The 44,803-nt window shown below is 63.0% G+C and carries 54 protein-coding genes (1 of these 54 cut by a window edge); 22 read left to right on the forward strand and 32 right to left on the reverse strand.

Going from position 1 to position 44,803, the window contains the following annotated elements; genetic code table 11:
* The 7 genes from AAF563_10315 to AAF563_10345 all read left to right on the forward strand — a co-directional run.
* Positions 1–218: the 3' end of a CDP-alcohol phosphatidyltransferase family protein gene (locus AAF563_10315; protein MEM7121660.1), read on the forward strand. The gene continues 433 nt to the left of window position 1, outside the view; the window shows 218 of its 651 coding nt (coding positions 434–651); its start codon lies beyond the left edge, outside the window; its stop codon occupies positions 216–218.
* A gap of 7 nt (positions 219–225) precedes the next feature.
* Entirely contained in the window at positions 226–1,983 is a 1,758-nt protein-coding gene (locus tag AAF563_10320; GenBank protein ID MEM7121661.1) for a bifunctional alpha/beta hydrolase/class I SAM-dependent methyltransferase, read from the forward strand.
* A gap of 110 nt (positions 1,984–2,093) precedes the next feature.
* A complete protein-coding gene (locus AAF563_10325) occupies positions 2,094–2,690 on the forward strand; it encodes a lysophospholipid acyltransferase family protein (protein MEM7121662.1) in 597 nt (198 codons plus the stop codon).
* Positions 2,687–3,631, forward strand: coding sequence for a phosphatidate cytidylyltransferase (locus AAF563_10330; protein ID MEM7121663.1), 945 nt, complete (start codon positions 2,687–2,689; stop codon positions 3,629–3,631). Before AAF563_10325 ends, AAF563_10330 begins: the two co-directional genes overlap by 4 nt.
* A gap of 94 nt (positions 3,632–3,725) precedes the next feature.
* Positions 3,726–4,301, forward strand: a complete 576-nt coding sequence (locus AAF563_10335; GenBank protein MEM7121664.1) for a tetratricopeptide repeat protein — start codon at positions 3,726–3,728, stop codon at positions 4,299–4,301.
* Positions 4,302–4,320: 19 nt separating this feature from the next.
* Positions 4,321–4,866 carry a hypothetical protein gene (locus AAF563_10340; GenBank protein ID MEM7121665.1) on the forward strand — a complete coding sequence of 182 codons (546 nt, stop codon included), beginning with the start codon at positions 4,321–4,323 and terminating at the stop codon, positions 4,864–4,866.
* Complete coding sequence (locus AAF563_10345; protein MEM7121666.1) at positions 4,848–5,378, forward strand: hypothetical protein; 531 nt, start codon at positions 4,848–4,850, stop codon at positions 5,376–5,378. Before AAF563_10340 ends, AAF563_10345 begins: the two co-directional genes overlap by 19 nt.
* A gap of 24 nt (positions 5,379–5,402) precedes the next feature.
* Here the strand turns inward: AAF563_10345 and AAF563_10350 are convergent, their stop codons facing one another.
* Genes AAF563_10350 through AAF563_10380 form a run of 7 tightly spaced genes read right to left on the reverse strand, consistent with a single transcriptional unit; the run spans position 5,403 to position 11,810 of the window.
* Positions 5,403–6,239, reverse strand: coding sequence for a TauD/TfdA family dioxygenase (locus AAF563_10350; protein MEM7121667.1), 837 nt, complete (start codon positions 6,237–6,239; stop codon positions 5,403–5,405).
* A 53-nt stretch (positions 6,240–6,292) separates the two neighbouring features.
* The gene (locus AAF563_10355) at positions 6,293–8,137 is read right to left on the reverse strand and encodes an adenylate/guanylate cyclase domain-containing protein (GenBank protein MEM7121668.1); all 1,845 of its coding nucleotides are present in this window, start codon (positions 8,135–8,137) and stop codon (positions 6,293–6,295) included.
* A gap of 25 nt (positions 8,138–8,162) precedes the next feature.
* The gene (locus AAF563_10360; protein ID MEM7121669.1) at positions 8,163–8,828 is read right to left on the reverse strand and encodes a COQ9 family protein; all 666 of its coding nucleotides are present in this window, start codon (positions 8,826–8,828) and stop codon (positions 8,163–8,165) included.
* Positions 8,829–8,886: 58 nt separating this feature from the next.
* Positions 8,887–9,450: a peptide deformylase gene (def, locus tag AAF563_10365; GenBank protein ID MEM7121670.1), complete on the reverse strand. Its 564-nt coding sequence runs from the start codon at positions 9,448–9,450 to the stop codon at positions 8,887–8,889.
* 9 nt (positions 9,451–9,459) lie between these two features.
* A complete protein-coding gene (locus AAF563_10370) occupies positions 9,460–10,344 on the reverse strand; it encodes an MBL fold metallo-hydrolase (protein ID MEM7121671.1) in 885 nt (294 codons plus the stop codon).
* Positions 10,341–11,534 carry a cupin domain-containing protein gene (locus AAF563_10375; GenBank protein ID MEM7121672.1) on the reverse strand — a complete coding sequence of 398 codons (1,194 nt, stop codon included), beginning with the start codon at positions 11,532–11,534 and terminating at the stop codon, positions 10,341–10,343. The genes AAF563_10370 and AAF563_10375 overlap by 4 nt, the downstream gene beginning before the upstream one ends.
* Positions 11,535–11,582: 48 nt before the next feature.
* A complete protein-coding gene (locus AAF563_10380; protein MEM7121673.1) occupies positions 11,583–11,810 on the reverse strand; it encodes a hypothetical protein in 228 nt (75 codons plus the stop codon).
* Between the two features lie 216 nt (positions 11,811–12,026).
* Here AAF563_10380 and rpsU point away from each other — a divergent pair, with 216 nt between their 5' ends.
* Positions 12,027–12,236: a 30S ribosomal protein S21 gene (gene rpsU, locus AAF563_10385; protein ID MEM7121674.1), complete on the forward strand. Its 210-nt coding sequence runs from the start codon at positions 12,027–12,029 to the stop codon at positions 12,234–12,236.
* A gap of 69 nt (positions 12,237–12,305) precedes the next feature.
* On the opposite strand, the gene AAF563_10390 is transcribed toward rpsU, so the two are convergent.
* Genes AAF563_10390 through AAF563_10400 form a run of 3 tightly spaced genes read right to left on the reverse strand, consistent with a single transcriptional unit; the run spans position 12,306 to position 15,164 of the window.
* Positions 12,306–13,697: an NAD(P)(+) transhydrogenase (Re/Si-specific) subunit beta gene (locus AAF563_10390; protein MEM7121675.1), complete on the reverse strand. Its 1,392-nt coding sequence runs from the start codon at positions 13,695–13,697 to the stop codon at positions 12,306–12,308.
* A 9-nt stretch (positions 13,698–13,706) separates the two neighbouring features.
* The gene (locus tag AAF563_10395; protein ID MEM7121676.1) at positions 13,707–14,003 is read right to left on the reverse strand and encodes an NAD(P) transhydrogenase subunit alpha; all 297 of its coding nucleotides are present in this window, start codon (positions 14,001–14,003) and stop codon (positions 13,707–13,709) included.
* Between the two features lie 3 nt (positions 14,004–14,006).
* The gene (locus AAF563_10400; protein ID MEM7121677.1) at positions 14,007–15,164 is read right to left on the reverse strand and encodes a Re/Si-specific NAD(P)(+) transhydrogenase subunit alpha; all 1,158 of its coding nucleotides are present in this window, start codon (positions 15,162–15,164) and stop codon (positions 14,007–14,009) included.
* A 159-nt stretch (positions 15,165–15,323) separates the two neighbouring features.
* Between AAF563_10400 and AAF563_10405 the strand changes: the two genes are divergently transcribed.
* From AAF563_10405 to AAF563_10420, 4 genes are all read left to right on the forward strand, one after another.
* Positions 15,324–15,707, forward strand: coding sequence for a metalloregulator ArsR/SmtB family transcription factor (locus AAF563_10405; protein ID MEM7121678.1), 384 nt, complete (start codon positions 15,324–15,326; stop codon positions 15,705–15,707).
* Positions 15,704–16,150: an SRPBCC domain-containing protein gene (locus AAF563_10410; protein MEM7121679.1), complete on the forward strand. Its 447-nt coding sequence runs from the start codon at positions 15,704–15,706 to the stop codon at positions 16,148–16,150. The genes AAF563_10405 and AAF563_10410 overlap by 4 nt, the downstream gene beginning before the upstream one ends.
* A gap of 16 nt (positions 16,151–16,166) precedes the next feature.
* Positions 16,167–16,796 (forward strand): glutathione S-transferase family protein, encoded by a 630-nt coding sequence (locus AAF563_10415; GenBank protein ID MEM7121680.1) that lies wholly within the window; start codon positions 16,167–16,169, stop codon positions 16,794–16,796.
* 271 nt (positions 16,797–17,067) lie between these two features.
* Positions 17,068–17,910: a universal stress protein gene (locus tag AAF563_10420; protein ID MEM7121681.1), complete on the forward strand. Its 843-nt coding sequence runs from the start codon at positions 17,068–17,070 to the stop codon at positions 17,908–17,910.
* Positions 17,911–18,677: 767 nt separating this feature from the next.
* Here AAF563_10420 and AAF563_10425 read toward each other — a convergent pair.
* Positions 18,678–19,205 carry a nuclear transport factor 2 family protein gene (locus tag AAF563_10425; GenBank protein ID MEM7121682.1) on the reverse strand — a complete coding sequence of 176 codons (528 nt, stop codon included), beginning with the start codon at positions 19,203–19,205 and terminating at the stop codon, positions 18,678–18,680.
* A 181-nt stretch (positions 19,206–19,386) separates the two neighbouring features.
* On the opposite strand from AAF563_10425, the gene AAF563_10430 reads away from it, so the two are divergent.
* Positions 19,387–19,980: a TetR/AcrR family transcriptional regulator gene (locus AAF563_10430; GenBank protein ID MEM7121683.1), complete on the forward strand. Its 594-nt coding sequence runs from the start codon at positions 19,387–19,389 to the stop codon at positions 19,978–19,980.
* A gap of 142 nt (positions 19,981–20,122) precedes the next feature.
* Here the strand turns inward: AAF563_10430 and AAF563_10435 are convergent, their stop codons facing one another.
* On the reverse strand, positions 20,123–20,830 hold the full coding sequence (locus AAF563_10435) for a DNA alkylation repair protein (GenBank protein ID MEM7121684.1): 708 nt from the start codon (positions 20,828–20,830) through the stop codon (positions 20,123–20,125).
* A 16-nt stretch (positions 20,831–20,846) separates the two neighbouring features.
* On the reverse strand, positions 20,847–21,743 hold the full coding sequence (locus tag AAF563_10440; protein MEM7121685.1) for a CehA/McbA family metallohydrolase: 897 nt from the start codon (positions 21,741–21,743) through the stop codon (positions 20,847–20,849).
* A 204-nt stretch (positions 21,744–21,947) separates the two neighbouring features.
* Between AAF563_10440 and AAF563_10445 the strand changes: the two genes are divergently transcribed.
* The 3 genes from AAF563_10445 to AAF563_10455 all read left to right on the forward strand — a co-directional run bounded on the left by AAF563_10445 (position 21,948) and on the right by AAF563_10455 (position 24,600).
* Positions 21,948–22,763, forward strand: coding sequence for a GNAT family N-acetyltransferase (locus AAF563_10445; protein MEM7121686.1), 816 nt, complete (start codon positions 21,948–21,950; stop codon positions 22,761–22,763).
* Positions 22,764–23,172: 409 nt separating this feature from the next.
* Complete coding sequence (locus tag AAF563_10450) at positions 23,173–23,952, forward strand: aldo/keto reductase (GenBank protein ID MEM7121687.1); 780 nt, start codon at positions 23,173–23,175, stop codon at positions 23,950–23,952.
* 6 nt (positions 23,953–23,958) lie between these two features.
* Positions 23,959–24,600 carry a DUF6064 family protein gene (locus AAF563_10455; GenBank protein MEM7121688.1) on the forward strand — a complete coding sequence of 214 codons (642 nt, stop codon included), beginning with the start codon at positions 23,959–23,961 and terminating at the stop codon, positions 24,598–24,600.
* On the opposite strand, the gene AAF563_10460 is transcribed toward AAF563_10455, so the two are convergent.
* From AAF563_10460 to AAF563_10515, 12 genes are all read right to left on the reverse strand, one after another.
* On the reverse strand, positions 24,601–26,046 hold the full coding sequence (locus AAF563_10460) for an amidase family protein (GenBank protein MEM7121689.1): 1,446 nt from the start codon (positions 26,044–26,046) through the stop codon (positions 24,601–24,603).
* A 58-nt stretch (positions 26,047–26,104) separates the two neighbouring features.
* On the reverse strand, positions 26,105–26,791 hold the full coding sequence (locus AAF563_10465; GenBank protein MEM7121690.1) for a glutathione S-transferase family protein: 687 nt from the start codon (positions 26,789–26,791) through the stop codon (positions 26,105–26,107).
* Positions 26,792–26,815: 24 nt separating this feature from the next.
* A complete protein-coding gene (locus AAF563_10470; GenBank protein MEM7121691.1) occupies positions 26,816–27,232 on the reverse strand; it encodes a VOC family protein in 417 nt (138 codons plus the stop codon).
* 13 nt (positions 27,233–27,245) lie between these two features.
* A complete protein-coding gene (locus AAF563_10475; protein MEM7121692.1) occupies positions 27,246–27,599 on the reverse strand; it encodes a metalloregulator ArsR/SmtB family transcription factor in 354 nt (117 codons plus the stop codon).
* 76 nt (positions 27,600–27,675) lie between these two features.
* Positions 27,676–28,041 (reverse strand): hypothetical protein, encoded by a 366-nt coding sequence (locus AAF563_10480; GenBank protein MEM7121693.1) that lies wholly within the window; start codon positions 28,039–28,041, stop codon positions 27,676–27,678.
* A gap of 75 nt (positions 28,042–28,116) precedes the next feature.
* Positions 28,117–28,797, reverse strand: coding sequence for a carbonic anhydrase (locus AAF563_10485; GenBank protein MEM7121694.1), 681 nt, complete (start codon positions 28,795–28,797; stop codon positions 28,117–28,119).
* A gap of 34 nt (positions 28,798–28,831) precedes the next feature.
* A complete protein-coding gene (locus AAF563_10490; GenBank protein MEM7121695.1) occupies positions 28,832–29,143 on the reverse strand; it encodes a transcriptional regulator in 312 nt (103 codons plus the stop codon).
* Between the two features lie 4 nt (positions 29,144–29,147).
* A complete protein-coding gene (locus tag AAF563_10495) occupies positions 29,148–30,122 on the reverse strand; it encodes a sodium-dependent bicarbonate transport family permease (protein ID MEM7121696.1) in 975 nt (324 codons plus the stop codon).
* 134 nt (positions 30,123–30,256) lie between these two features.
* A complete protein-coding gene (locus AAF563_10500) occupies positions 30,257–31,528 on the reverse strand; it encodes a GNAT family N-acetyltransferase (protein MEM7121697.1) in 1,272 nt (423 codons plus the stop codon).
* A 106-nt stretch (positions 31,529–31,634) separates the two neighbouring features.
* Positions 31,635–31,958 (reverse strand): hypothetical protein, encoded by a 324-nt coding sequence (locus AAF563_10505; GenBank protein ID MEM7121698.1) that lies wholly within the window; start codon positions 31,956–31,958, stop codon positions 31,635–31,637.
* A 109-nt stretch (positions 31,959–32,067) separates the two neighbouring features.
* Positions 32,068–32,388, reverse strand: coding sequence for a hypothetical protein (locus tag AAF563_10510; GenBank protein ID MEM7121699.1), 321 nt, complete (start codon positions 32,386–32,388; stop codon positions 32,068–32,070).
* Positions 32,389–32,444: 56 nt separating this feature from the next.
* Positions 32,445–32,768, reverse strand: a complete 324-nt coding sequence (locus tag AAF563_10515; protein ID MEM7121700.1) for a hypothetical protein — start codon at positions 32,766–32,768, stop codon at positions 32,445–32,447.
* Positions 32,769–33,126: 358 nt separating this feature from the next.
* Here AAF563_10515 and thrS point away from each other — a divergent pair, with 358 nt between their 5' ends.
* From thrS to metG, 3 genes are all read left to right on the forward strand, one after another.
* Complete coding sequence (thrS, locus tag AAF563_10520; protein MEM7121701.1) at positions 33,127–34,305, forward strand: threonine--tRNA ligase; 1,179 nt, start codon at positions 33,127–33,129, stop codon at positions 34,303–34,305.
* Positions 34,306–34,368: 63 nt separating this feature from the next.
* Positions 34,369–35,895: an MFS transporter gene (locus AAF563_10525; GenBank protein ID MEM7121702.1), complete on the forward strand. Its 1,527-nt coding sequence runs from the start codon at positions 34,369–34,371 to the stop codon at positions 35,893–35,895.
* Between the two features lie 212 nt (positions 35,896–36,107).
* The gene (gene metG, locus AAF563_10530; GenBank protein MEM7121703.1) at positions 36,108–37,673 is read left to right on the forward strand and encodes a methionine--tRNA ligase; all 1,566 of its coding nucleotides are present in this window, start codon (positions 36,108–36,110) and stop codon (positions 37,671–37,673) included.
* On the opposite strand, the gene AAF563_10535 is transcribed toward metG, so the two are convergent.
* The 5 genes from AAF563_10535 to AAF563_10555 form a co-directional block, all read right to left on the reverse strand.
* Positions 37,674–38,489, reverse strand: a complete 816-nt coding sequence (locus AAF563_10535; GenBank protein MEM7121704.1) for a tetratricopeptide repeat protein — start codon at positions 38,487–38,489, stop codon at positions 37,674–37,676. It lies immediately after the preceding gene.
* A gap of 241 nt (positions 38,490–38,730) precedes the next feature.
* The gene (locus AAF563_10540; GenBank protein ID MEM7121705.1) at positions 38,731–38,946 is read right to left on the reverse strand and encodes a hypothetical protein; all 216 of its coding nucleotides are present in this window, start codon (positions 38,944–38,946) and stop codon (positions 38,731–38,733) included.
* 190 nt (positions 38,947–39,136) lie between these two features.
* Positions 39,137–39,508 (reverse strand): hypothetical protein, encoded by a 372-nt coding sequence (locus tag AAF563_10545; protein MEM7121706.1) that lies wholly within the window; start codon positions 39,506–39,508, stop codon positions 39,137–39,139.
* Positions 39,509–39,690: 182 nt separating this feature from the next.
* On the reverse strand, positions 39,691–40,056 hold the full coding sequence (locus AAF563_10550) for an MmcQ/YjbR family DNA-binding protein (GenBank protein ID MEM7121707.1): 366 nt from the start codon (positions 40,054–40,056) through the stop codon (positions 39,691–39,693).
* A 29-nt stretch (positions 40,057–40,085) separates the two neighbouring features.
* Positions 40,086–41,003 (reverse strand): MBL fold metallo-hydrolase, encoded by a 918-nt coding sequence (locus AAF563_10555; protein ID MEM7121708.1) that lies wholly within the window; start codon positions 41,001–41,003, stop codon positions 40,086–40,088.
* A 166-nt stretch (positions 41,004–41,169) separates the two neighbouring features.
* Between AAF563_10555 and AAF563_10560 the strand changes: the two genes are divergently transcribed.
* Positions 41,170–41,796, forward strand: coding sequence for a hypothetical protein (locus AAF563_10560; GenBank protein MEM7121709.1), 627 nt, complete (start codon positions 41,170–41,172; stop codon positions 41,794–41,796).
* 216 nt (positions 41,797–42,012) lie between these two features.
* The gene (locus tag AAF563_10565; protein MEM7121710.1) at positions 42,013–42,639 is read left to right on the forward strand and encodes a hypothetical protein; all 627 of its coding nucleotides are present in this window, start codon (positions 42,013–42,015) and stop codon (positions 42,637–42,639) included.
* Positions 42,640–42,717: 78 nt separating this feature from the next.
* Here the strand turns inward: AAF563_10565 and AAF563_10570 are convergent, their stop codons facing one another.
* Positions 42,718–43,095 (reverse strand): VOC family protein, encoded by a 378-nt coding sequence (locus AAF563_10570; GenBank protein ID MEM7121711.1) that lies wholly within the window; start codon positions 43,093–43,095, stop codon positions 42,718–42,720.
* 342 nt (positions 43,096–43,437) lie between these two features.
* Here AAF563_10570 and AAF563_10575 point away from each other — a divergent pair, with 342 nt between their 5' ends.
* On the forward strand, positions 43,438–43,941 hold the full coding sequence (locus AAF563_10575; GenBank protein ID MEM7121712.1) for a hypothetical protein: 504 nt from the start codon (positions 43,438–43,440) through the stop codon (positions 43,939–43,941).
* A 31-nt stretch (positions 43,942–43,972) separates the two neighbouring features.
* Here AAF563_10575 and AAF563_10580 read toward each other — a convergent pair.
* Positions 43,973–44,803 (reverse strand): solute carrier family 23 protein (locus AAF563_10580; GenBank protein ID MEM7121713.1); only part of this gene is annotated, 831 nt, incomplete at its 5' end.

The raw sequence follows: 44,803 nt of genomic DNA on the forward strand, positions 1-44,803 counted from the left end.
GCCCTATGGGCAAGAGCGACCGCGCGCTTGTCTTCGGCGTACTGGGCCTTGCCGTCGCATGCACGACGACCCTGCCGGCCTGGCTTGCCTGGTTGTTCCCGGTCATGGCCGTCGCTCTGCTTATCACGATCGTCAACCGCGTGCGCGGCGGACTGGCTGCATCACGCGCGACCTTGGCATCCCTGCCCCAATCCCAACGCCCCAGCTCCCAGGAGTGACCCCACCATGAAATCACGAACGGTCACCGAAACGACCTTTAGCGCCCATGACGGCGCCAACCTGTTCTATCGCCATTGGCCCGCCCTGACCGACAATCCGAGAGGCGCCATCGTCCTGCTGCATCGCGGGCACGAGCACTCCGGGCGCATCGCCCACGTTGTCAGTGAACTGAACCTGCCGGAGTATTCATTCTTTGCCTGGGACGCGCGCGGTCACGGCCTGTCTGCCGGTGAGCGCGGCTTCAGCCCGAGTGCCGCGACATCGGTGCGGGACGTCAAGAGCTTCGTCGACCACATCGTTTCCGCGCACAGCGTGCAGGCCTCCAACATCGTCGTGATCGGACAGAGCATCGGCGCGGTCCTGGCCACCGCTTGGGTACACGATTACGCTCCCGACATCCGCGCGCTAGTGCTGGCCGCGCCAGCCTTCAGCGTCAACTTGCGCATTCCTCTGGCGCGGTCCGCGTTGCGGCTGAAGCAAGCGGTTGGCGGCAACTTCTTCGTCAAAAGCTATGTTACGGCGAAAAAGTTGACGCGCGATCCCGCGCGCATCGCCACTTACAACGACGACCCGCTGATCTCGCGTCCGATTGCATCGAACATGCTGCTGGACCTGCACGACCTGTCGGCACGCCTTGTCGAAGACGCTGCCGCGATCACCACCCCGACACAGGTACTGATCGCGGGCAAAGACCGTGTCGTCGACCCGGCGCCGCAGCACCGCTTCTATGAGCGGCTTGGCACACCAGTCAAAGAACGTCATGTCTTCCCCGGTCTTCTGCACGATGTGCTGGGTGAAAAGGACAGGCAACAGGTTATCAAGAGCGTGCGCGCGTTCGTCCTGGCGAATTTTGATAGACCAGCCGCTGCGCCATCGCTCTTGGACGCTGACAAACACGGTGCGACGCGACGCGAAGTCGACCGGTTGCGCACGCCGTTGCCCGCCTACTCGCCGAAGGCCCTCTACTGGGCCGGCCTGCGGTTGGCACTACGGCTTGGCGGCTGGTTCTCCAAAGGTCTGCGCATCGGCCGCCGCTACGGCTTCAACTCCGGAACTATGCTGGACTACGTCTATCAGAACAGGCCCAAGGGCTTGACGCCGTTGGGCCGCGCGCTTGACCGCGCCTATCTGAATGCCATCGGCTGGAAGGGTATCCGTCAGCGCAAACCGCACCTTGAAGAACTGCTTCGATCTGCTATCGCGCGCGTGCGTGACGCCGGTCAGCCCCTGCACATTCTTGATCTCGCTGCCGGGCGTGGCCGCTACGTTCTGGATGTGGTCGAAGCCGTCGATCCGCCGCCGCAGTCCGTCCTGTTGCGCGATATCAGCGATGTGAACGTTGAAGGCGGAACCGAATTGATCGCTTATCGAGGTTTGGACGACACCGTCACCTTTGCCAAAGGTGACGCGTTCGATACGGACGACATCGCCGCCATCGATCCCAGGCCGACGGTCGCCATCGTGTCCGGCCTCTATGAATTGGTCCCGGACAACGCGGCTGTTCGCGACTCACTGGAAGGACTTGGGCAGGCCGTGCGCGACGGCGGCTATCTAATCTATACAGGTCAACCCTGGCACCCGCAGCTGGAGATGATCGCCCGTACGCTGACCGACCATAAAGATGGCGAACCATGGATCATGCGGCGGCGTAGTCAGGTCGAACTGGACCAGCTTGTCGCCGCCGCCGGTTTCAAGAAGATCGACCAGCGGATCGATGAGTGGGGAATTTTCACGGTTTCCCTGGCGCAGAAGATAGCGTCATGACCGCCATTATCGACCCCGCCTACGCCGACCAGACGTGGCATGGGCCGTCGGCTCTCAGGCGATGGCTAGCGGCTTTGTGCACGATCGCGTTGCTTCTGTTCGTACGGGTGATGACGGCGGCGACAGCCCATTGGGTGGAGTCCAAACCACAACCCCGAAAGCGCATCTATTTCGCCAATCACACCAGCAATGGCGACTTCGTTCTCATCTGGTCGGCACTTCCCCGTTCCCTGCGCGAGATGACGAGGCCCGTGGCCGGCGCCGACTACTGGCTGAAGAACGCGCTTCAGCGTTTCGTAGCGAGGGATGTCTTTGGCTCGGTCTTGATCGACCGATGTCGTTCGGCTGCCGCCGACGAGGCGCTTCGGCGCATGGCCGACGCGCTAGACGAAGGCGCGTCGCTTATCCTGTTTCCCGAGGGCACACGCAACATGACTGACATGCCCTTGCTGCCGTTTAAAAGCGGCCTCTACCACCTGGCCAAGCAGTGTCCCGATGTCGAGGTCGTGCCGGTCTGGTTGTCAAACACCGGCCGCGTTTTGCCTAAAGGCGAGATCATTCCTGTACCGCTGCGCTGCGGCGTAACCTTTGGTGCGCCGCTGAGATTGAGCCCGGGCGAAGCGAAAACTGCGTTTCTTGATCGCGCTTCGAGCGCGCTTTTGGCTCTTGCGCCTCCAACACATCTCAAGCCGGCGGATGTGTCATGACATCCACGCTTCACCTGCTGTCGCTTCTGGGCGGGCTCGTCGCGGTACTGACGCTGGCGACCGTCGCAGGCCGCACGCTGGCCAATGCGGGTCGAGCCACCATTCCAGCAGACGTCGTGGTCGACGTGAATCGGCGGATCAATTCATGGTGGGTCATGGTGGGTTTATTGGGCCTGGGTTTTCTGCTCGGCGAAACCGGCGTCACGCTCCTTTTCGCCCTTTTGTCTTTTGCCGCTTTGCGCGAGTTCTTGTCGCTGACTGACACTAGACGCAGAGATCACTGGGTCCTGCTCAGCGCGTTTTTTGTCGTGCTCCCGGTCCAGTACTTTTTGGTTTGGCAGGGCTGGCTGGTCTTTGCCGCTCTTTTCATCCCCATCGCCGTGTTCCTCGCGCTCCCCATCGTCAGCGCCTTGCAGGGCGATACCACAGGCTACCTCGGGCGCATCGCAACGACGCAGTGGGCAGTGACGCTGTGCATCTATTGCCTGTCCTACGTCCCCATGCTGATGAACCTCGACCTGCAGGGTTACGATCAGCGTCACCTGCTGCTCGTTGCTTTCTTTCTTGTCGTCGTTCAGGCCAGTGATGTCTTTCAATTCGTCTGGGGCAAGCTCGTTGGCCGCCACAAGATCGCACCCGCGCTGTCACCGTCAAAGACGGTCGAGGGTTTGGCGGGCGGCGTTCTCAGCGCAGCTGCACTGGGCGCAGCTCTTTGGTGGGTCACGCCGTTCGACCCGGTAGAGGCGGCGGCAATGGCACTCGTCATTGCCATCATGGGTTTCCTTGGCGGGCTCGTGATGTCGGCGATCAAACGGGACCGCGGGGTCAAAGACTGGGGCAACATGATCGCCGGCCACGGCGGTGTTCTCGACCGGCTTGATTCCGTCGTCTTTTCCGCGCCCGCCTTTTTCCTGATCCTGCAGTACGGCTGGACACTCTGATAAGGTAAAGCCATCCGCACGGCAGCGAACAAGGCGCGTCCATCGCGTCATCAGGCGATTTGCGGTACCGTTCACGGGCAACCAGGAGAGCGGCATGTTGCATTGGGCCATGCTCGCCATTGCGGCGTTTCTCTGGATCGGCCCGGTCGGGGCCGACTTCGCAGCAGGAGAAGATGCCTTTGAGCGCGGTGACTACAAGACCGCACTCGCGGAACTTTTGCCGCTCGCCGAGTCCGGCGACGCGCTTTCCCAGTTCGCCGTCGGTGTAATCCACAGCGGCGGATACGGTATGCCGGTCGACTCCGCCACGGCCGCCAAGTGGTTTCGTCTGGCCGCCGACCAAGGACACGGCGAGGCGCAGTACGCGCTCGGCTCGCTCTACGAGTGGGGTTCGGGCGTGCCGCAGGACGTCGCCAAGGCCGCCTCCTTGTATCAAGAAGCCGCCGATCAGGATGTCGCCGGGGCGCAGTACAGACTTGCGCTGCTCTATCTCGAGGGCGAAGGCGTCACCCAGGACTACGTCGACGCCTATATGTGGATGCGCCTGGCCGATGATGCCGGTGACGCGGATGCGGCCGAGGCGCGCGAACTCATGAGCGGGCTGATGACACCGGCGGAGATCGACGCGGCCGAGCGCATGGCAGACGGTTGGCAGTACACCAATCCATGACCGGCACTGGCACAACCCGATGACCCGTGACCTGCAAGCAGCGGCAACCGCCGTTGTGCTAGTTCTTGCCGCCAGCTCTGTCCTGGCGGACGATGCCGATGCTGTTCGCGCCGAGTTGCTGGCGATGGACGCCCTAAACGGCGACTTCGAAGATGACGAGGCTCATGCCCGCGTCGCGTCCGGCTTCGACCCCGACGATCCTTGTGTTCTGGTATCGACAACGACGTTTCTGAGGCAACCCGAGCGGCCGGAGGACGCCGTCATCCTCATCATGGTGTGGGACGTTCTGGAGGTCACCTTCGACTTTTCCGCAGCGACATTGCTGAATGTCGCAGTCCACAACGCATGCTCAGACGCGGTCGCCCAGTGCGAGGCGACAGCCATGCTGAACTTTGACGGTCCGGCTGCTCACTACCGGGTCGGCGGCGGAGACTATGCGCCTTTGAAGAACAAGAAGCCTGAACCATCGGAGTTCTTTGCCCTCAACTTCCAGAACGCCGAGGAGGCCGCGCGCGCCCGCGACCTGTTCCTGGAACTGGCGGCCGCATGCGGGCCACAGCCGTGAGCGGCGACGGCGTGCTTGTCACCGGCGTCTATGGCACCGGTAAGACATCGGTCGTCGAGGAGATGGCGGGCATCATGGAAGCGGCCGGTCTGAACTATGGCGCGATCGACCTGGATTGGCTCAGGTGGTTCGATGCCGATATCGACGAGGCGCGGTATCAGACGATCTTCCTGGCCAACGTCACGTCCATCACCACGGCTTATCTGGATGCCGGCGTCGAGCGGTTCGCGCTGGCCGGCGCGATCGCCGATCAGGCGGCTCTGGCGGCGCTTCGCGAGGCCCTGCCCTTCCCCGTGCGTGTGGTGCGGCTGACACTGCCGTTGGAAGAGATTGCCGCGCGGCTAGGCAGCGCGGTCACGGCCGAACGCGCCGATGATCTGCGCGTCGCCGCCGAGTGGCTCGCCAAGGGCATCGGCCGCGATATCGAGGACATTGCCGTCACCAACGACAAGCCGGTCCGTGAGACGGCCCTGGAGGTGCTTGGTTGGCTGGACTGGATGCCGTCGCCCTGACGCGTGCCGGACCGCACGTCAGGCTTACGCGATCGGCACGCCCTCGATCGTGACGCGATGCATGACGCGGCGTTCGCCGGGATAGTCGTTTATCGCCTTGTGCCAGGTCGCGCGATTGTCCCAGATGCCGAGCGTGCCGGGCGTCCAGCGCACGCGGCAGGTGAACTCCGGCTGGGCGCAGTGCTCGTAGAGCTGGTTCAGGAGCGGCGCCGACTCATCAGCCGTCCAACCGTCGATATGGGTGGTGAACGTGCGGTTGACGTAAATGCCGCGCCGCCCTGATAGCGGATGGGTGATGACGACGGAATGCAGCGCATCCTGGGTCGCGTCCCCAGCATTCTGATACTTGCCCGGCTCTTCGCCGTCCTGCTGCCTGCCGCGCTCGCTGTCGACGCCGAAGACGTGGCGCGAGGAATGCCACGCCTTCAGGCCGTCGAGCATGTCCCGGAACCCGTCCGACAATGCCATGTAGGCCGCGTGCATGGAGGCGAATGCCGTATCACCACCGGTTTGCGGCGTCTCGCGTGCATAAAGCAGCGAACCCATGGCCGGCACCTGGTCATAGGAATGATCGGTGTGCCACTCCTCACCCGTCGCCCGGGTCTCGTGCGGTTCCTTGATCACGGTGGCGATTTCGGGATGGCCCTCGAGCGGCTGGAAGAACCGGTTGACGTTGATCTCGCCCCAACGGCGCGCGAACGCCAAATGATCATCGGGTGTCAGGTCGAGATCGCGGATCGCAACCACCGAATGGTCGACGAACGCCTGATGGATCGCCTCGAAGTGGTCCTCGCGCGCGAGATCCGCGCCAAAGATCTCAGCGCCGATAGCTGGCGTCAGCGGTTTAACATCAGGGCTCATGTCGCTGCCTCACGCGGCCGTTGGTCGGCGGGCAGCATAGACCAAGCAACACCCTACGCTCCAGCGCCGCGCACACCGACCAAGCGGAATAGCACGGTCGGCTGGTTGCGGCCGCGCAGGGTGGTCGGACCGAGCGGTTCGGTCACGAAATCATCAGCGGTCGCGGCGAGGGTCTCTTCGGTCACCAGGATCGTCACGTCACCTTGCATGTGCTGGCGCCCGGCGGCCTCGACACGGCTTGCAACGTTTACCGCATCGCCGATGGCCGTATAGTTGATGCGGCTTTCGGCGCCGATGTCACCGACGATCGCATCGCCCGTGTGGATACCGATGCGCACCTGGATCGCCGGTTCGCCACGTTCTCCGCATGTCCGGTTATAGCTCGACAGCGCCTGCTGGATGGCCAAGGCTGCCCGGCACGCCCGGTCGGCATGATCGACCTGTTCCTCAGGCGCGCTCCAAAAAGCGAGCAGGCCGTCGCCGATATACTTGTCGATGGTGCCGCCTTCGTCATCGATGCACGCGCCGATGCGCGCGAAGTGATCGTTCAAGAGTGCCGCCGTCGCCTGGGGCGTCATGGCCTCGGCCATCCGCGAGAAACCGACGATGTCGATGAAGAGGATCGTCAGTTGCCGCTGGTCGGCATCGATTGATTCGCGTCCCTCGCGCACGATCATCTCGACAAGGCGCTTGGGCACGTAACGTTCGAAGACGCGCAAGCCGGCGAACATGCCATCGAACGCCTTGGCAGCGCGATCCAGTTCGACGATGCGGCTGTCAGTGAGTGGTTTGTAGGCGTCGAGGTCGAGATGCTGGATCGCGGTCGCGTTGTCGGTCAACTGACGGAACGGACGCGCCATGCGCCGGCCGAGCAAGCCGCCGATGCCGATAAACAGAAACAGCATGCCAACAGCAATGCCGAGCACCCACCAGAACTGCCGGACCTCCGTGCCTTCGGTCGACGAGTCATAATGAAAACCGATGAGCCAGGGCGTGTCGCCATAGTCCGATGTCTCGACATAGACGAAGACTTGCCACTCGCCGGCCTCATAGAAGTAATGGCCTTGTCCGATGTTCATGCTGGCCTGCGAGATCACCGGACTTATGTCGGGCCGCCAAATCTGGCGAAAGCGGTCGTCGCCGATGCTGTCAATTGTCGCCATGGGCTGTTCGAGGGACGGCGCAAACGTGCCTTCCGTCAGCTTGGGATGCGCGATGATATCCTCGCGTCCGTGCAACACGAAAACGGTCTGGCCCAGACTGGCGGAGAGTTCCTTGGCGTAACCTGAGAGCGCGAAGAGATCGACGCCCGCGAAGAGAATGCCGAGGAAGCGATCACCCTGCCAGACGGCCTCGCGGCGCACGATGATGGTGCGTCCGACATTGGGACTGTACAACGGCTCGCTCCAGCCCAAGGCCTCGCCGTCCGGGCCTCGCGCCTCCGCCTCGCGCATCGCCGCGACGACCTCCGGACGTTCTGAGAGGTCGTTGATGAAGACGGCGCCATCGGACCGGTCGACCCGGACCGAACTGGCGTCGGGCCGCATGAAGGCAATGGACGTAACCTGCTCTGTCGCTGCCAAGGCGGCCTCAAGAGCAAAGGCGAGTTGCACATCGTCACCAGCCTGGACATCGCCGTCGGCGATGTGGTCACGCACATAGACCAGCTGGCCGTCAACAATCGAAAGATGGTCGTCGACGCGCGCCATGATCGCGCCCAGCGCCAGATCTGATTCGTCCGCGAGACCCTCGATCAGATCCAGGCGCGCGCTCACCTGCGTCAGGGCGAGCACCGTGCCGACAGAGACCAGGACGATCAGTCCCAGAACGATTGAGAACAGCGACGCAATCGGCAGGCGCCAGCGTCTGGGTGCGGTATCCGTGGCGGGTGAAGTCAACCGCGCGGTCTTCAACCGGCCGGCGTCAGGCTCGCCGGCCCCTGAGCCGGGTGAAGAACCCTTCGACGAGGCGGTCCGGGTTGGGCAGGACCTTTTCCAGTCGGAAGCGCGCCTTCTGGATGCTCATGACGTTGCCGATGCGTCGGTCGAGGAAGGCCCAGGTGTCGGCGAAGCCCTCCGACTTGTCGTTGATCCAGTAGAGCAGCGTCGAGGAGTAGACGCCGGCCAGCAGCATGCGCTTGGTGTAGAAGTTGATGTCCGTCGCGTCGTCGCCGGCGGCGCGCCACATGAGATCGACCGTGCGGTAGAGACCGCGGATCGTGCCCGGCCCGTTCTGTGGCATCACCTGGAGAGACAGCGCGCGGCGCACGGCTTCGCGGTGCGGCGCATGCAGTTCCAGGCGCACGCGCACGGCAGTCGCGATGCGATCGCGGATCCGCATGGCCGGCAGGTCGCGCCGCTCCAGTTCTTCGACCATGAGCCGATCGGCCTCGGCAACGAACAGGCCGACCATCTCGTCGGCGCCGCCAGGGAAGAGCCGGCGGATCTCGGCGAGGTCGAAGCCCAGATCGTCACCGCCGGCGCGCATCGCCGTCATGGTCCAGCCGTCGAAGGCAACATGCGGCAAGGTCGCCGCCAGCAGATCGCGGCGCAGCGTTTCGCGCGAGGACTTTGTCTTCGTGGTTGTCATCGCCTCTTCTCCTTGGGCCGATCCAACGCTTGTTCGCGCGCGCCGGCCCGATGGTTCACTATTGCGCGGCGTCGTCGGCGGTCATGCCGGCGCCGGCGGTCTCACCATCGGAATCGCGCGGCGCATACCAACGCCATTCGCTTTCAAAGATCAACTGTTTCAAGTCGCTCATGCGCTGCGGATAGAGAATGCCGTCCAGGTGATCGAACTCGTGCTGCACGACAACCGCGTGCATGCCGGTCACCGTGCGGTCGATCGTTTCGCCCTCTGGCGTCACGCCGGTGTAACGCACCTTGGGCGCACGCGGTACCAGCCCGCGCATCTCCGGCACCGAAAGACAGCCTTCCCAACCGTCGACCCGCTCGTCGCTCAAGAATTCCCAGACCGGATTGACGATCGCCGTGACACCTTCGTATTCGGGATCCTCAGGCGTGATGAAGACAGCGACACGCACCGGTACATGAACCTGCGGCGCGGCAAGGCCGCGGCCACCCGCATCGTGCATGGTCTCGATCATGTCGTCGACCAGGCGGCGCACACCGGGCAGCGTGGGGTCGGGCACCTCCTCGGCACGGCGGTTCAAGACCGGATGCCCCATGCGGGCGATTTTGAGAATAGGCACGCGTTGCTCCTAGTTGTGCACGAGGTCGGAACCAGAATACCGGAATCCGAAGCCGCCGCCGCGGCCCGTGATGTGACCGATCGAGGGCAGCGGGAAATGCTGGGTCATGACGAGCACGTCGCGTTCGCAGTAGGTGTCCAGAAAACGGCGGCGCGTCACACCACCCAAAGCCGGATCGAAGTCGAAGTCGGGCGACCATTCGGGATGCGGCAGCTGCATCGGGCAATGGATGAGATCCCCGGTCATAACACCGTCGGCGCCGTTCGAGCTAAGGCGAAAGGCGACGTGACCAGCGGTGTGACCAGGCGTCGGTTCAAGCCAGATGTTGTCGTCCAGTTGATGGTCCATGTCGACGATCACCGCCTGGCCAGACTCGATGACCGGCAGCACGCTTTCCTCATAGACCTTGTCTTCGCCGCCGGCCTCGGCCGCGGCGGCATCCAGTTCGGTGCGCGCGAAGACGTACTTGGCGTTCGGGAAGGTCGGCGCCCAGCGCCCGTCAAGCAGCTTGGTGTTCCAGCCGACGTGGTCGTAATGCATGTGGCTGCACATGACGATGTCGACCTCCTCGGGCTGAACCCCGGCCGCCGCGAGCTTAAGCAGCAACGGCGATCCCTCAACCATGTGGGCATCGGGCGCGCTGGGGATGGTCTTGTGGTTGCCGATACAGGTATCGAGCAGGATCGTGTGATGGCCGGTCCTGACCAGATAGGTCTGGACCGGCATGATCAGTTCGCCCGATTGCGGGCAGATGGCGGTGGGTTCAAGCCAGGCGCGATAGGGCGCAAGCGCATCCGGCACCGCGTCGGGAAAGTCGCGGTGGGGCAAGCCTGCCAGGTCGATCCGCTCGACAACTGCCTGGACCTCAATGTCGCCAATGGCGAACGTGGTCATGATTTGACGGCTAGCAACCCTTCTCTCACGAGCCGGCGAACCAGGACGAGCCGGCCCTTTTCATCAAGTCCGCCTGGTATGTCCGCTACCTTATAACTCGGGGTTGATGCCGCAAAGCGCAAGGACTCTTCGGCAAAAGCCGGGAACGCGACCTCCGCGCCGTGGTAGAGCAGCACCACCTGGTCGTCGCGCAACTCGATCTCGTAAAGCGCGGTTGCGCGGGGTTCGACCAAGGTCTCCTGGTCGATCTCTTCAAGCGCGGCAAGCTGCGTCAGCTGGCCTTCCAGGATCGGCCGGCGACTCTGCACGAACGTCTTCTCGATCTTGTCCCAGGCATTCGAAAGTGCGCCCGACTGGCGCAGCCGCTCCACGACATCCTCGAACAGCGCTTCCTTGCCGCGACTGTCGGCGAACGGCAGGGCGCGGCGGAACGTGGCGTCCTGGCGCACAAGATCGTCGACCGCCTGAATCAACAGGTCCTTCCAGGTGTAGGACAGAATACCAAGCGTGACGTGCAGCGAGGTCTCCTCGGTCGCTTCGGCCTCGTGTACGACGCCGCGCGGAATATAGAGGGTATCACCCGTCTTGAGTTCGAAGGTGCGGACCGGCTCCATCTCCGCATAGTCCGGCGGGTTGGGCTTTTCATCCTTCAGCGGCAGCTCGCGGCCTTTGTCGTAGAGCCGCCACGTCTTGCTGCCGCCGGTCTGCAGGACAATGACGTCGTGGGTATCGTAGTGGCGCTTCAGCCCCTGGGCGCGCTCACTTTGGCGGCCGTGGCGGCTGCCCGGCGTCAGGTAGACATTGGCCTGGGCGGGCTGGCGCAGCTCCTGCTCGATGCCCCGGCACAGATGCCTTAAGGGCGGCCACTTGCCGTCGAGGCGTTCGAACACCACGCTGGCGCCGGCGCCGAACAACGCGAAGACCTTGGCCACGTCGACTTCGCGGCCGGACATGAAGTCCTCGTTCTTGACCGGCTCTTCGCTATCGACGACGCGCATGTCGTCGCGCCGGAAGGTTAGTTCCGACAGCAAGGTGTCGATGTTGTCGAGACTCAGGACGTCGGCGAAATAGCCGGGTTCGTTACGCTGAACCACGAGGGGTTCGCGTTCCCAGTAATCGCTGGCAAATGCGGTCTCATCGGCGGGCGCGATAAGACGGGCAAGGGCACCATGCCCCGGTTCGTTTTTCATACTGATTTATCGGAGGTTGGCGGCGGCCGAAGCCGCCGCCAGCAATCGTCAACTGCCGTCGCCGTCGCTTTCCTCTTCCGAATCATCACTGGATTCGGAGCTATCGTCGCTGGCTTCGCTGCTGTCATCGCTTTCTTCCGAATCATCGGCGAAAGCCTGGCTGGAAGCCAAGGTTCCAACGCCCAAGACGACGGCGGCAAGACCGATCGCCTGGCGGCGCGTCACGATTTCCTCGTCGTCGAGGGTCAGTGTCGCGTCGTCATCAACCTTTTTCATACACTCCTCCCACAATAGGATGCGAATGACTATCATCCGCACGGGGCGACTATAGACGGGTCCGAAGACGGCGGGCAACAAAGATTCATGCCGGAAAGCCGCCGGCGAGCGCTTCACAACCCGATATTGCTGTGATAGAAGCCGCCTCCCAATTGACTTGAGCCGAATCGGCCCCAAAAGGGGCCCTCGACGACGCCGACGTTAAGGAGACGACCCATCGTTCAAGTAAGTGTCCGCGACAACAATGTCGACCAGGCCCTGCGCGCGCTGAAGAAGAAGATGCAGCGCGAGGGTGTCTACCGCGAAATGAAGCTGCGCCGCCACTTCGAGAAGCCATCGGAGAAGCGCAAGCGCGAGCAGGCCGAGGCCGTGCGCCGCCAGCGCAAGCTGGCCAGGAAGCGTGCCCAGCGCGAAGGCGCCGATTAACTAGTTAGATAGAGTTAGCGTTCAAGGGCGGTGCGCTCCGGCGCAGCCGCCCTTTTTGCTGCCCAATCGTCAGCCCAACGACTTGACGATGTCCTCGACCATCTTCTTGGCATCGGCGAACAGCATCATGGTGTTGTCGCGGTAGAAGAGCGGGTTGTCGATGCCGGCGTAACCGGGCGAGAGCGAACGCTTGACGACCAGCACCGTGTTCGATTTTTCCGCATCCAGGATCGGCATGCCGGCGATCGGGCTCGACGGGTCGGTCTTGGCCAGCGGATTGCAGACGTCGTTGGCACCGATGACGAAGGCGACGTCGGCGGTGGCGAACTGGCTGTTGATCTCCTCCAGTTCGAACACCTCGTCATAGGGCACGCTGGCCTCGGCCAGAAGCACGTTCATGTGGCCGGGCATGCGGCCGGCGACCGGGTGAATCGCATAGGCGACGTCGACGCCCGCCTCCTTCAAAAGATCGGCCATTTCGCGCACCGCGTGCTGGGCCTGCGCCACAGCCATGCCGTAGCCCGGCACGATGATGACCTTGCTGGCGTTCTGCATGATGAAGGCGGCGTCATCGGCGCTGCCCTGCTTCACCGTGCGATCGCCGAGATCAGCGCCGGGCGCGGCCCCCTCGCCGCCGAAACCGCCCAGAATGACGTTGAAGAACGAGCGGTTCATGCCCTTGCACATGATGTAGCTGAGGATCGCGCCGGACGAACCGACCAGCGCGCCGGTGATGATCAGAAGCTCGTTTTCCAGCGTGAAGCCGATGCCAGCGGCCGCCCAGCCGGAATAGCTGTTCAGCATGGAGACGACGACCGGCATGTCGGCGCCGCCGATCGGGATGATCAAGGTGACGCCGATGACGAAGGCAAGGATCGCGATCAGCCAGAAGGCCAGTTCGCCCTGGCCTTGGGCAAACCAGACGCCGAGCGCGATGATCACGATGCCGATGGCGAGGTTCAGCATGTGCTGGCCGGGGAAGACGACCGGCGAACCGGACACCAGGCCCTGCAGCTTGGTGAATGCGATGACCGAGCCGGAGAACGTGATCGCGCCGATCGCCATGCCGAGCGCCATCTCGATACGGCTGGCGAGCTTGATCGTGCCGTCGGCGCCGACGATGTTGTACGCCTCCGGCGCGTAGAGTGCGGCGGCGGCGACCAGGACGGCGGCCATGCCGACCAGGCTGTGGAATGCCGCCACCAGCTGCGGCATCGCCGTCATCTGGATCTTCAGCGCGATAACGACGCCGATCGCGCCACCGATCACCAGGCCGGCGATGATCCAGGTGTAGGAGACGACCTCCGGGTTCAGGACCGTCGTCACGACGGCGATCACCATGCCGATGATGCCGATGATGTTGCCGCGCCTGGACGACGTCGGCGACGACAGGCCTTTCAGCGCCAGGATGAAGCAGATCGCTGCGATCAGATAGGCGATCGCGGAGAGGTTGGCTGACATGTCCCGGCCCTAGCGCTGCTTCTTCTTGAACATCTGCAGCATGCGCTGCGTCACCGTGAAGCCGCCGAATATGTTGACGGCGGCGAGCGTCACCGCGACGAACCCCAGGATCTTGGAGAGGTTCATGTCAGCGGGCCCGACGGCGATCAGCGCGCCGACGATGATGACGCTGGAGATCGCGTTGGTGACCGCCATCAGCGGCGTGTGCAGCGCCGGCGTCACGCTCCAGACCACGTAGTAGCCGACGAAGATCGCCAGCACGAAGACGGTCAGGCGGAAGACGAAGGGATCGACCGCAGCTTCCATTGTTCATTCTCCCCCTTGCGCGGCAGTCAGCGACGGATGAACGAGTTCGCCATCGCGCATGGCGCAGGCGCCGGCAATGACCTCGTCTTCCCAATCGATGGCAATGGCGCCCTGGTCGGCATCGACCATGGGCGACAGAAAGTTCAGCAGGTTGCGCGCGTAAAGCGCCGACGCGTCGGCCGCAAGCCGCGCGGCGACGTTGGCGAAACCGACGATGGTGACGCCGCCGGCCTGCACGACCTGATCATATTCGGTGAGCTCGCAGTTGCCGCCGCCCTCGGCCGCAAGATCGACGATGACCGAACCGTTCTTCATATCAGCGACCATCTGAGCGGTGATCAGCTTGGGCGATGGCTTGCCTGGGATCTGGGCAGTGGTGATGCAGATATCGTTCTTCTTCAAGGCCTCGTGGATAGCCTCGGCCTGGCGGCGTTTGTAGTCCTCGCCCATTTCCTTGGCGTAACCGCCGGAGGTCTCGGCATCGGCGGCACCCTCGACCTCGACGAAGCTGGCACCCAGGCTCTCGACCTGTTCCTTGACGGCGGGCCGCACGTCGAACGCGGAGACGACGCCGCCCAACCGGCGCGCGGTTGCGATCGCCTGCAAGCCGGCGACACCGGCGCCCAGGATCAGAACCTTGGCGGGCGCAACGGTACCGGCGGCCGTCATCATCATCGGCATGACATGTTTGTAATAGATGCCGGCGTCCAGGACCGCCTTGTAACCGGCGAGGTTCGCCTGGGACGACAAGGCATCCATCGACTGCGCGCGACTGATGCGCGGCACCAGTTCCATGGCGAAGACGGTGAGATGGCGCTCGGCATAACCGGAGAACTGGCCGGTCTCGACCAGCGGATTGAGGAGGCCGATCAGGATCGCGCTCGCCGGGATCAGGGCCAACTCATCGATGCCGCCATCGGCAAGCGTCATCGGCCGTTGGACCTTCAGGACGACGTTGGCACCGGCAAGCGTCTCACCGGCATCGGCGGCGATTTGAGCGCCTGCATCGGCGAAGGCCTGATCGGCCATGCCAGCGCCCTCGCCCGCACCGGTCTCAATCGCGATCTCGAACCCCAAACCGGCCAGTTTTTTCACCACGTCCGGAGACGCCGCCACGCGGGTCTCGCCCGCCCGGCGCTCCTTGATAATCGCGACTTTCATGCCTTCCCCGGTCCGCCCTCGTCCGTGTTGCGCTGCACCATGACGGATGGGCCGGGGTTTGTGAAGCCCCTCCTGGGGGCGGAAATCCTACGAAATCGGGAGACCGCGCGGCCATGGCGAGGCGCTTGACGTCGCCACGCGACGTAGTAATTTAACCAAATGGTTAATCAACAACAGGACGAGCTTTCGTCTGCTTTTCACGCGCTGGCCGACCCGACGCGCCGCGCCATACTGGCCCGTCTGGCGCAAGGCGAAGCACCGGTCGGCGAACTGGCGCGGCCGTTTGCCATGTCGGCGCCAGCGATCACCAAACATCTGAAGGTGCTTGAGCGCGCCGGCCTGGTTCGCCGCCGCGTCGAGGGCCGCGTGCACCATTGCCGGCTGGAGGCCGGCCCGTTGACCCACGCCCAAGGCTGGATCGAAGAACACCGCGCGATCTGGGAACGCCAGTTCGATCGCCTGGCCCGCTACCTCGAGCGCACGACAGATAACGACGACGGCCATCAAACCGACACGACAAACGAGGAGGATCCAAAGTCATGAACGCGCCACAGGTGAACACCGAAAGCTTGACCATGCGCCGCCGGTTCAAGGCGCCACGGGAGCGCGTCTTCAACGCCTTCACCGATCTGGAAGCCTTGCGCGCATGGTGGGGACCGGAAGGCATGGACCTGCCGGAAGCGTCGCTGGACCTGAAGGTCGGCGGCGCTTACGACTTTCATATGCGCAATTCGGAAGGCGGCATTCATCGCGTCCACGGCACCTATGTCGAGATCGACGAACCGGAACGCCTGGTCTTCACCTGGCAATGGGTACGCGACGAGCCGACGGCGGAAATGCTGGTCACGCTCACCTTTCACGACCTGGACGGTGAAACGGAGTTGGAGCTGTTTCAGGAAAGGATGCCGGACGCCGACTCCGTCGCCGCCCATCAAGGCGGCTGGACCAGCAGCTTCAACTGCCTCGAACAGTACCTGGCTGGATAGGGAGAACAGATAGTTCATGGCCGATCTCATTCTTTACGGCGCACCACTCAGCAACTTCGTGCGCACCGCCCGCATCGCCTGTCACGAGAAGGGTGTCGACTACGATCTGGAATCAGACATCGAGCTCGGTGGTGACGAGCACAGGGCGCGCCACCCCTTCGGCCTGATCCCCGCCATGCGCCACGGCGATGTCCGGCTGTTCGAGACGCTCGCCATCGCGACCTATGTCGACCGCGCCTTCGACGGCCCTGCTCTGGTGCCCGCCGACGCGCTGGGCGCGGCGCGCACCATGCAGTGGGTCAGCGCCTTCAACGACTTCGTCGTGCGCCATCTGGGCCGCGCCGTCATCTTCGAGCGTCTGGCCAAACCCCATTTCGGCATGGAGACCGACGAAGCACGTATCGCCGCCGCCATGCCACAGGTCGAGCGGATCATGGACGTCTATGCCGACACGCTCGCCGACGCGCCCTATTTCGGCGGAGACGCGGCGACGCTGGCGGATTTCTTCATTATCGCCCAGATGTTCTATGCGGCGATCTGCCCGGAGACCGAACAGATGATCGCCGGCAAACCGGCCATCACCGCGTGGATGGACCGCATGAACGAACGCGACAGCGTCCAGGCGACGGTACCGGACTTCGGCTAGAGCTTTTTTCGCTCTGACGGCATCACCAGCCCGCTCCCCCTCCTCTGGGGCAAAACGCCGAGAGGCGTTTTCGCCGAGGCGACCCCGAGGATGCCGCCATGGGTGGCCGGGAGGGGCAGCGGGCTGGCACCGTTTCCGTGAAAACGGGAATCTTGCAGAGCAACCAGACAGCCTTCTGCCTAGGTCGTCATTCGGATGAGAAATCCGGGCGGGCCTGCTATATGGGTTCCAAGGTGGCGCATCGGAACCTGGAGCAACGGAGCCCCGTCGAATGATCAAACGCGTGCTGGTCGGCGTCTGCCAATCGCCGGCCCAGAACGACATGGCATCCCTGGCCGTCACAATCGCCCAGAACGCCGGCGCTAGCGTCACGGGCCTCGCCGTGGTCGATGCCGACCGCATCGCGCCCGTGTCACCGGCAGTGACCGGCGTCTACTCGTCGCAAATCAAACAGCGCGAGAGCGAGCTGGCGGCCGCGCGCGATCAGGCGGACGTCCACATGGCGCCGCTGCGCAAGGCGGTCGAGGCAGCGGGCGTGCCGTTCCATGAAATGAAACTGGAAGGCGACAGCGCCGACGTGCTGCAGGACGCCTGGCGCTTCCAGGACCTCTTTTTGATGGCCAACCGTCCGTGGCCACCCGGTGAGCGCACGGCCATGCAGGTGACGGCGGTGTTGCGCCTGATCGCCAGCGGTGTTCGCCCGGTCATCGCCGTCCCGCCAGGCGCGGCGGCCGCGCCCAAGACCGTCATGGTCGCGATGTCCGGCTCGCTGGAATGCGCGAAGTCGATGAAGAACCTCTTACAGATGAACATCTGGCCCGAGGCGGCGCTGCACCTGGTGACCTCGGCGCCGGTCAAAACGGGCGAGCCGGCCGAGCAGCTTCTGGAGCACGCAGCCGAGTTCGCCCAGTCCTATGGCCGCCAGACATCGACCGAGATCATCGAACGCCCGGCCGACCGCACCGGCGCCCTGCTCGGCGCCGCCGAGGAGGTTGGCGCGGAAGCGATTGTCATCGGCTCAAGCTACAAACGCTTCCTGGCCGTGCAACGCTTCGGCAGTCACGCGCAAGAACTGCTGCAACGCTTCCCCGGCGCGGTGTTCGTCTCGCACTAGGAGCACCTTCTGCGCGCTAACGCGGCGGCAAAGTCTGCTTGGAAGAGTTGCGGGGACGTTTCGCCATCGTTCCAGCTTGGCTGAAACCGGGCTGATTTCCCCATCAGATGATCGAGTCTGCATACTCCATCCTCAACTTCTTCTCGGGGTTCAGACTATAGCAATTGATGATCCACTGTTAGCTCACCGGTCGGTGGGTCTCAGCCTTACTCCAATGCCACACGAACATTTGCTACGCGGGACATAGCGGTCCTTGCGAACTTCGATGTATGCGCGTGCTTTTCCCAACCGGAAGAGCCGAGACCTACGCCTGCACTCCAAAACCCTTTGCCTCTCTAAGTCTGCGCGTAAGGCAACTTGTGCTGCTCCAGATCGAACTGCTTCACCATGGCTTCGCTTGGCGGCCCCACGGCAACGGTCTGTTTTAGATCAACGGTGGCCGTCCACTCCTGCAAGAGAGGTGCAGTGTTTTGGGTGTTTGATCCGAGGACAACCTCATCGGACTATCGCTCGATATGGCAGAATGAGCCATTAGCGTGGCGGTGAGTTTCGTAGACAGTGGTGCCATCTCCTATCGCTGAGAATTGACGCTGTTCGGCGTTGACTTCTTCAAAGTGAGGCCGTCTGTCGTCCGGAACAACGAAGATTATGACGAGGTTGAGGTGGGTGGTGTTCATTCGTTTTCTTCGAGGTGCCATAGAGGCCAACATCCGTGGCACCGCTTAGCTCACGACGGCGATGCGGCGCTATTGGAACTGGGACTCAACTCAGTTCGAGGGTGGGAAAGACTCAAACTCTTGGACAAGGTACTCGACGTTGACCTTGTTTACTTTCCAACCGGCATCGGTTCTGGTGACACCGAATTCATAGTTCACCCAACGATAGCCGCGCAGCATACCGCCGTCTTCGGTGTATTGCCCTGCAGGGGTGTTCTCAAGCACGATCACGCCTTTGCTGTAGACATCAGCATTGTCAGCATCATTGAAGTAAATGCGTTCATTTGACGTCACGTGATGGATGACAATCCGCTCTGCAGATTCATAGAAGCCTCTCCACCGTGCCAGAATTTCGTCCTCTGTCTTCATCACCGACGGGGCGTTTACAGGCTCTCCAATCGTAGTTTCGAGTTCTGGCTCCAAGAGGTCTGCGACGACGTCCCATTTCGCAGTGTCCACGGCGAGCGTCAGGTTAGTGACGACCCGTTGAATCTCGAGAACATCGACAATGTTCTCAGAGGTGATGGGCTGGCCCAGAGATTTATCCTCTTCGGCGAAAGCTGGCGCGGCTGTGGTCATGAGAGCAGCAGTGCATAGAGCAGTGATTGAGCGCATAGCATTCTTCCTTTGATCAAAGTTGCTACCGACAGATCATCGGATCTGAGGGTATACTTTTGTAAACACGCTGTTTACTTATTGACGAGAGAATAGATTGTAAACAGCCTTTTTACATTTTTCCTCGCTCAACGAAGGAAAAGACGTGAAACTAACTGATAAGAAACGCAAAAATATTCTCGCAGCAGCGGTAAGAGAGTTTCAGGAACACGGCTTTCGAGGGGCAAAGACGACCCGCATTGCCAGCAATGCGGGTGTTTCGAGTCGCACGCTCTACAAACACTTCGACAGCAAAGAAGCTCTGTTTAAGGAAATCTCAGAGGCGATGATCAAGAAGAAGGGTGCCATCGGTCATGCTCCTTTTGATCCCGAACGCGATCTGAAAGAGCAATTGGAAGAATTGGTCACCGAATATGTCGAGAAGCTGACAGAGCCGGATACAATCGCAATCACACGGATGGTGACCGCCGAAATGCTGATCGATCAAGAACGGTCGAAAGCCTATGTCGCAGAAATCGCGAAGTTCCAAAACCCCGTCACTCGGTTAATCGCAGAAGCAATGGAGGCGGGGGCTATTCGCGCCGGGGATGCGCACTATGCGTCACGGCAGTTGCACGGCCTCATCAGAGAGTTCTTCTACGCGCCAGAGTTCATGTTTGGCTCAAAACAAAACACAGATGGTGTAATGTCGGACTGCTTGGACATGTTCTTGGAGCACTATGCAGTGAGCCGCAAATAGCTTTCAGGCAACAAGACGATAACGCTAGTCCTGCCGTTCGTGCATTGTGCAGCATTGGTAAATTTGGGCTCAATCCGGACCTTCGATACAACCGCACCGAATGGCGTCCGTCCGATCCGTGCAGCGACCTGAGCGATTTGGTCTAATCAAATGGTCTTCCGATGGCGCATTTGGTGCCCAAACGTCCCTGAACGGCGTCGCTGGTCAGTTCGCGGCGGGCGTTTCGGCCGATCCAGCGGGCGGTCTTATTGTCCATGGCGATGAGGCCTTCGGCGAGTGCCAGGGCTTTCGCGTTGAGCGCGGCGTTGCGCTTGCCGATCTGGCGCAGCGACCAGTTGACGGCTTTCTTGACGAAGTTGCGCTCGTCGGTGGCGGCGCCGCGGATGAGCGGCAGATAGGCCAGAAAAACCTTGTCGGGCGCCTTCTTGTCATGCACGGAGAGCGTCGCGATCAGCGCGAAGCCAGCGCGGCGCACGAAGGTTTCCTTGCGCCTGCACCACGCTTTCGCCTTGGCGTGCGCGAAGGGCGTCTTGCGCAACAGGCCCATGCAAAGCTGGTCGCAGACATCCCAGGAATCGACGTCGACGACCCAGCGCTCGGCCTGATCCTCGTCGACCTGCTTGGGATCGTCGACCAGGACGGCCAGGATGCGGGCTTCGTGGATGCCGCTTTGCCACAGCGCCTCGGCAAGCCCGTGGTCGCGGCCCAGTCCCCTAGCGATTTCACGCAGGTCGGCGACGGAAATGCCGAGGGTGCCCTCGGGGTTGATGCCGAAGCGCGCCATGCCCGCGACGTTCTCGGCGTTGCGCATCGCCCTCAGGCGATCGAGGACGGCCGCGACATCCGTCATGCCGGCGGTGCCGTGATTAGTCGCGCCAGATCGGGTTCGACCAGGCGCGCCTACCGGCCTTGTCGGCGACCGTGACGCGGAACCAGCTGTCCTTCAGCCGTTTCAGCGGCAAGGTCGCCTGCTCCATGTCATCGCCCATGACCATGGCCGACTTCGAGCCCCGGCCCTGCAGCGAGATGACCGCGGCGGGCGAGCAGCGGATCGTGACCTCGTCCTCGTCAACGTCGACGCCGTGGATCTCCGGGCCCTGGCTTGAGTAGTAGCGCCCCGCCTTCAACGATTCAGTCAGCGCATCGGGGTCCAGTTCCTCGGCGTGCACCATGACCCAGCCGCCGAGCCAGTCATGGGTCAATTGATGGGCGTCGTCGGTGGCGTAGCCGCTGAGCCGCCAGCCCTCGTTCAACAGCACGTCCAGAAACGGCCAGTCATGGCCGCGATCGACCTCGATGGCGCTGCCGTGGTTGTAGATCTCGATCGCGTGGGCGTTCGGGATCTGGCGCGCGTCGTTGTGGGTCAGCCCGTACCAGGACGGGTGGACGATGCCGACAAAGGCGCCGGCCTGAAAAGCGCGCTCGGCAAGCTCCGGCCCTGTCTCGTCAGGCTTGTTGGGTTCGAAATCGAGCGGCAGGCCGATGCCGTGGACATGCCAGATCTCGTCGACCTCGGTACGCGGCGCGTGAAGCTCCGCGGCGATGATGGTGGTGAAGTCCTTGGTGCGGTAATCGCGGGTGTCGGACACGGGATAGCCGTAGCACTCCATGAAATGGTCGGAGAGCGCCAGGAAGTCGTAACCGGCATCGCGGTAGGCCGCGCATACCTTGTCCGGCGCGTGGACGCCGTCGGAGTTGGTCGAGTGGGTGTGGAGGTTGCCCTTGTAGAACTGGCCCGGCCGGCCGAATGGCAGATTGAGCATGGTCGGCAAAATCCCCGCTGAAGCCGATGGTCGCCGCTGCGATATGGCAGCATGTTGTGACAATTCCAACCATGGCAACACAAAATATTGGCGATGCATCCGATCCCAGGTCTGTGCCAGGCATCGCACGCGGCGAAATCGGCGACATTGCGCGCAGGATCGATATGCTGCGCCACCATCGAAGCTGCTGACGACGGTTAAGCCATGCCTCTTCTCGCCGCCGCGCCCATGACACAACGCCTGCGTTTCGACCGCTTCCGTGAGAGTGACGCCGACGACCTGGCCGCCATCCTGGCCGACCCGGAAGTGACCCGGCACATCACCGCCAACGGATCATCGAGCGAACGTTGCGCGGCGACGGCGCAAAACCGCATCGCCTGGCACAACAGCACGTGGGACGAGAAGGGCTATGGTGTGTGGGCGCTTCGTGTTCGCGACGAGACGGTCGCCGCTCCCGACAGGGTGATCGGCTGGTGCGGTTTCGTGCCGCCGGATATCGACGCGCAGGAACCGGAGATCCTCTATGGCCTGGCGCGCGACGTCTGGGGCGTGGGTCTGGGCCAGGAAGCCGCACGCGCGGCCATCGATTGGTTGTTCGAGACGACATCGCTGGCCGGAGCCTCGGCGATCATCTCGACCAAACTCAACCCCGCCTCGGTCAACGTGGTGACGAAACTGGGCATGACCGTGCGCGGCACGCTCGCCTACACCAACTTTCTGTCACCAGGGCCGCTAGCGCGTGACGTTCTGGACTATGAACTCTGGCGGCTCGGCGATGGTCCCGCCGACGACAACGACACCCTGATCTTTCAAACCTGCTTTCGCATCGGTCAGTTGATGGCCGTCAACGACGTCGATCCCGATGCGATGGAAGCAGACTTGGCGGCAAAGGCGGCGCTACGCAGCGACGGCGACACCCAAGGTGGCGACGCCGCGCGCGCCGCGTTTCGCGCCGGCTTGGAAACGCCATGGATGGACTGGTTCTATCTCGATCGCGAGCGGCTGGTGCCTGCCATTTGAGTCGCTAATGGCAAAACCGTGCCGGCCGCAACCTGCTCAAAGGTGGCATGTCACGCATACTCCCTCTTGATTATCGACAAGCCGGTCCTGGCGGAGAACGATAAGGGCAAGATTTCGGCTGGCTCTCGGCGGGATTTACAACCGTCATCCGGACCGGAACAGAGCGCGTAAATGTGAACAGGAATTGCAGCTGAGCACGGTGGCAACACCATCGCGTGCACCCAAATGCACGGGGTAGAGGCTCGGATTGCGGAGGAAAAACATGGCGTTAAGCCGGCGAGACCTACTCGCATCGGCTGGCGGAGCGACATTGGGGGCGACGTTGCCTGGGCGTCTGTCGTGGGCTGGCGGTGAAGACCAGCTGACGCGCGTCATCCCCAGCTCTGGCCAGGAACTGCCGGTGATCGGCATGGGAAGCTGGATCACCTTTAATGTCGGAGACGACGAAAACCTGCGCGACGAGCGCGCCCAGGTGCTGCAACGCTTCTTTGATCTGGGCGGCGCGATGGTCGATTCATCGCCCATGTACGGTACCGCCCAGGAAGTGATCGGCTATTGCCTGGATCACACGGTGAACAACGAAAACCTGTTCTCCGCGACCAAGGTCTGGACGCTGCTGCAGTCCGACGGTCCGGCCCAGATGGCCGAGGCGCGCCAGCTTTGGGGCGTCGACAGCTTCGATCTGATCCAGGTCCACAATCTCGTCAACTGGGAGGGTCACATGGAGACCCTGCTGGAGGACCGGGCCCGAGGCGAACTGAAGTACATCGGCATCACCACGTCTCACGGCCGCCGCCATGAGGAGTTCGAGGAGATCCTCGAGACCCAGCCGATCGACTTCATTCAATTGACCTATAACATCATGCAGCGCCAGGCCGAGCAGCGCCTGTTGCCGCTGGCTGCCGAGCGCGGCGTTGCCGTGGTCGCCAACCGGCCGTTCCAGGGCGGGACGCTGTTCGAGATGTTCGGCGAGCAGCCTCTGCCCGAATGGGCCGGCGAGCTCGGCGTCGAAAACTGGGCACAGTTCTTCCTGAAGTTCATCGTCTCGCACCCCGCGATCACCTGCGCGATCCCCGCGACCTCCCGGGTCGACCACATGGACGAGAACATGGGCGCGCTCTATGGCGTGCTGCCAGATGCGGCGACACGTCAGCGGATGGTCGACTATGTGGAGAGCCTGTCGATCTAGCGGACGATGCTGCCGTTCGACGCCGACACACTGATCAGTCTCTATGGGCAGGTGAACCGGGCGCTATGGCCGGCGCAGCTGGCCGTCTTCGTTCTGGCCGCCGCGTTGGTCGCCCTTCCCTTCAAGCCGTTCGCGCAGGCCGGACGCCTGGCTGGCCTGGTCCTTGCCGGCGGCTGGCTCACCTGCGGCGTGGTCTTTCACCTCGGCTACTTCGCGCCACTCAACTTCGCGGCGCCGATCTATGGCTGGTGCTTCGTCGCCCAGGCCCTGTTGCTGCTGTGGACCCTCGCCCTGCGCGGCAACGTCTGGTTCCTTTGGGACGGCAGTTTCTATGGCTGGGCGGGCCTGATCTTGGCGCTCGTGGCGCTGCTTGTCGCGCCTCTGGCCACGGGACTGTTCGGCGACGGCTTGGCGGCGGCCGAACTGCCTGGCCTGATGCCCGATCCGACCGCCCTCTTCACGCTCGCGCTTTTGCTCCTCGTGCGCGCCCGCGCGCCATGGCACCTGATCGTGCTGCCTTGCCTTTGGTGTCTGGTCGCCATGGCGACGGGCTGGATCCTGGAGGCACCCTCCTTGATGATCCTGCCCGCCGCAGGCGTTCTGGCCACCCTTTTGCTGATCGCCAAGAACCGGCGGGCTGCCGTGTGATCAAGTGCTGGCGACGTGGACCGGCGGGCGGCGATCGCGCCACGGCGCCGCGACCTCGAGCGCACCGGCCAGACGCAGCAGAAGATCCTCCGCGCCGAAGCGCGCGACGAAATGCACGCCGACCGGAAGACCGTCCGCCGTCCAGTGCAACGGCAAACTGATGGCCGGCTGGCCGGTCATGTTGATCAGTGGCGTGTAGCAGAAGTAACCCATGAGGCGATCCATGATCGCCTGCATGTCCTCGCCCGCGTGGTTTAGATCAACCGTGCCGAGGGGCGCCGGCGGACGCGCAATGGTCGGCGTCATCAACACATCGTAGGTGTCAAAGAAACCCGCCATTTGGCGGCTGATCGTGTTGACCCGGTCAAGCGCCAGGATGAGGTCGGTGGCGCTCATGCCAAGACCGCGCTCGTACATGGCGAGCACGTTGGGTTCGACGGTCGTGTCGTCGATGGGCCGTCCGGTCTCCGCCGCGACTGCGCCCAGCATGGCCGGTTTGGCCGAACACCAGAGATCGGCGAAGGTCGTGAAGTAGCTTTCGAAGCTGATCGCGGGGCTCGCCTCTTCGACCTTGTTGCCCATGCTTTCGAGCAGCGTCCCCGTCTTCTGCACCGCTTCGACGACTTGGGGATCGGGTGCATAGGGTCCCCAAGGCTGGGTCGACATGCCGATCCTGAGCGTCCTGGTCGGCGCGCCGACTTCCTGAACATAGGGACGAAAGGGCGGCGCGATCACAAATGCCTCACCCGGCGCCGGACCGTGCATGGCGTCGAGCAGTCCGGCGGTGTCACGCACGCTGCGCGTCATGCCAAGTTCGATGGGAAGCGGCGACACCAGAACTGAGCCGCCGGGCGCCTTCGTCACCCGACCGCGTGACGGTTTAAGGCCGACAAGGCCGCAGGCGCTGGCCGGGATGCGCAGCGACCCGCCGCCATCGCCGCCGCTGGCCATCGGCACCACGCCCGCCGCGATGATCGCCGAGGAGCCACCGCTGGATCCGCCGGAACTGTGGCCGGTGTTCCACGGGTTGCATGTCGCGCCGGTCAGAACGGATTCCGTGGTGCCGGTCGCGCCAAACTCAGGCGTCGTCGTGCGTCCCAACGACACCAAGCCGGCGTCGCGGACGCGGCGCATCGTCTCCGTATCGTCGCGCGCGACGAAGCCCGCGGCCAGGCGGCTGCCCGACTCTCGCGTGCGGCCGGCTTCCGCGCAACCGAGATCCTTGATGAAGTAGGGAACGCCGCGAAACGAGCCGTCGGGCACCGCGTCGGCCTCGATGCCGCCGCGCCGGTCCTCGAAGATCTCGATGACGGCGTTAAGGTCAGGATTGACCGCCTCCGCGCCCGCGACCGCCAGCCGCTGCAACTCGCCCGCCGTCACCTCACCATCGCGCACCAGCCGCGCCAGACCGGTCGCGTCATAGGACGCGTACTCCGCAAGATTCATACCGTACTCCTGGTTGACCGGCGCCAGGCTAACACGGTCAAGGATGTCCGGAAGCGGCTTATGCGCTGCCGTCTCGCCAATGCGGCGGATAGGCGGCGTCGTAGCCCGGCAGTTCGGTCGTGCGCAAACGCCATGCATCGACGTTGGGATAGCGGTCGCCGAGCGTATCGAAGCCGAGGTCGAGGTGGCGCAGGGTGTCGCGTGCGGCGATGCGCAGGAAGAAGGCGCCATAGGTGTGGGCGACGATGTCGGCGGCGCTCACCGTCTCGCCGGCAAGCCAGGGGCGCTCACCCAAGACGGCTTCGAAGCGGGCGAACTCCGCGTGCAGGTCGCCGGCGGCGGCGCGCATGTCGTCGGCGTGATCGTCGATCGCGCGGGCGAAGGCCGGACCAATGATGCGGTTGGCGTTGGGCTCGATGTGATAGACGGTGGCGAAGACCCAGCGCCAGATCTCTGCCGTCGCCACCGCATCGGCGCCGAACAGCGGGGGATCGGGGAAGCGGGCATCGAGATAGGTCATGATCGCGATGGACTCGGTGAGCGTGACGTCGCCGTCGCGCAGCACCGGCACCTCGCCGCGGTCGTTGAGCGCCAGGTAAGCCGGCGCCTTATGGTCCTTCTGGGAGAACTGAAGCTGGTGCGAGGTATAGGGGATCTGCTTCAGCGCCGCGGTCAGGAGGACGCGCCAGGCAAAGGGGCTGCCACTGCCCCAGTAAACCTCTATGCCCGGCGCGCCGCTGGTCATGTCACAAACCCCTTGCCGCAAGCGTTAGTCGAGGGCCGGGTGACCGGGCTCTACCGGCCTTGTCTTCCAGTGCTCGCTTGCACCGTGGGTCACATAGGTCTCCCAAACGAGACCCGCCGGATCGACGATGCTGGTCTTGTCGGAGATCGCGTAGCAACAGTGGACGCAACCTTCCGCGTCGGCGGTCGGTTCGTTCTGTCGCAGGCGCTGGTCGAGGGCCGAGAACGCGTCCCTGGTGTCAGCCTGGATACCGACGTGGTCCAGACCGGTACGGTCGGGACTGGTGTTGAGGCTGACCGCGAAGTTGATGCGCGGGTCGTCCAGCAGCCATTTGGCATAGTCGTCTCGTGCCGTGGTCGGCGGCGCGTTGAAGAGGTTGCCGTAGAAACGAATGGCTTCGTCCATATCGGGGACGGAAACGTGCATGTGAAGTCGGTACATGGGGGTGCTCCTATCAGCGGGCGCGAGCGGGCTCGCGACGCTTGCTTGATGCGCGGCGTGACGTGGTGTGCGGCGATGCGTGATGCACCTTGCAGCAGTCTTCGGTCAGGAAACGCAGCAGCTGCTCGGTGCCGTCGTGGTTGATCGCATACATGATCTGGCGCTGCTCGCGCCACGAACGCAGCAGTTTCGCCCGTTCGAGCTGGGCCAGGTGGCGCGACACGGTCGAGGCGTTGGCGCCGAGCCTGGCCGCGATTTCGCCGGACGGCAGACCGTGAGGCTCATGCTCGACCAGCAGACGGTAGGCCGCCAGGCGGGTCTCCTGCCCCAGAGCCAACAAGGCGTCGATGGCGTTTTCTGATCTCATATTTGCATAATCGCGCAAATATACATGTGAGTCAACGGCGAGACGTCGCGCCCCTTGCCATCCGATGACTTAACCGTCAGTCCGGGAAGATGTTGAGATAGAGCAGCGGCTCGCCATCGAACGGATCGCCGCCATAGGTGCGCAATGTCAGAGGGAAGCGGCCGGGACGCGAGGCGTCGACGATCATGTCGGCGGGCTCGTGCGGTCCTACTTGAATACCGAGGTTGAACTCTTCCATGTAGACGACCGCGGTTCGATCCGACGTCACCCTGATCACCACCATGCTGCCCACGGTCGTGTCATGGTCGACCTGCCCGCCTGCGGGAACACCCTCTTCGATCGTCAGGTTGACCTGACTGTTGCGGGCCAGCGCGGCATTGATAGGGGCACCGAGCATCACAAAGACGGAAAGGACGATGGCGGCAAATTGCAATTTCGGCACGTTACCTCGCAGTAGATCTGGACTTGGAGCAGGCATTTTCGTCCTCACGGCAGATGGTTGCGCACAGCCCTGACGTCAGCTGGCGTTGACCGGCATGAAGTCACCGGATTCCTTGTCGAGCCAGTGAAGTTCGCCTTCGGCGATCGAGAACCACGCACCGTGCAGTTCCAGACGTCCGGCGTCGATCGCGTCGGTGACAAAGGGGAACGTCGTCAGATGACGAAGCGATTGTTCGACGGCCAAGTGCTCTAGCGTACGTTGGCGTTCGGAGGCGCTGAGATGTTCTCCACACGCGCGCAGCTGGTCGCGCGCCGGCGCGAGCAAGTCGACCCAGGGGCCGATGAACCGGCCCTGCGGCGCGTTCTCAGCCGCGAGTGCTGCCGCCACGCCGCCGCACGACCCATGGCCCATGACGACGATCTCGCTCACACCCAAAACGGTCACGGCAAACTCCAGGGCCGCGGACGTGCCGTGGAACGAGCCGGTCTCCGGATGGTGGAGGTCGCAGGGCGGCACGATGGCGCCGACATTGCGCACGACGAAGAGCTCGCCCGGCGCGGCCGCAAAGATCGTCGCCGGGTCGACCCGGCTGTCGGCGCAGCCGATGATCATGGTGCGCGGCGACTGGCCTTCGGCGAGTTCGCGGAACAACGCCGCCTCCTCGGCGTAGCGCGCCTGGCGAAAACGACGGTAACCGCGAAACAAATGCTCGGGCAGCAACACCGCCTTTGATGGCGGTGCCGTGGTGTTGGTCATGGAGCCCCCCTCGACCCTTCCGCAGACCAGCTTATCAGAAACGTTCCGCGCGCAGCACCTGACAGTCGCTGACGGCGACCACGCCGATATGGCGCTCGACAACCTGGAAGATCGAATCCAGGAGGCCATCGAGCCGGTCGGGCCGGATGACGCAGACGACCTGGACCATGCCACCGGCGCGCCCGACCTGGCCCTCGCTGCTCCAGTGGCCCGAGCGCCCGGAGCCGCCGATGACCGGCAGGATCGAATAGCCGGTCACGCCGGCGGCCTCTATCGCGTCGGTCAGCCGACTCTTCATCGGCGCTTCGATGATGATGGCAACACGTTTGGCATCATGAGTTTCCATGGTGTCAGCCCCCCGTAAAGGCCCGGGCGACGGCCAGATAGATGGGTAGCCCGAGGATCAGGTTGAACGGGAACGTAACCCCCAGCGACAGGGTAAGGTAGACGGCCGGATCGGCTTCCGGCACGGCGACCCGCATGGCGGCCGGGACGGCGATATAGGACGCCGAGGCCGACAGCACCATCAACAACATCACCCCGCCGGTCGAGAGGCCCAACAACACCCCTGCCCCGGCGCCGAACAGCGCGCCAATCAGCGGCATCAGGATACCGAAGAAAAGCAAGCCCGGGGTCATGAGGCGACGGCTTTCCCGCAAGCCACGCCCGGCGATCAGGCCCATGTCGAGCAGGAAGAGGCAAAGCGCGCCTTTGAACGGGGCGACCATGAACGCCTCTATCTCGGCAAGGCCGTCGGGTCCGGTGATCATGCCGATGGCAAAGGCCCCGACCAAAAGCACGATCGAGCCGTTAAGCAGAATTTCGCGCCACAGGGCGCCATCCATACGCGACTTGCCGCCGGAGCTGAGCAGCCAAAGCGCCGAAAGGATCGCCGGCGCCTCCATGGCGGCGGCGACGGCGACCATGAAACCTTCAGCGGCGATGCCCTGGGTTTCCAGGATGGAGCTGCCGGCGACAAACGTGACGATGGAGATCGAGCCGTAGTGCGCGGCGACCACCGCCGCGTTGGTGCGGTCCAACCGCGTCATCGCCCGCAGCAGACCAAAGGCGATGAACGGCAGGCCGGCCGAGAGAATGATGCCGGCGGCGAGTGTCGAGCCGAGGTGAAAATCGATGCCGTGTTCGGCGACGGAAACCCCGCCTTTGAATCCGATGGCAAAAAGCAGATAGATCGAGAGCGCCTTGGCCGCGGCTTCGGGAAAGGTCAACTCGGAGCGCGCGAAGGCGGCGACAACACCCAACACGAATGCCAGGATCAGCGGCGATCCCAAGTTCTCCAACGCCAGCCCGAAAAAACCGTCCACCCAATCCACCCCGTACCTGAGAAGTCCGCCCGCCCCTATGTCGAACTATCGGGGCTTTTGCAACTCGTATCCCAACCGCGAGTGATCTGACGGTATCTTGTGGTTTGGCGAGGGGGTCACGGGCCCGTTTGGCTCTATCCACTTTCCTCAAGCGTCTTGATCAGGCGCTGGGCTTGTGCATGGTCGCCCTTTGCCGAAAGCAGACCGCTTAAGCCATAGACTGCGGCGGCACATTGCGGGTCGAGCTGCATGATCTGGCGGTAACCGCGTTCTGCTTCCGCGTTCTTGCCGTCCTTTTGCAACGAACGGGCGCGCACCAGGGCCGCGTCGATACAACGCATGTCCAGCGTTTGGTTCTGCGTCTTGCGTACGACCGCCTTGTTGATGAGCGTCCGCTCCTTGACCCCGAACGAGTACTTGTAGCGATCGTTTCCCTGCAGAAAATCATAAACCTTGAAGCCATGCTCGATCGCGTGCCGGATCGCATGGGCATGCAGGGCATAGCCGACGGCCAGATCGTCATAGGTTTCGTCGCGGCCGGTCAGCAGGAACAGATAGGACTTCTTGTTGTCGCAGACCAGGATGGCGAGGGCGCAAAGAGCGCGGTCGCCGTCCCACAGTATCGGCACGAAGAGCTTGCCTTGCTCGAAACAGTGAGCCGCCATGTCGCGGATAACATCCACAAGCGCAACCGACGCCTTGCCCTTCTCCTGGGCCCATTTGGTTTGCCAGAAGCGCAACAGGATATCGATATCGCGGGTAAAGGTCGTCGCGTCCGCGTGCGTGATGCGCAGGGTTTCGGAGTTTTCGATCTTTCTTAGAAGCCGCCGCGCCTTTTGCCGCGCGTTGGCGCTCATCGCGGTCGCCAGATGGGTTTCCCAATCATCGCCAAGGTCGACATAGGGCGCTACCGCATGGTCGATGCCACCGGATATGGCGAGTTTGCTCTCATCCTTGATACGGAAAGCCTTTGGCGAGAAGCCACCGAGCAGCAAGTCCGCGCGCGCCTCCGACATGCGAAGGAAATTGAGACTGAACTCCGTCCATTTGAAGCTCTTGATCTGCTCGGCAAACGCCGGAAAGACCTCAGCGTCGTGTTCGGGCCGGCAGATCGCGCCGTTGTAGTCGGCGATGCCCTGGCCAGCCATGTCGACCACGCTGTAGAAACCGCCGCCCTTCTTCATCCAGGTGCGGAAGCGCAGCGGAAAGAAGGCGACATAGTCCGACCCCTCGGGCCCCGGCCGCGCCGCGAGCACGATGCCGTTGCTGAGCGCCGACACCATCCAATGAAAGATCCAGGTCGACGAGAGAAAGAACTGCGCGTCGGGGTCCGCATCATAGACCGCGTCCCACTGGCCGCGCAGGTCGTCAATGGAGGAGAAGTCGTCGATTACGTCGATATGCATGGACATGCAGGTTCTGACCGCCCGCATCCTGGTCAGCGATCACCGAGAACTGGGCAGCAGTCTAAGCCGCCGCTTCAGCCTCAACCAGCCAAAACGGGCAGAAGCTCTATGGCTGCTCGCAGTTGCTGGGCGCGCTCATCATCCACTCGGCAGCCTCGGTCATCTCTTCAACCGTCATGCCCTGCATCAGGCTATCGGACGCGGCCTTGTCGTCGGTGACCTGGGCCAGGACGAACTCCTGCTGGGTCTCCGAGAGATCGCGGCGCGCGCTCTCACCGATACACGCGCAACCGCTGTCGGAAAGATCAAGCTGAATGTGGCATTCGTCCACAAGGTCGTCGGCGGCATCGGCAAGGGCCTGGCCGGCCGCGAAGCCGGAAGCCAGGAAGACGCCCACCATGGCGGCGCCGAGACGGTGTGACAGAATCATGATCTTTCCCCTATCGCTGATCAGCATGGACGCTCACGTGACCTTTTAGGCCGCGACAACCGATCTGTCGAACGACGAGAGGCCGCCGCGGGACGACACAACCACCTTGTCAGTCGAACTCGCAAATTGACGGCGCGTTGTCCATCCAATCACCGACATCAAAGACCTCGGCATCCGTCATCTCGCCTTCGAGTTGGCTGGACGTCGTGGTGTCCCCGTTGAGTTCAGCGATCACATAGAGCCGCTGGCTGTCAGACAGCTTCTCGTCCGCGCTCTTAGCGATGCAGTCACATACCGTCTCCGTCAACTCAAGCTGACCGAGACATGCCTCGACCAGCGGATCAGCGGCTTCGGCGCGAACCCCCACAGCAAGAGCCATGACAAGAGCCGCGCCCGCCACGGTCGCCAAGGAATACGATGGTTGGGTCATGGTGTTTCCTCACATTGCCGTTCGGCGACCATGGCGGTCGTCTGATTGACGCGCGTTTACTCGAACTCGCATTCGGCCGGCACTTGATCCATCCAGGCGAGGGAATAGTCGATTTCCTCGTCGGTGAGATCCTGCGCGATCTCCTCGGCCATGGCGTCGTCGCCCCAAACAAGCGCCAGCACGAAATCCTGTTCGTCCAGGCTTAGCTCGTCCGCAGCGCTATCGCCAAGGCATTCGCAGGCGCTCTCTGTCATGCCCAACTGAACGAGACATTCCTCAACCAAGGCCGCAACAGCGTCGGCACGTGCTGTACCGCTGACGAGAAAAGACGCGACGAGTGCACCAGCAAACGCGGCGCAAGAGATACGTGAGATGAGCATGGCTTCCCCTTGCATGGTTCTTGTTGATCAATCTTGCCGAGGATTCGGCGTTGCGGCCCAGAACAGGCCTGTGACAGTGCGCTCGTGTTCTGTTTACGCCGGCTGACCGCCACTGTCGATCACTCCAAAGACGGTGATCGGTTGACACAGTCCGCTGACAACCTTATGTGAACCGCCATGTTCGGCATAATTGCACAAACGTGGACGACCACGACGACCCGCTTTGGCGGGCCGCTGGGTTGTCGCGCGCGCTGAACGCCGCTTAGATCGAATACACACCCATTGGCCCCGCCGGCGACGGACGGGGCTTTTTTGTGTCCGGCCTCCGTCCGCGTCCTGACGACAACGGAGACGAGACATGGACGACAACGATCATAGAGCCATCGCCAACCGCATGGACCTGTTCCACCAGCAGGAGGAAGGTCCGGGCATGGTGTTCTGGCACCCCCGCGGCTTCGTGCTTTACCGCATCATCGAGGATTACATCCGCGGGCGCATGAAGCAGGCGGGCTTCCGCGAGATCCGCACGCCGCAGCTTCTGGCGCGCGACCTATGGGAGAAGAGCGGCCATTGGGAGAAGTTCGCCAACAACATGTTCGTTATCGATGACGACGACGAACGGGCCCACGCGCTGAAACCGATGAGCTGTCCGGCGCACGTCCAGGTGTTCAACAAACGGGTGCGCTCGTTCCGCGACCTTCCCTTGCGGCTTGCCGAGTTCGGCGCCTGCCACCGCAACGAGCCGTCCGGCGCGCTCTACGGGCTGATGCGCACACGCTCGTTTGTGCAGGACGACGCGCACATCTTCTGCGCGCCCGACCAGATCGAGGCCGAGGTCGCGCGGTTCTGCCGCATGCTGTTCGCGATCTATGACGATTTCGGCTTCCGCGAGATCGTGGTGGCGTTCTCGACACGGCCTGACAAACGCGCGGGATCGGACGATGCCTGGGACCGCGCCGAAGCCGCCCTGGAAGCGGCGGCCCGGGCGGCCGAGCTCGACTACCGGATCGATCCCGGCGAAGGCGCGTTCTATGGCCCGAAGCTGGACTTTCACCTGCGCGACAGTCACGGCCGCGACTGGCAGTGCGGTACCGTGCAGCTTGACCTGGTGCTGCCCGAGCGGCTCGACGCCAACTACATCGACAGCGATGGACAGCGCGCACGCCCGGTGATGATTCACCATGCCGTGTTGGGCAGCATCGAACGTTTCATCGGCATGCTGCTGGAACACCACGGCGGCGACCTGCCCTTGTGGTTGGCGCCCGATCAGGTGGTTGTCGCCAACATCACCGACGCTTCCCTGGACTACGCCCGCGACGTCGCGAGCGGCCTTGAGGCCGACGGGTTACGCGTCGCGCTCGACCTCAGGTCCGACCGCATCGCCAAGAAGATCATCGACGCACGCACCATGGGCATCCCCGTCTTGGCCGCCGTCGGTGAACGGGAAGCGCGCGACAACACGGTGTCGTTGCGCCGGCGCGACGGCAGCCAGCAGGTCGTCGCGCTTGGCGATGCGGCGGACGTTCTGACGCCATGATGCGGCGCGTCTTTGCGTGATACCCGCCGTCGCGTAGAGTGACTGCCTTGCTTGGGGGGATTCATGGACGATCGTTACGCGAAGAAGTGGCGGGCGCTGGTCGGCATCAGCCTGCTGTCGTTCATCGTTTTCATGGACTACGGCATCGTCAACACGATCCTGCCGGGCATCCAGGCCGATCTCCTGGCAAGCGTCGGCCAACTGCAATGGGTCATGAACGTCTTCTTCATGACGCTGGCCATGTTCATGGTGACCATGGGGCGTCTGGGCGACATCTATGGCCGCCGGCGCGTGCTCTACATCGGTACGGCGATCTTCGGCGTCGCCTCGGCTGTGTGCGGCGCGGCGCCGAACCCTGAGATCCTGATCGCCGCGCGCGCGGTGCAGGGCACAACCGCCGCCGTCGGCCTTGCCTGCGCCGCGTCGCTGGTGACCCACGCCTTTCCAGAGGAAGAAAGCGGCCGGGCGATGGGTTTCTTCATGAGCATCACTGCCGTCGGCATGGCGATCGGCCCGGTCATCGGCGGCTTCTTTCTGTCGTTCCTGTCGTGGCGCTGGGCGTTCTACGTCAACATTCCCGTTATCATCGCCGGTTTTCTGGTCTGCCGGGGCGCGGTTCCGGAAACGCCGCGCCTAGTCGCCGAGAAGATCGACGTGTGGGGCCTTGCGTTCCTGATACCGGGCATCGGCGTGATGGTGCTGGCCATCATGCAGGGCAACACCTGGGGCTGGGGTTCGGGCGTGATGATCGCGCTCTATGCCGCGACGCTCGTCTGCCTCGTCGGTTTCGTCGTCGCAGAGCAGCGGGTCGCCTCACCGATCGTCGACTTCAAGCTATTCCGCCACCCCTGGTTCATCAGTTCGGTGTTCGCCGGACTGGGGCTGGGCGGCTTCATCGGGATCGGTACGTTCATGCCGGCGCTCTATCTGATCAACATCCAGGGTATGCCCGCCTATGCCGCCGGCCTGATGCTGATGCCGATCACGCTTCTGGTCATGATCATCCCGCCGGCGATCGGCAAGCTGGTCGATGCGCGCGGGCCCATGGGGTTCGTGATACTGGGCGCGGTGATCCTGGTGATCTCGGCCTGCGTCCAGATCTTCTATCTGCCGGCGTCGCCGGTATGGTTCATTTTGACCGGTCTTATCCTGTTCGGCCTGGGCTGGGGTTTTCAGCAGGCCTCCACAGCGGTCGCGGCGACCAGTGCGCTGCCGCCGGAATCGGCCGGCCTGGCGCTGGGTTCTCTGTGGACGTTCTGGAACATCGCCTCGTCGATCACGCTCGCGGTCGGCGGCATGATCCTGCGCATCCTCGACCAGTCGCGTCTGGACGCGTCGCTGGCGGCTAACAACATCACGCTCAGCGACCATGAGAAACACGTGATCCGCAGCCTGTTGTCGGATCCAAGCCGCGCCGAGCAGACGCTTGGCGAACTACCCGCAAAACTGTCGACCGAGATCGCACCCCTGTTCCACGACAGTTTCATGGACGGCTATAGCGGCGCCATGACCTTCCTGGCAATTTGGTGCGCCGTCTGTCTGATCGGCTGCGTCCTGACCGCGATGCGCGGTAAGAAGCCCGTGAGTTGACGCGACGGCTAGAAAGACCTACACAAACGCCATGTTAAACCACGTTGTCACAGCTTCGTTGAAAACGATGCCGCGCATGTTCCATGGGGCGGCTTCCTTCGTTATGTCCTGACGACACCAACCATCACCTGACCGAATGACAAGCCGCCTCCCTCGTGAGGCGTTTTTTGTATGTGGACTCCGCCTCGCGGGATGGCGCAGCGGAGACCACCATGAATTACGTTACAGACACGCGACAACGACCGTCCTGGTACATCACGACGGCGATCCCCTATGTCAACGCGGCACCGCATATCGGTTTCGCGCTGGAGCTGGTGCAGGCCGACTGCCTGGCGCGCTTTCACCAGGCCGCCGGTTACGACGTTCGCTTCCAGACCGGTAGCGACGAGAACAGCCTGAAGAACGTTGTCGCTGCCCAGAAGGCCGGGGTGCCGACACGCCAGCTTGTCGCCGACAACGCGCAGCTCTTCGTGCGCCTGGGCAACGCGCTCAACACGCGCGCCGACGGTTTCATCCGCACCAGCGCCGATGCGCGCCATCGCCTGGGTGTCGAGAAACTGTGGCGCGCCGCCGATGCGCGCGGCGATATCTATAAGAAGTCGTACCAGGGGCTTTACTGCGTCGGCTGCGAGCAGTTCTACCGGCCCGATGACCTCGTCGACGGCCGATGTCCGGAACACGGCACCGAGCCGGAGGAAGTCGCAGAGGAGAACTACTTCTTCCGGCTTTCGCGCTATCGCAATACGTTGCTTGATCTGATCACCAGAGGCGAACTCGCGATCGAACCGGCCGGCCGCCGCAACGAGGTGCTGCGCTGGTTGGAAGACGGGCTTGAGGATTTCTCGATCTCGCGGTCGAGCGCGCGGGCCCATGGCTGGGGTCTGCCGGTGCCGGACGATCCCGACCAGGTCATCTATGTCTGGTTCGATGCCCTCGGCAACTACGTCACCGCGCTCGACTACGATATCGAAGGCGGCCTCTATCAACGCTATTGGACGGGTGCGGAACGGCGCAGCCATGTGGTCGGCAAGGGTATCACCCGGTTCCATGCGATCTATTGGCCCGCCATGCTGCTGTCGGCTGGCCTGCCGCTGCCCGACCGCATCCTGGTCCACGGCTATGTCACGGTCGAAGGCGACAAGATCGGCAAGTCGACGGGCAACGCGGTCGATCCGCTTCCCGTCATTGCCGCCCATGGCGCGGACGCGCTGCGCTATTACCTGCTGCGCCACATCCGCACCGCTGAGGACGGCGACTTCAGCAACGAGCGCCTGGCGCAAGCCTATGACACCGAGCTTGCCGGCCAGTTCGGTAACCTCGCCAACCGCGTCTTGAGTCTGATCGAACGCTACGCCGGCGGCGTCGTACCCGCACGCGACGACGGGGCCGATCCGACGGCGCTCAGCCGGGCAACAGAGGCGCTGCCTGACATTGTGGCGGGCCATGTCGATCGCTTCGCGCTCAACGAGGCACTGGCCGCGATCTGGGACGTGATCGGCGAGGCCAATCGCCATGTCGCGGCGAGCGAACCGTGGTCGCTGGCCAAGCAGATCGCAGCATCGGAGGACGGCGCTGCGGCCGGCTCGCTTCAGCGCGACCTCGACACGTGCCTGCACGATCTCGCCGCCGCCCTTGATGTCATCGCACGCGCCTGCTGGCCATTCCTGCCGGAAGCATCGGAGAAACTGCTGGGACAGCTCGGCCTGACCTCGGCCGCCGACCGCCGCCCTCTAACAGGCCGGCGGGTCAGAACCGGCGCCGTTCTATTTCCACGCTGATCAGTGCGCCGTACCTGCCGGATGGAAGGGGTCGGCCGCCATCCACTCGTTTGCGAGTTGCTGGGCTTCGGCCAGTTGGTCGGACGACATTTCGGTCAGCACGATATCGCGGTTGTGGGCGGCGACCGTGTCACCCTGGGCGGCGGCAAGGCCGAACCACAGGAAGGCGCGCGCGAGATTCCGCTCCATACCGGCGCCGTCATAGTACATGACCGCCAGGCGGTGCTGCGCGCCGGCATGACCCTGTTCGGCGGCGCGGCGGAACCACGTCGCGGCGATCGTGTCGTCCTGCGCCACGCCGCGTCCCATGTAGTGCATGTTGCCCAAATTGAACTGCGCCTTGACGTTGCCTTGCCACGCTGCTTCCGAGAACCAGGTGACGGCGGCCGCATAGTCGAGTGGCACGCCCTCGCCTTTGACGTACATAGTGCCAAGGTCGAACTGGGCGACGTGGAAACCCTGTTGGGCGGCACGGCCAATCCACTTCGCGGCTTCGCCATGGTCCTGGGCGACACCCACGCCGGTGTAGTACATGACACCGATGTTGTACTGCGACATGAAGTGGCCGCCTTCGGCCGCGCGCGCGAACCACTGTGCTGCGCTTTCCACATCGCGCGGTACACCTAGGCCATCGAAATAGAGCGCGCCGACGTTGTATTGCGCCTGGGTCAGGCCTTGTTCGGCGAGCGGCATCCAGGCCGCCATGGCGCCCGCGTAGTCGCCACGTTCGTAGGCAGTGGTGCCGTCCTGGAGCGTGGCCTGTGCCGGCGCCGCCAGCAGCACGGTCACAACACATAACAAGGCCAGATATCGCATGCCCGCCTCCACCATGACAGCAAGCCTACGCCCGACCGTCGCAAGCGCCGGTAACAGCCGTCACTGATTTGACATCAGCCTACGCGAAATGCGGCGCCTAGCTTAGACAACGATATATGACAGACACATCTGAAACCCGCATCAATCCGCCAAAAACGTAAGAGGCGTTGGGCGCCGTCCACATGTCCTGACGTCGCAATACCGCAATCGAATTGTCATGTAACTCGGACACGGTTCGAGCCTAGTGCGCCATTGGGCAGCTCTCAGGCACCGCGTTCTCGCGCAAGCAGTTCAGATAAAGGATGCGTTCGCGCTCACCAATGCTCAGGAGTTCGTCGATGACGGAACCGCCGCCTGATCCGCCGGCGTCAGAGTTTCCGCGCAAGAGTTCCGATACGAACTTGTCATCGGCCTTCTGATCGGCTTCGTCTCGACATATGGCAATCGAGTCAATCATCTGTTGGTCAGGAGCTCCCGACGCATCGAGTGGCGCACCGGTCGTCGCATCACAACCGTAGACCGCTTCGACCGGCGTACCCTTCAGTGTGAGTGGTTCTTCCGCGCAGGCTGAAACCGCGACGACAGAAGCAACAACGGCGGCATATCGCCACACCCGCTCAAGTGCTGTTCTGACCCTCACCGCGGTATTACGGCGTCGTCACGCATTGGCCGAGCATGATCGTGTTGTAGCCGGCGTCCCAACGCGAGCTGTTGAGTTCAAAGGGCGCGTTGCAGGCGGCATAGCCGATCTGGTTGTCGCATGACGACAGATTGACGATCGCGTCGGCCTCGATCGAGACCAGTTCGAAGGTGTCGCTTTGGCAACTGCCCAGCGACCCTTCGCCGTAACAACAGGCATAGGCGTTGATGTCACGATCGCAGGTGTTCTGCAGGCTGACGTTTCGGGTATGGCCGTGCAGCTCAATGCACTCGGTCGCGAACTCATCACCGGCCGCGGTCGACCAGGGCAGTGGAACCAAAAGCGCGCCGATCAGGGCGGCGCCAAAAAGGGTTCTCATGTGACCTCCGTCAGGTCTTGCGCCGCACGCGCTCGCGTTGCAGCGCCACGACATCACGGGCGCCCTTCATTGAATGTGGTCACCATAACACCGTATCGGCCGCGGCGGGGTTATGACCGTCACATTTTCGCGGGTGTGGTTAACGGCGGCTTAAGCGCTGATTTAGAAGCAGAATCCTGGGTCTAGCCCTGATTCAAGCCGAGTTCGCGTTGCCTTTTCTTGGTCAGGTTCAAGGACGCCAGGCGGTGGGATTCGGTGAGATAGTCCTTGAGCTCGTCGTCGGTGAGGCCGGGTTCGGCGTAGTGCTGGATCCAGCTCATGCCGCGCGAGGCAAGATAGGGGGCGGGCCTCAAGCCCGGCTGCTGCTTCAGCATTTCATACGCGATCTTGGAGACCTTGAAGGTGAAACGCGCTCCGTCGCCGTCGTCCCAGCCGCCGATGGCGAAGACCTTCTCGCCGACCTTCCAGACGTCGGAGCCGCCCCATTGGACGACATGGCTGGTCGCCGGCAAGGAGGCGCAGAACGCGTTGAACTCGTCATACGTCATGACCGTGTCGCCCCCTCTTCACGCGTGGCCTATTGGTTGCCGCGCGCCTTCAGCTCCGCATCCACCGCTTCCATGTTCTGTTCCAGGAGATCGGGGATGGCGGCGACCGGCGGATGATCGGGGTAGCGTTCGTTCATGGTGTCGACGATGGTCTGACGTTCCTTGTAGCTCAACACACGGTCGGTGTTGGCGGCGGCGACCAGCGAAACGAAATCCTCGAGATAGGTCCGCTGTGCCGGAACAAGATCGCCGAGCGCGCCAGGTTCGCCGTGGCCGGGATAGACCATGACATCGGCATCGAAGGTTTCGGCCAGCCAGTCGAGCTGATTGATCCAGTCGAGCACGTGCCCGTCGAGCAAGAACGGCGTACGCCCGACCGCAAAGAGGTCGCCGGCGATCAGCATGCGCCGCGAAGCCTCGTAATAGAGCGTCATGGTGACGGATTCGCCGTGACCGAGCTCGTAGATCTCGAACGTGAAATCGCCCAACGTCAGCGTGTCGCCGTCGGCGACGAACTGGTCGATCGTCAGAGGCTCCGACGAACTGTCATCGGGATAGAGCTCGCGCGTCAGGGCAAGGTAACCCATGGTGTCGTTGGCGAGTTCGTCGGCGGTCGCCCGGGAACCGATGATCGGCGCGCCGAATGCCTGGCGCAAGACGTTGATGCCGGAGACATGATCGGGATGGGGATGGGTGATCAAGACGCCGGCGACACGGTCGGCGCGGTCGCCGACCAGCTCCGCGACAGCCTCGGCAAGCGACTCCAGCCGCTGGCTATCGACAACGACAATGGTCTCACCGTCGTCGAAGACATAGGTGTTGACCTCGCCGTCGCCCTTTACCGCAAAGCGGTTGGTCAGCATCATGGCGCTGTCGGCCACGGCGGACAGCAACGGCACCGGCGTCAGCAAGGTGAGAAGAAGAACCACAAGGCAGCGCTTGGACATGGGCCGCTCAATCCCATTCTGTCATCGAAAGACCTTTTTTCCTGGCCAGCTTCTCTGGCCACGATAGCCGACCCGTTCTCCGCGTGCATTGTGTCGATCCGATGTCACGCGCCGGCCGCATGGCGAGCGTGTGGCATTGCAGCCAACTTGTCCAAGGGGAAAGACCATGACGAAAATGACGGCGTTACTGGCGGGCGCGTTGGCCATGGTGGTCTCGGCATGGGCGGCGCCGGACGCCATCGCCGATGAGGAAGCCGCCAACTATACCCACGTTGTCGCCAGTCCGTGGGGACGCTGTTACGTCCGTTCGGTCCCGGCCAGCGGCTACGGCAGCGAGGGCACCACCGAGGTTTTTGTGGTCGGCGACATGGATCAGCCCGACCGCAAGGTCGCGACCTATGATTTTTTCAGCCTGAGCTTTTATCTGTCGTGCAACGTCATGGGCGACGACGGCGTTCCGGACGTCGCGATGGTTGGCCTGGGCCCATGGGCGCGCGGCCATGCGCCGAACGACGAAACGGTCGCGTTGGCGTTGTTCTATGGCGGCAAGGAGGTCGCGCGCTATTCGACACTGGACATCGCCGGCGACAATCCCGATGCCGTCGACTGCTCGGTCTCGCATTACCAGGTCCTGGGCCCGATCTACGGCTACGTCCGCGATGGCGACGAGCGCACGGTCTTTCAGCTCACCACCCTGGACGGGCGCACGCTGTCATTCGACGCGGTCACCGGCGAGCTTGTGGATAGCCAGGAGGGCAATCCACCCGGTTTCGGTTACGGTGCCTGCCCCTGATGCGCTAGGGAATCTCTTGGCATGACGGAGTCGATACCAGCCCGCTCCCCCTCCAGGCCACCCCTAGGATGCTGCCATGGGTGGCCGGGAGGCGGAGCGGGCTGGTGCTGCCAACCGATGAGATAATGCGCTAGCCTTTGCCGGGCAGGCGGGGCGTTGGCGTAGGTCGAGGCGATCCGCTGCCGTATGAAGGTCACTCGGGGAGATCGCAAGGCCATGCCGTCACGTATCGCCGCCGCCGCGTTCGCCATATTGACGCCCACCGTCCTGGCAGTATCGGCACCTGCCCAGGCCGACCGCGAGGCCGCGAACTACGGCCATGTCATTACCGATACCTGGGGCACGTGTTATGCCCGCTCGGTCCCCAGCGAGGCTTATGGCAACGGCGGGCGTACGGACATCTACCGCATCGGTTCGCTTGACGAGCCGGATATCCTGGTCGCCAGTTTCGACTTCTTCTCCCAGCAGCTTTTCCTGGACTGCCAGGTCGCCGACGGCGAAGGCGGCTATGATGTCTCGGTCGTCGCATTGGGACCTTGGCCGCGTGGGTCCGCGCCCAATCACGAGACGGTGGCGCTTGCCATGTTCTACGGCAGCGACGAGATCGCGCGCTATTCGACCAAGGACATCGCCGGCGACAGGCCCGGCGCCGTCAGTTGCACCATCTCCCACTATCAGGTGATCGACCGCGTGAAAGGCTTCGGCCGCGACCTGGACGGCAACGAGGTCATCATCCTGACCACGGTCGACGGCCAGATCATGAGCTTCGATCTGATCACCGGCGCGCTTTTGCATACCGAGCCCGGCCTGGCGCCGGGCCCCGGTGGTGGTGAATGCCCCTAGACTGAGCTGCTGTTTACGTTTGGAACACGCAAGGCCGACACCGCGACACCGACCCATCGGTGAGTGATGCTTTGGCGCTCATGACCAAACGTTCGCCTCCTCCGCAAAATCGGCGGTCTGCACGTTGACGACGCAGAAGCGCTGGCCGGTCGGTGCTTCCATGACGGTCCATCGCGGAAACGCCACCACAAACTCCGCGCCCAGGCTTTTCAACCGCGCGACCTCTGCCTCGATATCGTCGGTTTCGATATCAAGATGGACACGCGAGACGTGGTCGACCTTCTGCACCTCGACATCAAGACCGCCCGGGCCGCTGTCGAACTGTACGTAGTTGGGATCGTCGGGGTCGAACGGCTGCGCCGACAGGCCAAGCGCCTTGCCCCAGAAATCGGCGGCCGCGTGAAGGTCATCGGTCCGGCAGTCGATGATCAGGCCACCCAATCGGCTCTTGTGCATGATCACTCTCCATATGCGGCGGATAGGCTGCGGCGATGGGCCAGTGTTGGCGCAGGCGGTCGCACCGATCAAGCGCGATTGTCCGGGCGATGCCATCATCCGCCAAGCACGCATGGCGGCATTCGCCGTACCGCGAGTTCACTTGGAATCCTGTTCGCTCGCCAGACCCGCCGTGATAGCGTTCCAGGGCAGAGGGGCAATCTGCATATCTCGGCGAGAACCGTCTCCGTCCAAGACGGATGGCGTTCGCGAGCATGTGACTGATCGTGCAAGGCACCCTCTGATCGGTTGCGCCGGCGCGTGACGGTGGCGGCGCGCATACAGACCTCGATGGAGGTTCGCATGAAACGACTTCTGACAATCGTACTGTGCGCTGTCGCTCTGGCTGGCAGTGCCGTGACGGCAATGGCTGACGACGAAAGTGCCGACGCCCTGACGCCGAAGGACTGGTTACGCCTGGCGCCGGACGACGATGCGCGCTTCGCGCTCCTGGAACAGTATCTGCGGGGTTACGACCGATCGATGTGGGAGATCGGCGACCGCTATCAGGTCATCTACGATGCCTTGACCTTGGAAAACTACGACCTCGCCCTCTATCACTGGAGCAAGATCAGAACGACACTCGTCAACGGTAATCTGAAGCGGCCGGACCGGCAGGCCAATTCGGAAGCCTTCTTCTTGGACAGCACCTGGGCAGACGTTAAGGAAGACTTTGAGAGCAGAGACCCCAAAATCGCTTGGGAAGGTTTCGATCTGGCGCGCACTGCCTGCATGACCTGTCACGAGGCGGAGAACATCGCCTATATGAACGAGCAGCCCTTGTTCATCGACACCGAAGTTCCGTAGGACGCGAGGGAACCGGTTGATATCGTTGGCGTCAGGCTGAAAAAAACAGTCGGATCGTCACGTCGTTACCGTGGGCGGTCGATTCCATGCGGTCGGGGTAAACGCCGGTCAGAAACTCCGCCAAGCCGTAGGAAAACGACTCCTCCTCCAGGAACGAGCGTCGTTTGATGCCGACATTGGGCAGTGACAGCAGCGTGCCCTTGTAGGTGATGGTGACGATGAAACGATAGTCGTCGTAGCTGATCTCCGCGCGTAGTTCGCCGGCCACCAGGTGGGCGAGCTGCAGATGCTCAAGCACCTGGTTCGTGCTGGTCGTCGCGCGTTTGACCAGGTCATCGTCCATGCCCCACGCAGCGCCGCGGTCACGGATCAGGCCGGCAAGGTCGTCCTGGGGCGTGGTCGCCGCCTCGAACGCCAGATCCGCCTTGCGCCGACTGCCCAAACGGAAGACGAGGTGCAGCACCAGCGCCGAGATAACGGCCATCGACAGCATCGTGCTGGTGAACGGCTGCAGCACCTTCGGCATTTGCCTGAAGTAGTCGTGAAAGACCTCGCGCGCCAATCCCAGAAGCATGGGGACGCCGATGACGAAGGTCATACGCGTGTCGATGTTGCGTGACTGAATGATCTGGATGCCGCCGGCGATCATGAACGACGCGGTAAAGAGAAGCGCCGCACCCAGCACGGCCGGTGGCAGCAGGACAAAGAGCGCGCCGATCTTGGGGCTGAAGGCAAAGAGGATAAGAAAGCCCGCGGCGGCGAAGGCGATCACGCGACTGGTCGCGCCCGACGCCTTGGAGACGCCGACCAGGCTGGGGCCCGTGTTCATGCCGATGACGCCGAGCAGGCCGCCCAGCATGCA

It is taken from the genome of Pseudomonadota bacterium, from assembly GCA_039028155.1.
Classification (GTDB): domain Bacteria; phylum Pseudomonadota; class Alphaproteobacteria; order SP197; family SP197; genus JANQGO01.

Excerpts from the sequence above, each read along its gene's own strand:
- AAF563_10320 (MEM7121661.1), top strand. The coding sequence starts at position 226 with ATGAAATCACGAACGGTCACCGAAACGACCTTTAGCGCCCATGACGGC.
- AAF563_10325 (MEM7121662.1), top strand. The coding sequence starts at position 2,094 with ATGACGGCGGCGACAGCCCATTGGGTGGAGTCCAAACCACAACCCCGA.
- AAF563_10330 (MEM7121663.1), top strand. The coding sequence starts at position 2,687 with ATGACATCCACGCTTCACCTGCTGTCGCTTCTGGGCGGGCTCGTCGCG.
- AAF563_10335 (MEM7121664.1), top strand. The coding sequence starts at position 3,726 with ATGTTGCATTGGGCCATGCTCGCCATTGCGGCGTTTCTCTGGATCGGC.
- AAF563_10340 (MEM7121665.1), top strand. The coding sequence starts at position 4,321 with ATGACCCGTGACCTGCAAGCAGCGGCAACCGCCGTTGTGCTAGTTCTT.
- AAF563_10345 (MEM7121666.1), top strand. The coding sequence starts at position 4,848 with ATGCGGGCCACAGCCGTGAGCGGCGACGGCGTGCTTGTCACCGGCGTC.
- AAF563_10350 (MEM7121667.1), bottom strand. The coding sequence starts at position 6,239 with ATGAGCCCTGATGTTAAACCGCTGACGCCAGCTATCGGCGCTGAGATC.
- AAF563_10360 (MEM7121669.1), bottom strand. The coding sequence starts at position 8,828 with ATGACAACCACGAAGACAAAGTCCTCGCGCGAAACGCTGCGCCGCGAT.
- AAF563_10370 (MEM7121671.1), bottom strand. The coding sequence starts at position 10,344 with ATGACCACGTTCGCCATTGGCGACATTGAGGTCCAGGCAGTTGTCGAG.
- AAF563_10375 (MEM7121672.1), bottom strand. The coding sequence starts at position 11,534 with ATGAAAAACGAACCGGGGCATGGTGCCCTTGCCCGTCTTATCGCGCCC.
- AAF563_10380 (MEM7121673.1), bottom strand. The coding sequence starts at position 11,810 with ATGAAAAAGGTTGATGACGACGCGACACTGACCCTCGACGACGAGGAA.
- AAF563_10390 (MEM7121675.1), bottom strand. The coding sequence starts at position 13,697 with ATGTCAGCCAACCTCTCCGCGATCGCCTATCTGATCGCAGCGATCTGC.
- AAF563_10395 (MEM7121676.1), bottom strand. The coding sequence starts at position 14,003 with ATGGAAGCTGCGGTCGATCCCTTCGTCTTCCGCCTGACCGTCTTCGTG.
- AAF563_10400 (MEM7121677.1), bottom strand. The coding sequence starts at position 15,164 with ATGAAAGTCGCGATTATCAAGGAGCGCCGGGCGGGCGAGACCCGCGTG.
- AAF563_10405 (MEM7121678.1), top strand. The coding sequence starts at position 15,324 with ATGGTTAATCAACAACAGGACGAGCTTTCGTCTGCTTTTCACGCGCTG.
- AAF563_10410 (MEM7121679.1), top strand. The coding sequence starts at position 15,704 with ATGAACGCGCCACAGGTGAACACCGAAAGCTTGACCATGCGCCGCCGG.
- AAF563_10415 (MEM7121680.1), top strand. The coding sequence starts at position 16,167 with ATGGCCGATCTCATTCTTTACGGCGCACCACTCAGCAACTTCGTGCGC.
- AAF563_10420 (MEM7121681.1), top strand. The coding sequence starts at position 17,068 with ATGATCAAACGCGTGCTGGTCGGCGTCTGCCAATCGCCGGCCCAGAAC.
- AAF563_10425 (MEM7121682.1), bottom strand. The coding sequence starts at position 19,205 with ATGACCACAGCCGCGCCAGCTTTCGCCGAAGAGGATAAATCTCTGGGC.
- AAF563_10435 (MEM7121684.1), bottom strand. The coding sequence starts at position 20,830 with ATGACGGATGTCGCGGCCGTCCTCGATCGCCTGAGGGCGATGCGCAAC.
- AAF563_10440 (MEM7121685.1), bottom strand. The coding sequence starts at position 21,743 with ATGCTCAATCTGCCATTCGGCCGGCCGGGCCAGTTCTACAAGGGCAAC.
- AAF563_10445 (MEM7121686.1), top strand. The coding sequence starts at position 21,948 with ATGCCTCTTCTCGCCGCCGCGCCCATGACACAACGCCTGCGTTTCGAC.
- AAF563_10450 (MEM7121687.1), top strand. The coding sequence starts at position 23,173 with ATGGGAAGCTGGATCACCTTTAATGTCGGAGACGACGAAAACCTGCGC.
- AAF563_10455 (MEM7121688.1), top strand. The coding sequence starts at position 23,959 with ATGCTGCCGTTCGACGCCGACACACTGATCAGTCTCTATGGGCAGGTG.
- AAF563_10460 (MEM7121689.1), bottom strand. The coding sequence starts at position 26,046 with ATGAATCTTGCGGAGTACGCGTCCTATGACGCGACCGGTCTGGCGCGG.
- AAF563_10465 (MEM7121690.1), bottom strand. The coding sequence starts at position 26,791 with ATGACCAGCGGCGCGCCGGGCATAGAGGTTTACTGGGGCAGTGGCAGC.
- AAF563_10470 (MEM7121691.1), bottom strand. The coding sequence starts at position 27,232 with ATGTACCGACTTCACATGCACGTTTCCGTCCCCGATATGGACGAAGCC.
- AAF563_10475 (MEM7121692.1), bottom strand. The coding sequence starts at position 27,599 with ATGAGATCAGAAAACGCCATCGACGCCTTGTTGGCTCTGGGGCAGGAG.
- AAF563_10485 (MEM7121694.1), bottom strand. The coding sequence starts at position 28,797 with ATGACCAACACCACGGCACCGCCATCAAAGGCGGTGTTGCTGCCCGAG.
- AAF563_10490 (MEM7121695.1), bottom strand. The coding sequence starts at position 29,143 with ATGGAAACTCATGATGCCAAACGTGTTGCCATCATCATCGAAGCGCCG.
- AAF563_10500 (MEM7121697.1), bottom strand. The coding sequence starts at position 31,528 with ATGCATATCGACGTAATCGACGACTTCTCCTCCATTGACGACCTGCGC.
- AAF563_10505 (MEM7121698.1), bottom strand. The coding sequence starts at position 31,958 with ATGATTCTGTCACACCGTCTCGGCGCCGCCATGGTGGGCGTCTTCCTG.
- AAF563_10510 (MEM7121699.1), bottom strand. The coding sequence starts at position 32,388 with ATGACCCAACCATCGTATTCCTTGGCGACCGTGGCGGGCGCGGCTCTT.
- AAF563_10515 (MEM7121700.1), bottom strand. The coding sequence starts at position 32,768 with ATGCTCATCTCACGTATCTCTTGCGCCGCGTTTGCTGGTGCACTCGTC.
- thrS (MEM7121701.1), top strand. The coding sequence starts at position 33,127 with ATGGACGACAACGATCATAGAGCCATCGCCAACCGCATGGACCTGTTC.
- AAF563_10525 (MEM7121702.1), top strand. The coding sequence starts at position 34,369 with ATGGACGATCGTTACGCGAAGAAGTGGCGGGCGCTGGTCGGCATCAGC.
- metG (MEM7121703.1), top strand. The coding sequence starts at position 36,108 with ATGAATTACGTTACAGACACGCGACAACGACCGTCCTGGTACATCACG.
- AAF563_10535 (MEM7121704.1), bottom strand. The coding sequence starts at position 38,489 with ATGCGATATCTGGCCTTGTTATGTGTTGTGACCGTGCTGCTGGCGGCG.
- AAF563_10540 (MEM7121705.1), bottom strand. The coding sequence starts at position 38,946 with ATGATTGACTCGATTGCCATATGTCGAGACGAAGCCGATCAGAAGGCC.
- AAF563_10545 (MEM7121706.1), bottom strand. The coding sequence starts at position 39,508 with ATGAGAACCCTTTTTGGCGCCGCCCTGATCGGCGCGCTTTTGGTTCCA.
- AAF563_10550 (MEM7121707.1), bottom strand. The coding sequence starts at position 40,056 with ATGACGTATGACGAGTTCAACGCGTTCTGCGCCTCCTTGCCGGCGACC.
- AAF563_10555 (MEM7121708.1), bottom strand. The coding sequence starts at position 41,003 with ATGTCCAAGCGCTGCCTTGTGGTTCTTCTTCTCACCTTGCTGACGCCG.
- AAF563_10560 (MEM7121709.1), top strand. The coding sequence starts at position 41,170 with ATGACGAAAATGACGGCGTTACTGGCGGGCGCGTTGGCCATGGTGGTC.
- AAF563_10565 (MEM7121710.1), top strand. The coding sequence starts at position 42,013 with ATGCCGTCACGTATCGCCGCCGCCGCGTTCGCCATATTGACGCCCACC.
- AAF563_10570 (MEM7121711.1), bottom strand. The coding sequence starts at position 43,095 with ATGCACAAGAGCCGATTGGGTGGCCTGATCATCGACTGCCGGACCGAT.
- AAF563_10575 (MEM7121712.1), top strand. The coding sequence starts at position 43,438 with ATGAAACGACTTCTGACAATCGTACTGTGCGCTGTCGCTCTGGCTGGC.